The organism is Pseudoduganella sp. HUAS MS19, assembly GCF_053615455.1.
In genome coordinates, this window is sequence record NZ_CM132133.1 from 171,867 (window position 1) to 229,054 (window position 57,188).

50 protein-coding genes (2 of these 50 cut by a window edge) are annotated in these 57,188 nt (G+C 62.1%); 13 read left to right on the forward strand and 37 right to left on the reverse strand.

Translation table 11 applies throughout. The annotated features are described in order from the left end of the window. Window positions 1-1,257: the 5' portion of a dihydrolipoyl dehydrogenase gene (locus ACWBU6_RS00750; RefSeq protein ID WP_452646989.1), read on the reverse strand. Its footprint begins 183 nt before the window's first position; the window shows 1,257 of its 1,440 coding nt (coding positions 1-1,257); the start codon lies at window positions 1,255-1,257; its stop codon lies beyond the left edge, outside the window. 66 nt (window positions 1,258-1,323) lie between these two features. On the opposite strand from ACWBU6_RS00750, the gene ACWBU6_RS00755 reads away from it, so the two are divergent. Beyond that, window positions 1,324-2,220: an ArgP/LysG family DNA-binding transcriptional regulator gene (locus tag ACWBU6_RS00755; protein ID WP_452646990.1), complete on the forward strand. Its 897-nt coding sequence runs from the start codon at window positions 1,324-1,326 to the stop codon at window positions 2,218-2,220. Window positions 2,221-2,390: 170 nt separating this feature from the next. On the opposite strand, the gene ACWBU6_RS00760 is transcribed toward ACWBU6_RS00755, so the two are convergent. Next, the gene (locus tag ACWBU6_RS00760; RefSeq protein WP_452646991.1) at window positions 2,391-4,400 is read right to left on the reverse strand and encodes a primosomal protein N'; all 2,010 of its coding nucleotides are present in this window, start codon (window positions 4,398-4,400) and stop codon (window positions 2,391-2,393) included. 724 nt (window positions 4,401-5,124) lie between these two features. Then, window positions 5,125-6,201 (reverse strand): uroporphyrinogen decarboxylase, encoded by a 1,077-nt coding sequence (hemE, locus tag ACWBU6_RS00765; RefSeq protein WP_452646992.1) that lies wholly within the window; start codon window positions 6,199-6,201, stop codon window positions 5,125-5,127. A gap of 75 nt (window positions 6,202-6,276) precedes the next feature. On the opposite strand from hemE, the gene ACWBU6_RS00770 reads away from it, so the two are divergent. The 4 genes from ACWBU6_RS00770 to ACWBU6_RS00785 all read left to right on the forward strand — a co-directional run bounded on the left by ACWBU6_RS00770 (window position 6,277) and on the right by ACWBU6_RS00785 (window position 15,352). Then, window positions 6,277-8,193 (forward strand): prolyl oligopeptidase family serine peptidase, encoded by a 1,917-nt coding sequence (locus ACWBU6_RS00770; protein WP_452646993.1) that lies wholly within the window; start codon window positions 6,277-6,279, stop codon window positions 8,191-8,193. Beyond that, on the forward strand, window positions 8,190-12,353 hold the full coding sequence (locus ACWBU6_RS00775; protein ID WP_452646994.1) for a DEAD/DEAH box helicase: 4,164 nt from the start codon (window positions 8,190-8,192) through the stop codon (window positions 12,351-12,353). Before ACWBU6_RS00770 ends, ACWBU6_RS00775 begins: the two co-directional genes overlap by 4 nt. Window positions 12,354-12,365: 12 nt before the next feature. Next, window positions 12,366-13,316: a DUF2785 domain-containing protein gene (locus ACWBU6_RS00780; RefSeq protein WP_452646995.1), complete on the forward strand. Its 951-nt coding sequence runs from the start codon at window positions 12,366-12,368 to the stop codon at window positions 13,314-13,316. Window positions 13,317-13,414: 98 nt separating this feature from the next. Continuing rightward, window positions 13,415-15,352 (forward strand): DUF885 domain-containing protein, encoded by a 1,938-nt coding sequence (locus ACWBU6_RS00785; RefSeq protein WP_452646996.1) that lies wholly within the window; start codon window positions 13,415-13,417, stop codon window positions 15,350-15,352. 137 nt (window positions 15,353-15,489) lie between these two features. Here ACWBU6_RS00785 and tatC read toward each other — a convergent pair whose 3' ends face one another. The 24 genes from tatC to ACWBU6_RS00905 form a co-directional block, all read right to left on the reverse strand. Continuing rightward, a complete protein-coding gene (gene tatC / locus ACWBU6_RS00790) occupies window positions 15,490-16,248 on the reverse strand; it encodes a twin-arginine translocase subunit TatC (RefSeq protein ID WP_452646997.1) in 759 nt (252 codons plus the stop codon). Next, the gene (gene tatB, locus ACWBU6_RS00795; protein WP_452646998.1) at window positions 16,249-16,746 is read right to left on the reverse strand and encodes a Sec-independent protein translocase protein TatB; all 498 of its coding nucleotides are present in this window, start codon (window positions 16,744-16,746) and stop codon (window positions 16,249-16,251) included. A 6-nt stretch (window positions 16,747-16,752) separates the two neighbouring features. Continuing rightward, on the reverse strand, window positions 16,753-16,986 hold the full coding sequence (gene tatA / locus ACWBU6_RS00800; protein ID WP_090435840.1) for a Sec-independent protein translocase subunit TatA: 234 nt from the start codon (window positions 16,984-16,986) through the stop codon (window positions 16,753-16,755). 73 nt (window positions 16,987-17,059) lie between these two features. Further along, entirely contained in the window at window positions 17,060-17,434 is a 375-nt protein-coding gene (locus tag ACWBU6_RS00805) for a histidine triad nucleotide-binding protein (RefSeq protein WP_452646999.1), read from the reverse strand. 2 nt (window positions 17,435-17,436) lie between these two features. After that, window positions 17,437-17,766 carry a phosphoribosyl-ATP diphosphatase gene (locus tag ACWBU6_RS00810; RefSeq protein WP_452647000.1) on the reverse strand — a complete coding sequence of 110 codons (330 nt, stop codon included), beginning with the start codon at window positions 17,764-17,766 and terminating at the stop codon, window positions 17,437-17,439. Continuing rightward, window positions 17,763-18,188, reverse strand: a complete 426-nt coding sequence (gene hisI, locus ACWBU6_RS00815) for a phosphoribosyl-AMP cyclohydrolase (RefSeq protein ID WP_452647001.1) — start codon at window positions 18,186-18,188, stop codon at window positions 17,763-17,765. The genes ACWBU6_RS00810 and hisI overlap by 4 nt, the downstream gene beginning before the upstream one ends. Window positions 18,189-18,205: 17 nt before the next feature. Continuing rightward, the gene (hisF, locus tag ACWBU6_RS00820; protein ID WP_452647002.1) at window positions 18,206-18,967 is read right to left on the reverse strand and encodes an imidazole glycerol phosphate synthase subunit HisF; all 762 of its coding nucleotides are present in this window, start codon (window positions 18,965-18,967) and stop codon (window positions 18,206-18,208) included. Between the two features lie 5 nt (window positions 18,968-18,972). Beyond that, complete coding sequence (gene hisA / locus ACWBU6_RS00825; protein ID WP_452647003.1) at window positions 18,973-19,737, reverse strand: 1-(5-phosphoribosyl)-5-[(5-phosphoribosylamino)methylideneamino]imidazole-4-carboxamide isomerase; 765 nt, start codon at window positions 19,735-19,737, stop codon at window positions 18,973-18,975. 15 nt (window positions 19,738-19,752) lie between these two features. Then, window positions 19,753-20,394, reverse strand: a complete 642-nt coding sequence (hisH, locus tag ACWBU6_RS00830; RefSeq protein WP_452647004.1) for an imidazole glycerol phosphate synthase subunit HisH — start codon at window positions 20,392-20,394, stop codon at window positions 19,753-19,755. Between the two features lie 20 nt (window positions 20,395-20,414). Next, window positions 20,415-21,005 (reverse strand): imidazoleglycerol-phosphate dehydratase HisB, encoded by a 591-nt coding sequence (gene hisB, locus ACWBU6_RS00835; protein WP_452647005.1) that lies wholly within the window; start codon window positions 21,003-21,005, stop codon window positions 20,415-20,417. Window positions 21,006-21,026: 21 nt separating this feature from the next. Then, entirely contained in the window at window positions 21,027-22,133 is a 1,107-nt protein-coding gene (hisC, locus tag ACWBU6_RS00840; protein ID WP_452647006.1) for a histidinol-phosphate transaminase, read from the reverse strand. Then, a complete protein-coding gene (locus tag ACWBU6_RS00845; protein WP_452647007.1) occupies window positions 22,133-22,993 on the reverse strand; it encodes a DNA-methyltransferase in 861 nt (286 codons plus the stop codon). Before ACWBU6_RS00845 ends, hisC begins: the two co-directional genes overlap by 1 nt. Beyond that, on the reverse strand, window positions 22,990-24,288 hold the full coding sequence (hisD, locus tag ACWBU6_RS00850; RefSeq protein WP_452647008.1) for a histidinol dehydrogenase: 1,299 nt from the start codon (window positions 24,286-24,288) through the stop codon (window positions 22,990-22,992). The genes ACWBU6_RS00845 and hisD overlap by 4 nt, the downstream gene beginning before the upstream one ends. Before the next feature lies 1 nt (window position 24,289). Continuing rightward, window positions 24,290-24,937: an ATP phosphoribosyltransferase gene (hisG, locus tag ACWBU6_RS00855; RefSeq protein ID WP_452647009.1), complete on the reverse strand. Its 648-nt coding sequence runs from the start codon at window positions 24,935-24,937 to the stop codon at window positions 24,290-24,292. A 6-nt stretch (window positions 24,938-24,943) separates the two neighbouring features. Further along, window positions 24,944-26,194, reverse strand: coding sequence for a UDP-N-acetylglucosamine 1-carboxyvinyltransferase (gene murA, locus ACWBU6_RS00860; protein ID WP_452647010.1), 1,251 nt, complete (start codon window positions 26,192-26,194; stop codon window positions 24,944-24,946). A gap of 5 nt (window positions 26,195-26,199) precedes the next feature. Then, window positions 26,200-26,436, reverse strand: a complete 237-nt coding sequence (locus tag ACWBU6_RS00865; RefSeq protein WP_452647011.1) for a BolA family protein — start codon at window positions 26,434-26,436, stop codon at window positions 26,200-26,202. 18 nt (window positions 26,437-26,454) lie between these two features. Continuing rightward, window positions 26,455-27,216, reverse strand: a complete 762-nt coding sequence (locus tag ACWBU6_RS00870; protein WP_452647012.1) for an ABC transporter permease — start codon at window positions 27,214-27,216, stop codon at window positions 26,455-26,457. Continuing rightward, window positions 27,213-28,118: an ABC transporter ATP-binding protein gene (locus tag ACWBU6_RS00875; RefSeq protein WP_452647013.1), complete on the reverse strand. Its 906-nt coding sequence runs from the start codon at window positions 28,116-28,118 to the stop codon at window positions 27,213-27,215. The genes ACWBU6_RS00870 and ACWBU6_RS00875 overlap by 4 nt, the downstream gene beginning before the upstream one ends. A gap of 171 nt (window positions 28,119-28,289) precedes the next feature. After that, the gene (locus ACWBU6_RS00880) at window positions 28,290-28,586 is read right to left on the reverse strand and encodes an STAS domain-containing protein (RefSeq protein ID WP_452647014.1); all 297 of its coding nucleotides are present in this window, start codon (window positions 28,584-28,586) and stop codon (window positions 28,290-28,292) included. After that, window positions 28,586-29,230, reverse strand: coding sequence for an MlaC/ttg2D family ABC transporter substrate-binding protein (locus ACWBU6_RS00885; protein ID WP_452647015.1), 645 nt, complete (start codon window positions 29,228-29,230; stop codon window positions 28,586-28,588). The genes ACWBU6_RS00880 and ACWBU6_RS00885 overlap by 1 nt, the downstream gene beginning before the upstream one ends. 32 nt (window positions 29,231-29,262) lie before the next feature. Then, window positions 29,263-30,039, reverse strand: coding sequence for an MlaA family lipoprotein (locus ACWBU6_RS00890; RefSeq protein WP_452647016.1), 777 nt, complete (start codon window positions 30,037-30,039; stop codon window positions 29,263-29,265). After that, on the reverse strand, window positions 30,036-30,506 hold the full coding sequence (mlaD, locus tag ACWBU6_RS00895) for an outer membrane lipid asymmetry maintenance protein MlaD (protein WP_452647017.1): 471 nt from the start codon (window positions 30,504-30,506) through the stop codon (window positions 30,036-30,038). The genes ACWBU6_RS00890 and mlaD overlap by 4 nt, the downstream gene beginning before the upstream one ends. A 52-nt stretch (window positions 30,507-30,558) precedes the next feature. Then, on the reverse strand, window positions 30,559-31,341 hold the full coding sequence (gene mlaE / locus ACWBU6_RS00900; protein ID WP_452647018.1) for a lipid asymmetry maintenance ABC transporter permease subunit MlaE: 783 nt from the start codon (window positions 31,339-31,341) through the stop codon (window positions 30,559-30,561). Continuing rightward, window positions 31,338-32,141: an ABC transporter ATP-binding protein gene (locus ACWBU6_RS00905; protein WP_452647019.1), complete on the reverse strand. Its 804-nt coding sequence runs from the start codon at window positions 32,139-32,141 to the stop codon at window positions 31,338-31,340. The genes mlaE and ACWBU6_RS00905 overlap by 4 nt, the downstream gene beginning before the upstream one ends. Before the next feature lie 229 nt (window positions 32,142-32,370). Here ACWBU6_RS00905 and ACWBU6_RS00910 point away from each other — a divergent pair, with 229 nt between their 5' ends. Continuing rightward, window positions 32,371-34,686 carry a TonB-dependent receptor gene (locus ACWBU6_RS00910; RefSeq protein ID WP_452647020.1) on the forward strand — a complete coding sequence of 772 codons (2,316 nt, stop codon included), beginning with the start codon at window positions 32,371-32,373 and terminating at the stop codon, window positions 34,684-34,686. 3 nt (window positions 34,687-34,689) lie between these two features. Then, window positions 34,690-35,208 carry a DUF3592 domain-containing protein gene (locus ACWBU6_RS00915; RefSeq protein WP_452647021.1) on the forward strand — a complete coding sequence of 173 codons (519 nt, stop codon included), beginning with the start codon at window positions 34,690-34,692 and terminating at the stop codon, window positions 35,206-35,208. Between the two features lie 32 nt (window positions 35,209-35,240). Here ACWBU6_RS00915 and ACWBU6_RS00920 read toward each other — a convergent pair whose 3' ends face one another. Next, window positions 35,241-35,510 carry a hypothetical protein gene (locus ACWBU6_RS00920; protein WP_452647022.1) on the reverse strand — a complete coding sequence of 90 codons (270 nt, stop codon included), beginning with the start codon at window positions 35,508-35,510 and terminating at the stop codon, window positions 35,241-35,243. A 2-nt stretch (window positions 35,511-35,512) separates the two neighbouring features. Between ACWBU6_RS00920 and ACWBU6_RS00925 the strand changes: the two genes are divergently transcribed. Further along, window positions 35,513-35,902 (forward strand): hypothetical protein, encoded by a 390-nt coding sequence (locus tag ACWBU6_RS00925; RefSeq protein ID WP_452647023.1) that lies wholly within the window; start codon window positions 35,513-35,515, stop codon window positions 35,900-35,902. Here ACWBU6_RS00925 and ACWBU6_RS00930 read toward each other — a convergent pair. Both ACWBU6_RS00930 and ACWBU6_RS00935 read right to left on the reverse strand, forming a co-directional pair. Then, window positions 35,892-37,049 carry a DNA methyltransferase gene (locus tag ACWBU6_RS00930; RefSeq protein ID WP_452647024.1) on the reverse strand — a complete coding sequence of 386 codons (1,158 nt, stop codon included), beginning with the start codon at window positions 37,047-37,049 and terminating at the stop codon, window positions 35,892-35,894. The genes ACWBU6_RS00925 and ACWBU6_RS00930 overlap by 11 nt on opposite strands. Continuing rightward, window positions 37,042-38,187 carry a hypothetical protein gene (locus ACWBU6_RS00935; protein ID WP_452647025.1) on the reverse strand — a complete coding sequence of 382 codons (1,146 nt, stop codon included), beginning with the start codon at window positions 38,185-38,187 and terminating at the stop codon, window positions 37,042-37,044. Before ACWBU6_RS00935 ends, ACWBU6_RS00930 begins: the two co-directional genes overlap by 8 nt. Before the next feature lie 138 nt (window positions 38,188-38,325). Here ACWBU6_RS00935 and ACWBU6_RS00940 point away from each other — a divergent pair, with 138 nt between their 5' ends. Beyond that, window positions 38,326-38,991, forward strand: coding sequence for an NUDIX hydrolase (locus ACWBU6_RS00940; RefSeq protein WP_452647026.1), 666 nt, complete (start codon window positions 38,326-38,328; stop codon window positions 38,989-38,991). A 53-nt stretch (window positions 38,992-39,044) separates the two neighbouring features. Here the strand turns inward: ACWBU6_RS00940 and ACWBU6_RS00945 are convergent, their stop codons facing one another. Further along, complete coding sequence (locus ACWBU6_RS00945) at window positions 39,045-40,460, reverse strand: pectate lyase family protein (protein WP_452647027.1); 1,416 nt, start codon at window positions 40,458-40,460, stop codon at window positions 39,045-39,047. A gap of 161 nt (window positions 40,461-40,621) precedes the next feature. On the opposite strand from ACWBU6_RS00945, the gene ACWBU6_RS00950 reads away from it, so the two are divergent. Further along, a complete protein-coding gene (locus tag ACWBU6_RS00950) occupies window positions 40,622-41,713 on the forward strand; it encodes a DUF3592 domain-containing protein (RefSeq protein WP_452647028.1) in 1,092 nt (363 codons plus the stop codon). Here the strand turns inward: ACWBU6_RS00950 and ACWBU6_RS00955 are convergent. The 6 genes from ACWBU6_RS00955 to ACWBU6_RS00980 form a co-directional block, all read right to left on the reverse strand. After that, window positions 41,710-43,173 (reverse strand): glutamate synthase subunit beta, encoded by a 1,464-nt coding sequence (locus ACWBU6_RS00955; protein ID WP_452647029.1) that lies wholly within the window; start codon window positions 43,171-43,173, stop codon window positions 41,710-41,712. The two genes, ACWBU6_RS00950 and ACWBU6_RS00955, sit on opposite strands and share 4 nt — an antisense overlap. A 15-nt stretch (window positions 43,174-43,188) precedes the next feature. After that, window positions 43,189-47,910, reverse strand: coding sequence for a glutamate synthase-related protein (locus ACWBU6_RS00960; protein ID WP_452647030.1), 4,722 nt, complete (start codon window positions 47,908-47,910; stop codon window positions 43,189-43,191). A 203-nt stretch (window positions 47,911-48,113) separates the two neighbouring features. Beyond that, complete coding sequence (locus ACWBU6_RS00965) at window positions 48,114-48,836, reverse strand: transposase (RefSeq protein WP_452647031.1); 723 nt, start codon at window positions 48,834-48,836, stop codon at window positions 48,114-48,116. Window positions 48,837-48,899: 63 nt separating this feature from the next. Beyond that, window positions 48,900-49,580 carry a response regulator transcription factor gene (locus ACWBU6_RS00970; protein ID WP_055939590.1) on the reverse strand — a complete coding sequence of 227 codons (681 nt, stop codon included), beginning with the start codon at window positions 49,578-49,580 and terminating at the stop codon, window positions 48,900-48,902. Window positions 49,581-49,667: 87 nt separating this feature from the next. After that, complete coding sequence (locus tag ACWBU6_RS00975) at window positions 49,668-50,699, reverse strand: PAS domain-containing sensor histidine kinase (RefSeq protein WP_452647032.1); 1,032 nt, start codon at window positions 50,697-50,699, stop codon at window positions 49,668-49,670. A gap of 4 nt (window positions 50,700-50,703) precedes the next feature. Beyond that, window positions 50,704-53,814 (reverse strand): DEAD/DEAH box helicase, encoded by a 3,111-nt coding sequence (locus ACWBU6_RS00980; protein ID WP_452647033.1) that lies wholly within the window; start codon window positions 53,812-53,814, stop codon window positions 50,704-50,706. A gap of 204 nt (window positions 53,815-54,018) precedes the next feature. Between ACWBU6_RS00980 and ACWBU6_RS00985 the strand changes: the two genes are divergently transcribed. The 3 genes from ACWBU6_RS00985 to ACWBU6_RS00995 all read left to right on the forward strand — a co-directional run. Beyond that, a complete protein-coding gene (locus ACWBU6_RS00985; RefSeq protein ID WP_452647034.1) occupies window positions 54,019-56,367 on the forward strand; it encodes a Tex family protein in 2,349 nt (782 codons plus the stop codon). Window positions 56,368-56,502: 135 nt separating this feature from the next. After that, window positions 56,503-56,820, forward strand: coding sequence for a Grx4 family monothiol glutaredoxin (grxD, locus tag ACWBU6_RS00990; RefSeq protein WP_057265627.1), 318 nt, complete (start codon window positions 56,503-56,505; stop codon window positions 56,818-56,820). Further along, a protein-coding gene (locus ACWBU6_RS00995) for a UbiX family flavin prenyltransferase (RefSeq protein ID WP_452647035.1) crosses the window boundary here: on the forward strand, window positions 56,813-57,188 show its 5' portion. Its footprint extends 206 nt past the window's final position; only the first 376 of its 582 coding nucleotides appear in the window; its start codon is at window positions 56,813-56,815; the stop codon falls past the right edge of the window. Before grxD ends, ACWBU6_RS00995 begins: the two co-directional genes overlap by 8 nt.

Genomic DNA, 57,188 nt, shown 5'->3' on the forward strand with positions numbered 1-57,188 from the left:
GTGCTCCGCGCGCGGGCCGACCATCTCGGCGCCCAGGAAGCGCCCGCTCCCATACTCCGCATACACCCGCAGCATGCCTTTGTTCTGGCGCATGACGCGGCTGCGCCCCTGGTCGTCGAAACTGACGGCGCCGATCGCGAATTGCTCGCGGCCATTCGACAATGCCTTGTAGCCCGGGCCTACCGTAACGATCTGCGGTTCGCTGAAGGTGATCGCAAGCGGCGTGCGGCGCAGGCCGGGCTTCACGTCGGGATAGCGGGCGGCGTTGGCGCCGGCGATCTTGCCCTGGTCGGCCGCTTCCGGCAGCAGGGGGATCTCGGCGCTGGCATCGCCGGCTACGAAGATGCAGCTATCGCCGCACTGCATGGTGTGGCGGTCGAATTTCGGCACACCGTACTTGTCCAGCGCCAGCCCGGTATGGTCCAGGCCCAGGCCGGAAACGTTCGGCGTGCGGCCGGTGGTGGCCAGCACGTAATCGTAATGCTCGACGCGCTCTTCGCCTTCGGTATTGCGGGTGCGCAGTTCCAGACCGTCACCGGCGCGCGCGATGCCGGCAACCTCGGTGCGGAAGCGAATATCCATCTCCTCGCCCAGCGCCTGCGAGGCCGCTGCCAGCACATGCGGATCCTTCAGTTGCGCCACGCTGCTGCCGCGTGCAATGACCGCCACGCGCACGCCCAGGCGGTGCAGGGCCTGGCCCAGTTCCAGGCCGATCACGCCGGCGCCGATCACCGCCACCGAGCGCGGCAGGTCGGCCCATTCGAAGACCGCGTCGCTGTTGATGACGCGCGGTCCGGCTGCGGTCCATTCGGAGGGGATGTCCGGACGCGAGCCGGTGGCAATGACGACAGCCTTTGCCGCCACTTCCAGGTTGGCGCCGATCTGCAGGCGGTTGGGGGCAGTGAAGCGTGCACGCCCATGCAGCTTGTCTTCAGCCGGCATGGCAGCCACATTCTCCAGCACGAAGCCGACAAAGCGGTCGCGCTCACTGCGCACGCGCTGCATGACGGCCTTGCCATCGACTTTCAGGGCGCCGGGCTGGATGCCAAAGCCCGGCGCCTCGCGCACCGCATGCGCCGCCTCGGCCGCGGCGATCAGCAACTTACTGGGCATGCAGCCGACGCGCGCGCAGGTGGTGCCGTGCGGGCCGTCTTCGATCAGTACCGCATGCTTGCCGGCATTGCGCGCCGCGCGATAGGCACTTAGCCCAGCCGTACCGGCCCCGATCACGGCCACATCGCACTGGATGGTTTCCATCTTGCCTCCATCATTGGTAATGCATTAGTATGACTTATATTTTCGCGCTTTTATTAAGCATATCTTATGGAAAATCTGGACTACCGCGCGCTGGCGGTGCTGGATGCCGTTGCCAGCCATGGCAGTTTCGAAAAGGCCGCCAATGCGCTCGGCATCAGCCAGCCGGCCGTATCCCAGCGTATCAAGGCGCTCGAGGACGCGGTAGGCAGGCTGTTGATCGTGCGCGGCTCCCCCGCCGAAGCTACCGGCCTGGGCCAGCGCCTCATCTCGCATTACCGTAACGTCAAACTGATGGAGGCGGCGCTCGACATCGACCTTGGCCACGAGACCAGCATGCCTGAAATCGCGATGGCCGTCGATGCCGCCAGCCTGGCGACCTGGCTGCCATTGGCCTTGCGCCCCCTGCTCTCGCCGCCGCGCTGCCAGCTCGATGTGGAGTGCGCGGAGCGCGAGGTGGCGCTGCACCTGATGCGGGAGGGGGCGGTGTTCGGCTGTGTGGCTGCACGGGCCGAGGTGCCGGCGCCGGCCGCTGCCGGTTCTTCGTCCACGCCATTGGGCGCCATGCGCTATGTGTGCGTTGCTTCGCCTGCTTTTGCGGGGCATTGGTTTGGGGATGGATTCGTCGTTGAGGCTGTGGCGCTGGCGCCAGCCGTGGTGCATGACCGTGACCTGATGGCGCGCTTCCTGGCACGCGAGGCTGGCTATGTGCGGCCGTTCCCGCATCACAGGCTGCCGCTGTCGACTGCCTTAAACGATGCGGTGTTTGGCGGCCTGGCTTATGGCTTGCTGCCTTATCTGCAGGCGGCGCAAGGGCTGTCGCAAGGGGCGCTGGTGGATTTGCTGCCGGGGCGCTATATCGATGTGGAGCTGGAGTGGCATGCATGGGAGCTGGATACACCGTTCACGCATGCGCTTAATGAGCAGATTATTGGAACTGCGCGGCGCTATCTTGCTCAATCCTGAACACCGGTAAACCAGTGTCAGACCCAAGGGTCTGACACTGTCTGCTCGTCTGCCACGAGTCTGGTTGTGCGTTGTTGATCTTTTCAAAGGTCAAAGACCTCGAACCCAACCCGCGGCTGCGAGACCGTCAGGGGTCTGACCCTGTGGGTCAGACCCTGGTTTACCGTGTTTCAAATATCGACCGGATCAACCTCAAGCGACCACTTGACGCGGGTCTTCTGCTCACGCAAGGCCTGCATCCACTCCTTCAGAAACGCCTGCAATGCCGGCCGCGACGGCGACTCCACCAGCAACTGCGCGCGCTCCATATTGTGCACGCGCGCCATGCTCATCGGGATCGGATCGTTGATCGTGATGCCGCCGTGCTGCACCAGGTCGCGCGCACCGCGCAGGAATTCCAGCGCCAGTTCAAGCTCGCGCGCCTCCGCCCGCAGGATGGCCTGGTACAGGAAGGGCGGCAAGCCCGCCACTTCACGCTCGCCAAGCAGCGAGTTGGCGAAGTAGTCGTAGTCATGCGCCACCAGTGCCGAGAACAGCGGGTGCTCCGGGTAGCTGGTCTGCACCAGCACTTCGCTCTCGCTGCCGCCCTGCCGTCCGGCGCGGCCCGCCACCTGCATCAATTGCGCAAACAGGCGCTCGCTGGCCCGGTAGTCCTGCGAGAACAGCGAGCTGTCGGGATTCATGATCCCCACCAGCGTCAGGTTCTTGAAGTCGTGCCCCTTGGCGACCATCTGCGTGCCAACCAGGATATCCACTTCCTGCCGGTGCACGCTGTCGAACGCTTCCTGCGCGCTGCCCTTGCGCCTCGTACTGTCGGCATCGATGCGCAGCACCCGTGCCTGCGGGAACAGCTCCTGCAAGCTCTCCTCGATGCGCTGCGTGCCGCGTCCCAGCGGCTGCAGGTCGATATTGCCGCAGGTCGGGCAATGGCGCGGGATGCGCATCTCCAGGCTGCAATGGTGGCAGCGCAGGCGGTAATCCGATTTGTGCAGCACCATCGACGCCGTGCAGCGTTTGCACTCGCTGACCCAACCGCATGATTCGCAGGTGATCACAGGCGAATAACCGCGCCGGTTCAGGAACAGCAAGGACTGCTCGCCGCGCTCCATACGCAGCCGGATTGCCTCCACCAGCTGCTCGGTCAGGCCTTCCTGCCCACGCCGGCGCGAAGTATCGATCAGCTTCACCGAAGGAAGTAGCGCCTGCTGCACCGCGCGTTCGCGCAATTCCAGCTTGCGGTAGCGGCCTTTTAACGCGTGGTGCCAGCTTTCCAGCGACGGCGTGGCGGAGCCCAGCACGACGGGAATCTGCAGCTGGTGGGCGCGCCACACGGCCAGGTCGCGCGCGGAATAGCGCAAGCCTTCCTGCTGCTTGTACGAAGGATCGTGTTCTTCATCGATGACGATCATCTTCAGGTTCGGCATCGAGGCCAGGATCGACAAGCGCGTACCGAGCACAATGCGCGCCTTGCCTTCATGCGCCGCCAGCCAGTGCAGCATGCGTTCGCCCTCCGACAGGCGGCTGTGCAATGTGGACAGCATGACGCCCGGAAAGCGGGCGCGGATATTGGTTTCCAGTTGCGGCGTCAGGTTGATCTCGGGGACCAGCACCAGCACCTGGCCCTGCGGCTCGCGCGCCAGCACCTGTGCACAGGCTTGCAGGTAGACCTCGGTCTTGCCGCTGCCCGTCACGCCATACAGGAGGAAGGACGCGAAGCCCTGCGCAGCGACGATGGCTTCGGCCGCCGCCCGCTGGCCCGCATTCAGCGCCGGCACATTGGCCGGCGCCGGGTCATGCTGCGCTTCCAGCTTGGCCAGCTTTTTGATGGCTCGGTCCAGCGCAACGGTGCTGGAGACGCGCAAGTTCTTGGGCAGGCCCGGCAAGGCGACCTCGCCCAGCGGGCGCTGGTAATACTCGGCAGCAAAGCCGGCCAGTGCCAGCCATTGCGGGGACAGGGGCGCCAGCTGGCTGCGCACCGCGAGCGCGGCTTTCAGCTTTTCCTGCGGCACGTCCGTTTCATCAAGGATATCCACAATGAGCCCGACCACTTCGCGCGGGCCAAACGGCACCATTGCCAATTGTCCTACACGCGGTCGCTCTGATATTTCGCAATCCCAGCGGTAATCAAAGACCGCGTTCAGCGGCGTGTCCAGGGCAATTCGGAGAATGCAGTGCGCCATCCAGGGCTATCGATCGAAGGTTTTTCAACTATCCACAGAATCTGGGGATAACTTTGTGAACAAAGGGGCTGGAATCCTGAGCAAGCACTAACCTCCAGCTTGCAATCTGGGGAAACCCGGCAAACGCGCCTGATTTTTCCCCTTTGAATTCAACTACTTACAATAGCCGTCCTAGGAGAGCGAGAAAGCGCATATTTTTCCGCGCTCTGTGTATAAGTACGCCATATAGGGAACAGTTTTGCATCGAAATCAAGCGTTTTTTTCAGCCTTTTCGGGGAAAAACGTGCCTGGTGCGCCACAACATCAAGCCAAGCATTGTACACAGGCAGGCGCGACAAGGTTTGTGTTTCCGCAAGCGTTACACCCCTGTAAGTCTTAGCGAAACATCATGCAACGCAACATGGCGCTAAGACAATTCCTACAAATTCCTACTAAGTGCCGGTTTACTAAGTACTTTTGGCTTTTTTCCACAGTTTTTGTGGATAACTTTGTGGAGAATGGCCCAACAAGCTCGCTTGCGCCTTGGGATAAGGTTTACAAAAGCCAAAACATTGCCAAAAGCGGCAAAAATTAATCCCTTAAGAATCAACAACTTGCAAATGCACTGAGAGTGAGGCATCGGCTGCTGCCTCTTATTTCCGCAGTAAAAATTTTTGTGCATAAGTCGCTTCTGCACGAAATAAAAAAGGGCGCCGCGGCGCCCTTTGCAGCGGGACTACGGTTTTCAGCCGCCACGCAGCTGACGGCTGTGGCTGTGGACCGTCTCCACCAGTACCGACACCGCTTCCGGCGGGGTGAACTGGGAAATGCCGTGCCCCAGGTTGAAGACGTGGCCGGTATTGTGCGGGCCATAGGAATCGAGCACACGGCGCGCTTCGGCCGCGATCTGCTCCGGGTTGGCAAACAGGATGGCCGGATCGATATTGCCTTGCAGGGCCATTTTATGGCCCACCAGTTCGCGGATCCTGCCGAGGTTGGCAGTCCAGTCCAGGCCCATCGCGTCGGCCCCGATCGCGGCGATTTCCTCGGCCCAGTGGCCGCCGCCCTTGGTGAAGACGATGGCCGGGATCTGCACGCCGTCCTTTTCGCGCTTCAGCAGGCTCACGACCTGCTGCATGTACTGCAGGGAGAACTGCTGGTAGGCGCCATCGGCCAGCGCGCCGCCCCAGGAATCGAAGATCATCACGGCTTGCGCGCCGGCGTCGATCTGGGCGTTCAGGTATCCGGCAACGGCGCGGGCGTTCACGTCGAGGATGTGGTGCATCAGGTCCGGGCGCGCGTACATCATCTTCTTGATGGTGTGAAACTCGCGCGAACCCTGGCCTTCCACCATATAGCAGGCCAGCGTCCATGGGCTGCCGGAGAAGCCGATCAGCGGCACACGGCCATTCAGCTCGGTGCGGATCTGGGTCACGGCCTTGAATACATAGTCCAGCGAGCCGGCGGGCGGCAAGTGCAGCGCCTTGACGTCTTCCTCAGTCTTTAATGGACGCTCGAATTTCGGGCCTTCGCCTTCCACGAAGTACAGGCCCAGGCCCATCGCATCCGGCACCGTCAGGATGTCGGAGAACAGGATTGCCGCGTCCAGTGGATAACGGTCGATCGGCTGCAGGGTGACTTCGGTTGCCAGGTCCGGATTGGTCGCCAGGCCCATGAAGGAGCCCGCCTTCTGGCGCGTCGCGCGGTATTCAGGCAGGTAGCGTCCTGCCTGGCGCATCAGCCACACCGGGGTGTACTCGGTCGGCTGGCGCAGCAGCGCACGCAGGAAGGTGTCGTTCTTCAGCGGGGCAAATTGTGGCATGAAAGACAATCTAAAGCAGATAGAAAGGGGGTATTATCGCATCCCTGCCCTGTTTTTACGCGTTTTGGAGCGCCCATGACATCCTCCTCCACCGCGCCTTTTGGCGCCTGGCCATCACCGATCAGCGCTGCAATGGTGGCCGCCGGCGCTACGCCGCTGTCTTCGGTCGCCCTGGACGGCGCGGATATCTATTGGCTGGCTGGCCGCGCGGCCGAGGCAGGGCGCACCGCCATGATGCGCCGGCAGGGCCCTGCCGGTGCCGCCGAGATCACCCCGATGCCGTTCAACGTGCGCAGCCGGGTCCACGAATACGGCGGTGGCGCCTATGCCGTGGCCGATGGCGTGGTGGTGTTCTCGCACCATGCCGACAATCGCCTCTACCGTCTTGCCCCAGGCGGCGCCGCAGAGGCATTCACTTCGCCGGGCCGCCAGCGCTTTGCCGATTTCGTGTTTGACCCGGCGCGTGGCCGCCTGATCGCGGTGCGCGAACAGCATCCGGAGGACGACCGCTCGCACCAGCAGCCCGTGAACACTATTTGCGCGGTTGGCTTTGATGGCGGCGAGCACGTGCTCGTGACGGGGAATGATTTCTATTCTTCGCCACGGCTTTCGCCCGATGGCCGCCGCCTGGCCTGGTTGTCATGGGACCATCCGCGCATGCCGTGGCAGGGCACCGAACTGTGGGTGGCGCAGCTGGAGGCCGACGGATGCCTCGGCACGCCTTCGCGCATCGCCGGCGGGCCGCAGGAGTCGGTCTGCCAGCCGGAATGGTCGCCCCAGGGCGTGTTGCACTTTGTATCCGACCGCAGCGGCTGGTGGAACCTGTACTGCCTGCGCGAAGGCGCCGGCGGCGCGACGAGCACGCTCGAGGCCTTGTGTCCGATGGCGGCGGAGTTTGCGACCCCGCACTGGACCTTTGGCAATTCGCTGTACGGCTTCGGCGCAGGCGGCGAGTTCGTGTGCAGCTATATTGAGCAAGGCGTCAGCAAGCTGGCACGGCTGCGCGCCGGCAGCACGGTGCTGGAGCCGATTGCCACGCCGTACCAGGAAATCCGCGAGCTGCGCGTGGGCGATGGCTACGTGGTCGTGCTGGCAGGCAGCCCGACCATTGCGAGCGAGATTGCACGCATCGACCTGGCGACCGGTGAGCGCGAAGTGCTGGAACGCTCGATCGCCGACCTGCCGGAACTGGGCTACTTGTCCATTCCCGAAAGCATCAGCTATCCAAGCGCCAACGGCCGCACGGCATATGCCTTCTTCTATCCACCGGCAAACCGGGACGTGCGCGCGCTGCAAGGCGAAAAGCCGCCAGTCATCGTCATCAGCCATGGCGGCCCGACCGGCATGGCCGCCAGCACCCTGAGCCTGAAAACGCAATTCTGGACCAGCCGCGGTTTCGGCGTGCTAGACGTGAACTACGGCGGCAGCACCGGCTTCGGCCGCGCCTTCCGCGATGCGCTGAAAGGCCAGTGGGGCATTGTCGACGTCGAAGACTGCATCGCCGGTGCCCGCCACCTGGTCGCGCAAGGCCTGGCAGACGGCGACCGCCTGATCATCCGCGGCAGCAGCGCGGGCGGCCTGACGACGCTGTGCGCACTGACCTTCCACGACGTATTCAAACTGGGCGCCAGCTATTACGGCGTTTCCGACCTGAAGGGGCTGGACGACGATTCGCACAAATTCGAATCACACTACAACGAATACCTGATCGCTCCCAAGGCACAGGCGGAAGCGGTGTACGCCGAACGCTCCCCGATCAACCACACCGGTCGCCTGTCGCGGCCGATGATCTTTTTCCAGGGGCTGGATGACAAGGTCGTGCCGCCGCAGCAGTCGGAAGCCATGGTGAATGCACTGCGCAAGCGCGGCATCGCCGTGACTTATATGGAACTGGAGGGAGAGGGCCACGGCTTCCGCAAGGCCGACACCATCGTGCGTACGCTGCAGGCGGAGCTGGACTTCTACCAGCGCATGTTTGGCTTGACCGGATGAGCGATGCGCTGCTGGCGGAGTTCGACGCCCTCGAACAGCCCGAGAAAGCCGTTCTCGCCCTGCTGGCACTGGTGGGCGACCCGATCGGGCGCACCGCCATCCTCGACCACATGGTCGCCGCCGGCATCCACGACGCGAACGGCCAGCCTTTCACGGCCCTGACGCTGGACGACCCGCTGCTCAAGCTGGAACGCCTGGCCTTCACCACCGCCGTGATGGGGCGCGGTTATGCCTGCAACGCGCGCCTGCGCTGGCCCGCAATCCGCGCCGCCATCGGCGCTCACCTGCTGGACGATATCTGCAAGGCCTACGAGTCGCTGAACCCGATGCGGCAGAACTGGAATGGCGCTTACGAGCCGCGCAGCTACCGCCACGGCGTGGCGCGCCTGCGCATGGCCATGCTGCGCGGCCGCCCGCCGCAGGATGTGATGCCGCTGCTGGCTGCCTGCATGGTGTGCTACGAAGCGGCGCAGCTGCATCCGATTGTCGACATCTTCTCGCGCCCCTTCGAGGCGGGCATGCTGCTGCTGGTGCATCCGGCCCTGCAGGACGACGTGCTGATGCTGCTGGTCCAGCATAGCCAGCGCGAGCCGGGCCTGGCGCCGCTGGTGCGCGGCTATGCTGAACGCCACCTGCAGCGGCGCCAGGCTGCGGAGGGACTGGTCAGCCCGGCATTGCGGCTGGCAATGGCGGAACACGCCATCCTGTGCGGCAAGCTGGCCGACGCCATGCGTTACCTGGAAGGTCTGGAAGGCGCTTTGGCCCAATGCTTCTCCAGCGCCGTTCTTATGCTGCGCGGCGATGTGGCCGGGGCGATCAATGGCTTTGAAGCCTCGCTGAAGTCGATCCGCCGCGAATCGGGCAAGCGCAAACACCTGTTCCAGGGCATTGCCGGCCACCTCTATGTACTGGCGCTGCTGCGCAGCGGCGATGCCAGGCACCTGAAATCGGCGGAGAGCTACCTCGACGTCGCCGTGCACGCCCAGCACAATGCCGATAGCGCGGTCTACCAGCAACTGAGCATGCTGCGCCAGATCCGCGCCGGCACCATGCAGGCCGACCTCGTGACCCAGCGCGCCTGGGAAGCGCCGCTGCAGGCGCAGATGTTCCAGTGCATGCTGTATTACTGGCTCGCGCTGCCGCAATTGAAGCAGCGCCGGGCCGAGCTGCAGGACTTGTCGCAAGCCGCGGAAGCGGCTGGCTTCATGCTGCTGGCCGGCGGCGCCGAGAGCTTGCTGGGCCATCTGGGCGACGAGGCTGCCGCCGGCCGCGCAGCAGCCTTGCGCGAGCAGCTTGGGTTTGGCGACATGGCCGCCTGGTTCGAGCGGCAGGAAGCATGGCAGCGGCAGTTGGCCGCCCTGATCAACCTGCAGCACGGCGGCTCGGACGCCGGCGGCGAGATGCGCCTGGCCTGGGCGATCAGCTACGGCGACCGCCAGGGCATCGCCGAAATCGAACCGCGCGAACAGAAACGCGATGCACGCGGCACCTGGGGCAAGGCACGCCCGGTCGCACTCAAGCGCTTGCGCGACGATGCGGCGCAGATGGAATTCCTGACACCGCAAGACATGCGCGTCAGCAGCGCCATCCTGCCGTCCCGCCAGGCTTATTCATCCGGCCTGCGCTACGACATCGACATTGAGCAGGCAGTGCTCGCGCTGGTCGGCCACCCGCTGGTGTTCTGGATGGATGCGCCCGATACCCGCGTCGAACTGCTGGCCGGTGCGCCCGAACTGTTGATCCGCACCCGCCAGGGCCAGTTGCACCTTGCGCTGCAACCCGCCATTGAGAACCTGAACGCCAATGTCATCGTGGTGCGCGAGGCGCCGAACCGCCTGCGCGTAGTCAGCGTGCAGGACGAGCACCGCCGCATTGCAGCCATTGTCGGCGACGGCCTGACGGTGCCGGAACACGCCAAGGACCAAGTACTTAAGGCGATCGGCGCCGTGTCGTCGATGGTGACAGTGCAGTCCGACATCGGCGGCGGGGCAGCCAATACGGAACAATGCGATGCCGACCAGCGCCTGCACATTCACCTGCTGCCTTACCAGCAGGGGCTGAAAATGCAGATCCAGGTGCGCCCGTTGCGCGATGCCGGGCCTTACTATGCGCCCGGCGCCGGTGCAGAGAACGTGATTGCAGAGGTCAACGGCCGCACGGTGCAGGCACGCCGCAGCCTGGCCGGCGAACGCGATGCCGAGCGCCAGCTGGTGCTCAAGTGCGAAGTGCTGCAACAGGCCACCGAGGAGCATGGCGAATGGCTGCTGGGAGAGCCGGCGTTGTGCCTGCAGTTGTTGTCCGAGCTGCAGGAGCAGGGCGCCGACAAGGTGGTGTTGGCGTGGCCGGAGGGCGAGGCCTTCCGCCTTAGCAAGCCGGTTTACACCAAGCAGCTACGCCTGAACATCAAGAGCAGGAAGGACTGGTTCGCCGCCAGCGGCCAACTGGCGGTCGACGAAGACCGCGTACTGGACCTGCGCTCGCTGCTGGACATGATCCGTGCCAGCAAGAGCCGCTTCATTGCTTTGGGCGACAAGGAATTCCTCGCACTGTCGGAAGAACTGCACCGCCGCCTGTCCGAACTGGCCGCCTATGGCGAGGACGACGACGCCGGCATGAAGGTGCACCGGCTGGCCGCCTTCGTGCTGGAAGAACTGGCCAACGATGTGGGCATGGTGGAGGCCGACGCCATGTGGCGCGAACACCTGCAGCGCATCGAATCCAGCGCCAGCTACATGCCGCAATTGCCAAGCACGCTGCAGGCCGAACTGCGCGATTACCAGCTGGCCGGCTTCGAATGGCTGGCCCGTCTTGCGCATTGGGGCGTGGGAGCGTGCCTGGCCGACGATATGGGCCTGGGCAAAACCTTGCAGGCCCTGGCCCTGGTCCTGCTGCGCGCGCCGCAAGGACCGACACTGGTGGTGGCCCCGACCTCGGTTTGCCTGAACTGGGCCAGCGAGGCCGCACGCTTCGCCCCGACGCTCAACGTCAAGATGTACGCCACCGGCGAGCGCGACGACATCGTCAGCAATGCCGGGCCGTTCGACCTGGTGATCGCCAGCTATGGCCTGCTGCAGCTGGAATCCGAGCGCTTCACCCGGCCGCAATGGCACACCATCGTGCTCGATGAGGCGCAGAACATCAAGAACGCGGCCACCAAACGCTCGCAAGCCGTGATGGCGCTGAAGGGCGGCTTCAAGATGGCGGCCACCGGCACGCCGCTGGAAAACCACCTGGGCGAACTGTGGAACCTGTTCCGCTTCATCAATCCGGGCCTGCTGGGCAGCCATGAACAGTTCAACCTGCGCTTTGCCGGTCCGATCGAGCGCCAGCAGGACCACCGCGCCGAAGTCGGTGCGCGCAACCGCCTGCGGCGCCTGATCGGGCCTTTCGTGCTGCGCCGGACCAAGGCGCAAGTGCTGACCGAACTTCCGGCACGCACCGAGATCGTGCTGGAAGTCGACCTGTCGCCGGAAGAAACCGCGCTGTACGAGTCGCTGCGCCGCGAGGCGCTGGAAAACCTGGCCTCCATCGAAGGGCCGGCGGACAAGAAGTCGATGCAGATCCTGGCCGAGATCATGAAGCTGCGGCGCGCCTGCTGCAATCCGAACCTGGTGGCGCCTTCGCTGCGGCTTGAATCGAGCAAGCTGGCGGCCTTCGCGCGCCTGCTGGAAGGCTTGCTGGAGAATCGCCACAAGGTGCTGGTGTTCAGCCAGTTCGTCGACCACTTGTCGCTGATCCGCGCCCATCTCGATCGCAATGGCATCCGCTACCAGTATCTCGATGGCAGCACGCCGATGGCCGCGCGCAAGCAGTCGGTGGATGCTTTCCAGGCCGGCGAGGGGGACGTGTTCCTGATCAGCCTTAAAGCCGGCGGCGTAGGCATCAATCTGACGGCGGCGGATTATGTCATCCACATGGACCCGTGGTGGAATCCTGCCGTGGAAGACCAGGCCTCCGACCGTGCGCATCGAATGGGCCAGCTGCGCCCGGTCACCATCTACCGTCTGGTGGCACGCAATACGATCGAGGAAGGCATCGTGGAACTGCACGGCCATAAGCGCGAGCTGGCCGACAGCCTGCTCGATGGCAGCGATACCGCTGCACGCATGACCGCGCAAGACATGCTGGCCATGCTGAACGAAGGCTTGCGCCGCTTCTGATCGGGAAACACTATGCAACTGACGCCATTTGCCGCCCACGCCGCCGCGCGCTTCCGCGCCAGGATCGGCCAGACCGTTACAGCCGCAGTACTCGCGGCGCCTTGCCTGGGCATGGCTGCCGCGCCCGAACCTGCCGCCGCTTTCGCTCCCGGTGGCTGCCCTGCGTCGGCGCTGCGTGAGGCCAGGTCTGCGAATTGGCAGGTCGGCGACAGCAAACAGCGCCAGCTGCTGGCCCTGCGGGCGGCGTCCTGCCTGGCGTCGCCCGACCCCGTCGAACGCGACGAGCTTGCCTTTGCAGCGCTGCAATCCTGGATGCGTGCCGATAAGCTCGACATCGACACAGTGCAGGAGTTGCGCACCCGCCTGGCCGCACAGTTGCAAGCGCCCGATCCACTGGGCTTTGCGCGTCCCTTCGCTGCATTGGTGCTGGCCGACGTCGCCCGCGTCGACCGCATCAGGCCATACCTGTCGACGGAACAGCGCGCCCAGCTGGTCGGCGCCGCGACTGGCTACCTGCGTGGTGTAAGCGACTACCGCGGCTTCGACGAAAAACAGGGATGGCGCCATGGCGTCGCCCACGCCGCCGACATCATGCTGCAGCTTTCGCTCAATCCGGCCCTTGGCCGCGCAGAACATGAGCAGATACTGGCAGCCATCGCCAGCCAGGCCGCACCGCCTGGCGAGCATTTCTACCACTACGGCGAGGGGGAACGGCTGATGGCCGCCGTTTTCTACCTGTCGCGGACCAGGACGATGGAATGCGGCGACTGGGGCGCCTGGTTCGCGCGCCTGGCCGCAGCACCCGCAGCCGCAGGCACGCAGCAATCGGTGCTGGCCCGCAGGCACAACCTGAACGGCTTCCTGCAGCCGCTTTACATCAACATCAGCGAAAGCAAGGACGAAGCGCAGCGCAACTGCCTCAAGCCGCTGGTCCTGCGTGCCCTGAAGCAGGCGGCCCAATGAATGTGCAAGGCCGCAGGCGCAGGCCTTGACCCCGACAGGGCGCAGACGGTACTCGGCTTGTGATACTCTCCCACGCTGCACTAGCAAGAGGTTGAATTATGATGAAGACCAAGATCGCCCTCGCCGCGATGATGTTGAGCCTGGCCCTGTCGCCGGTCGACGCTGCGACGAAGGCCAAGAAATCCAACGCACCGGCCAAGACTGCGGTCAGCAAGAAGTCCAGCAGCAGCAAGGGTAAAACAAGCAAATCGTCGTCCAGGTCCGCCAAGGGCGGCAAATCCGGCAGCAAGTCCGGCGGCAAGAGCGCCGGCAAAGCCAGGGCGGGCAAGGCCAAGCCGGCAGCCGCCAGCAAGCCGCTGCCGGCCGAACGCCGCCAGGACAAGGCTTTCGACAGCCAGGCCAACCAGTTCCTCGGAGCGCTGTGGCGCATCGATCCGGAGACTGCCATCTCGGTCGGCAAATACGACACCGCCGCACAACTGACCGTTCCCAACCAGGCTTACCGCGACCAGCAGCTCGCCTTCATCGACGAGTGGCTGGCGAAGTTCGGCAAGATCGACGCCAAGCAGCTTTCGCCGAAACAACGCAGCGACCTTGGCCTGCTGCAGAACAAGCTGAACTCGGATCGCTGGTACCTGACCACCTTCCGCGAGTGGGAATGGAACCCGGCAATCTACAACATCGCCAGCCCGATCGATTTCGTGCTGAACACCGAATACGCCGCACGGCCGCAGCGCCTGCGCACCCTGCTGCGCCGTATTGCCGCCGTTCCGGCTTTCTACGAAGCGGCGCGCAACAATATCAAGAACCCGACGCGCGAACACGTGAAGCTGGCCATCGACCAGGCGCCGGGCGTGCTGGCGGTGCTGGCCGACCTGGACAAGCAAGCGCAGGATTCGATCCTGAATGCCAACGAGAAGAACCTGTATGCGCAGCGCATCGCAGCAGCCAGGGTGGCCGTGGAAGCTTATGCCGCCTGGCTCGGTGAGCTGGACAAGTCGCTGGCCGTCAGCGGCGGGCGCTCCTTCCGCATCGGCAAGGAACTGTACGAGGCGAAGTTCGGCTACGACATCCAGTCGGGCAGCAATGCAGAACAGACTTATCAGAAAGCGCTGGCAACCCGCGAGCAACTGCTGTCGAACATGGACCGCATTTCGGACGAGCTGTGGCCGAAGTACCTGGCCGGCCAAGCCAAGCCATCGGACCGCTTCGCCAAGATCGGCATGATGATCGACAAGCTGTCGTCCAGGCATGTGTCGCGCGAGGAATTCTTCCCCGAGATCCGCCGCCAGATTCCTGTGCTGCAGGACTGGGTGGTGAAGAACGACCTGCTGACGCTGGACCCGAACAAGCCGCTGGTGGTGCGCGAGACGCCTGCCTACCAGCGCGGTGTCGCCGGCGCCAGCATCGAGGCTCCTGGCCCATACCGCCCGCAGGACCGCACCTACTATAACGTGACGCCGCTGGACGACGCCACGCCGGAGCAGGCCGAGTCCACGCTGCGCGAGTACAACCACTGGATCCTGCAGATCCTGAACATGCACGAAGCGATTCCCGGCCACTATGCGCAGCTGGTCTACGCCAACAAGTCGCCCTCGATCGTGAAGTCGATTTTCGGCAATGGCGCGATGGTGGAAGGCTGGGCGGTTTACAGCGAGCGCATGATGCTCGAATCGGGCTACGGCAACAACGAGCCGGAGATGTGGCTGATGTACTCCAAGTGGAACCTGCGCAGCGTCACCAACACCATCCTCGACTACAGCGTGCACGTGCAGGGCATGACGGAGCCGGAGGCGATCGACCTGCTGACCCGCCAGGCCTTCCAGACCGGCGCCGAGGCGAAAGAGAAATGGCGCCGCGCGCAGCTCACTTCGGTGCAGTTGACCAGCTACTTCTCCGGCTACTCGGAGATCATGGAACTGCGCGAACAGCGCCGCGCGGCCCTGGGCAGCAAGTTCTCGCTCAAGGAATTCCACGAAGACTTCCTGGGCTATGGCAGCGCGCCGGTGCGCGTGATCAAAGAGCTGATGCAGTAAGCCTCCACGCCCTTGGGCGCGCTCAAGGGCCTGCCCCACCGGCGGGCCAGCATGGTTCCCATGCACGCCCCGCCTGTCTACGCACTGGGGGCGGCCACAGTGATCATGCAGGCAATCACCATGGCCGGGCTGTTCCTTTAGTCGGCTTTTTCTTCGGGAGCTGTCGTTGCCTTGACGAACATCGGCGACAGGATCACGCCGATCTCAAACAGCAGCCACATCGGGATAGCCAGCGCGAACTGGCTGACGATATCGGGCGGCGTGACAATGGCGGCGATCACGAAGGCAGCCACGATCACATAGCCGCGCCATTCCCTCAGCTTGGCGACAGAAACCAGGCCCATGCGCACCAGCACCACCACCACCACCGGCACTTCAAACGCGCAGCCGAACGCCAGGCACATCGACATGACGAAGTCGAGGTAGTTCTCGATATCGGGCATCACCGAAATCGACGTCGGCGAGACCTGGTTGATAAACGCAAACACCTTGCCGAACACCAGGAAGTAGCAGAACGCCACGCCGGCCATGAACAGGCCCGACGAGGCGATCACCAGCGGCGCGATCAGGCGCTTTTCATGGGCGTACAGGCCGGGCGCCACAAAGGCCCACATCTGGTACAGCACCCACGGCAGCGACAGGATGAAACCGAACAGCAGGGTCACCTTCATCGGCACCAGGAAGGGCGAGATCACGCTGGTGGCGATCATCTTCGAGCCCACCGGCATGGCGGCAATCATTGGCGCCGCGATCAGATCATAGATCCGGGACGGGCCGATGCCGAAGCCGAGCAGTGCCGTCATCACCACGATGCCGATGCTGGCCTTGACCAGGCGGTCGCGCAGCTCAACCAGGTGGCTGATAAAGGTCTCTTCGACGGGTTCTTGTTGACTCATTTAGAAAAACGATGCGTTCTTGCGGCTGCCGGGGCGGTGGCGCTTCATGCGCGCCGCGCCGGAGATGACGTGGGTACGGACGCCGGCCTGCTGCTTGTACCACAGCGGCACGGCCGAGCTGCGCACCACGCGTTTGCGGCGGAAGTCCTTGGCCTTGCGCGCCATGTCCTCGCTGGTCGGGGTGTACAGGTCCAGCGCCGGCGTTGACAGCGGCTCGTCGCGCAGCGCCGCCTCCACTTCCGCCATATCCTTGCCGATGGAGTTTTCCATCTCGTCCTTGAAGGTACTGGCAGCTTCCTCGGCCTGCTTGCGCAGGTTCTTCAGCTCATCCAGTTCCATCTCGCGCGAGACTTCCGATTTGACGTCGTTCAGGTAACGCTGGGCGCGGCCGTACAGGGTCCCGGCCATGCGCGCCACCTTGGGCAGCTTTTCAGGACCGATGACGACCAGGGCCACTACCCCGATGACGGCAATTTTGGTAAGACCGAGGTCGATCATTGCTGCTTACTGCTTGGTCTTTTCCTTGGCTTCGACTTCGATGGTGCCCTTGTCGGTCACCTGGGCCGCCGGAGGAGCTGGCTGTGCCGGTTTCTCTTCCTCATTGCCCTTGACGCCATCCTTGAAGCCCTTGACGGCCTTGCCCAGGTCGGAGCCGATATTGCCCAGTTTCTTGGTGCCGAAAACCAGCATGACGACGACCAGGACGATCAGCCAGTGCCAAATGCTCATAGAACCCATTACAAAACCCCTAAAAAAATCATTCGTTGGGACAGTATACGCGAAGCGCCCCTGTCATGTGCTTGTCATAATCTCAAGTCCGCATGCCGCGCCATGGACGCGGGCCGCCATACAGGTGCATATGCAGGTGGTACACCTCCTGGCCGCCATCCGGACCGCTGTTGATCAGGGTCTTGTAGCCGCGGGTCGGCGTGCCATCCGCCTCGTAGGCAACGGCAATGTCATGCTGCTCAGCCAGTTGCGGCACCAGCGCCAGCATCTTGCCCAGCAGGGGCGCGTGCTCCGGCTTGCAGTCAGACAGGGTGGACAGGTGCTGTTTCGGGATGATCAGCAAGTGTACCGGCGCGGCCGGGTGAATGTCCTTAAACACCATCAAGTCGTCGTCCTCATGTACCACAGCCGACGGGATCTGTTTAGCAGCGATCTTGCAGAACAGGCAATTTTCCACGGTTATTCCTTACGGGATGCTTTTTCTTCCAGGCCGGACAAGCCTTCACGGCGCGCCAGCTCATCAAGTACCTGCTGCGGCGACAAACCGAATTGCGCCAGCAGCACCAGCGAATGGAACCACAGGTCGGCGCATTCGTACAGCACTTTCGACGCATCGCCGCTGACGCGGGCGTCTTTCGCCGCCATCACGGTCTCGGTGGCTTCCTCGCCGATCTTTTTCAGGATCGCGTCGTCGCCCTTGGAGAACAGCTTGGCCACATAGGACGACGACGGGTCGCCGCCCTTGCGCGATTCGATGGTGGCCGCCACGCGGTCCAGTACATTGTTCATTTCTTCTCTTCCGCGTAAATCTCGGCCGGGTCTTTCAGCACCGGTTCAGTGTTTTGCCAGTCGCCGTTCTCGAACTTGTTGAAGAAACAGGAGTGGCGGCCGGTATGGCAGGCGATATCGCCTTCCTGCTCGATCTTCAGCAGCACCACGTCTTCGTCGCAATCGAGGCGGATTTCCAGCACCTTCTGCACGTGGCCGGACTCTTCGCCCTTGTGCCACAGCTTCTTGCGCGAGCGGCTCCAGTAGACGGCCTCGCCCAGCTCCACGGTCTTGTAAAGCGCATCCCGGTTCATCCACGCGAACATCAGCACGTCGTTGCTGCCGGCTTCCTGTGCGATGACAGGCACCAGGCCATGCTCGTCCCACTTCACCTTGTTCAGCCATTTGGCTTTGGCGACATTAGCTGCAATTGCGGTAGCCATTGTGTGTTCCCCGAAGTTTAAGAAAGGCGCATCGGAATGCCCTGCGCCGCCATGAATTGCTTGGCTTCCTGCACGGTGTGCTGGCCGTAGTGGAAGATGCTCGCTGCCAGCACCGCATCGGCGTGGCCCAGCTTGACGCCGTCGGCCAGGTCTTGCAGGCCGCCCACGCCACCCGATGCGATCACCGGAATGTTGACCGCATCGCTCACGGCCCGCGTCAGGCCCAGGTCGAAACCGGACTTGGTGCCGTCGCGGTCCATGCTGGTCAGCAGCAGCTCGCCGGCGCCCAGCTCGGCCATCTTGCGCGCCCACTCGACCGCATCGAGGCCGGTCGCGTTGCGGCCGCCGTGGGTGAAGACTTCCCACTTGCCCGGCGCCACGTTCTTGGCATCAATCGCCACCACGATGCACTGGCTGCCGTGCTTTTGCGACGCTTCATACACCAGCTGCGGGTTGGTCACGGCGGAAGTGTTCATGCTCACCTTATCGGCGCCCGCGTTCAGCAGGCGGCGCACGTCTTCCACCTTGCGCACGCCGCCGCCCACGGTCAGCGGAATGAACACTTGCGACGCCACGGCTTCGATGATGTGCAGGATCAGGTCGCGGTTGTCGCTCGATGCGGTAATGTCGAGGAAGGTCAGTTCGTCCGCACCCTGCTCGTCGTAACGGCGTGCGATTTCCACCGGGTCGCCAGCGTCGCGCAGCTCGGTGAAGTTGACCCCTTTCACAACGCGGCCATCGGTCACGTCGAGGCAGGGGATGATGCGTTTTGCCAGCATTGTATTTACTCTGAAAGTTCGTCGGCACGATCCTGTGCCGAAGCCAGGTCCAGCGTGCCTTCATAAATCGAACGGCCGCAGATCACGCCTTCGATGCCTTCGTCCTGCACCGCGCACAATGCTTCCACGTCGCTGATATTGTGCAGGCCGCCGGAGGCGATGATCGGGATGCGCACCGCCTGCGCCAGACGCACGGTAGCTTCGATGTTCACGCCGCCCATCATGCCGTCGCGGCCGATGTCGGTGTAGATGATCGATTCGACGCCGTAGCCTTCGAATTTCTGCGCCAGGTCGATCACTTCATGGCCGGACAGCTTGCTCCAGCCGTCGGTCGCCACCTTGCCGTCCTTGGCGTCCAGGCCGACGATGATGTGGCCGGGGAAAGCGCCGCAGGCATCCTGCAGGAAGCCGGGACTCTTCACGGCGGCGGTACCGATGATGATGTAGCTGATGCCGTCGTCCAGGTAGCGCTCGATGGTGTCGAGATCGCGGATGCCGCCGCCCAATTGCACGGGGATCTCAGGCAGGTCGAATTCCTCGGCGTAGTCTTGCACGGCCTGGATGATGGACTTGACCGCCCCTTCGTTCTTCGGCTTGCCGGCAAAGGCGCCGTTCAGGTCCACCAGGTGCAGGCGGCGTGCGCCTTGTTCGAGCCAATGGCGCGCCATCTGGCCCGGGTCGTCGGAGAAGACGGTTGCAAGTTCCATATCGCCCTGTTTCAGGCGAACGCAGTGACCATCCTTGAGGTCGATAGCAGGAATGAGCAGCATGATTTTGTTCTTGAGTTAAGGATTCCAGTGGATGAAATTTTTGTACAGTTGCAGGCCGGTGGCGGCACTCTTTTCAGGGTGGAACTGTGTGGCAAAAATATTGTCGCGGGCGACGGCGCAGCAGAATGGCTGGCCGTACACGGTCTCCGCCGCGCTGTGCTGCGCCTGGGCGGGCTGCGCGAAGTAGCTGTGCACGAAGTAGAACCAGGCGTTGTCGGGTATGCCTTCCCACATCGCGTGCGGCGCGCGCTGGCGTACCTGGTTCCAGCCCATCTGCGGCACCTTGAAGCGCGAACCGTCTTCCTGCAGCATGCCGTCCAGCTGGAAGCGCACCACCTTGCCGGGCAACAAGCCCAGGCCCGGCGTATTGCCGCCTTCTTCGCTGACGTCGAACAGCATCTGCTCGCCCACGCAGACGCCCATCATCGGCTTGGCGGCGGCGGCGCGCATCAATGCATCGCGCACGCCCGATTCGTTCAGGCTGCGCATACAGTCGCGCATGGCGCCCTGGCCGGGCAGGACGATACGGTCGGCGGCATCGATGGCGGCGGGATCGCCGGAAATCATCACATCAGCTTCGGGCGCGACTGCGCGCAATGCCTGCGCGACGGAGCGCAGGTTGCCCATGCCGTAATCGACTACTACGATTTTTTTCATGTCAGTCAGCCGGTGTGTCGTTACAGGCTTCCTTTGGTGGACGGGATGGCACCGGCAGCGCGCGGGTCAAGTTCGCTGGCCATGCGCAGGGCGCGGCCGAAAGCCTTGAACACGGTTTCGCACTGGTGGTGTGCATTGGTGCCGCGCAGGTTGTCGATGTGCAGCGTGACGCCGGCGTGGTTGACGAAGCCGCGGAAGAATTCCAGCGTCAGGTCGACGTCGAAGGCGCCGATCATCGCGCGGGTGAAAGGGATGTGGTATTCGATGCCCGGGCGGCCGGAAAAGTCGATGACGACGCGCGACAGCGCTTCATCGAGCGGCACGTAGGCGTGGCCGTAGCGGCGGATGCCCTTCCTGTCGCCAATCGCCTTGGCGACTGCCATGCCCAGCGTGATGCCCACGTCTTCCACCGTGTGGTGGTTGTCGATATGGGTGTCGCCGGTAGCTTCGATATCGAGGTCGATCAGTCCATGGCGGGCGATCTGGTCCAGCATATGGTCGAGGAAGGGCACGCCCGTGTTCAGTTTCTGGGCGCCGCTGCCATCGAGGTTGATGGCAACGCGGACCTGGGTCTCGCTGGTGTTGCGAGTGATTTCTGCGGTGCGGTTCATGAAAAGCTCTTGGTTTTCGCTTCAGGATGCCAGGGCGGCTGTCAGGCCGTCCAGCATGATTGCGTTTTCCTCGGGCGTGCTGACCGTGATGCGCAGGCAGTTGGCCAGTACATGGTGCATTCTACCCACATTTTTGATCAATACCTTGCGCTCCAGCAGTTTGGCATGCACCTGCTCGGAGTTCGGCACGCGAATGAGGATAAAGTTTGCCGCCGAGGGGAAAACGTTGACACCCGGCAATTTCGCCAGTGCCGCCGACAGCTCGCTGCGCTGTTGGCGCAACAGGGCGGCCTGCTCATTCAGCACCTCAAGGTGGTCGAGGCAGAATTCGGCGGCGGCCTGGGTCAGGACGTTGACGTTGTAGGGTGGGCGGATCTTGTCGAATTGCTCCAGCAGGGCTGGCGCGCACGACATATAGCCGAGGCGGATGCCCGCCAGGCCAAGTTTCGACAGCGTGCGCATGACGATCAGGTTGGAAAACTCGGGCAGGCGGCCCATGAAGCTCTGTTGCGCAAATGGCTCATACGCTTCGTCGACCACGCACAGGCCCCGGTCGCCCAACGCGTTGATGACTTGCTCGATATCGCCGGCCTCGAACAGGTTGCCGGTCGGGTTGTTCGGGTAGGCCAGGAACACCAGCGCCGGCCTGTGCTGCGCGATCGCGGCCAGCATGGCCGGCAGGTCCAGCGTCAGGTCGGCCTTCAGCGGCACGCCGACGAAATCCATGCCGGCGACCATGGCGGAACGCTGGAACATGACGAAGGACGGCGCTGGCGCCATCATCACGGCACGCCGGCCTTCCGCCGGCTGCAGCGCGCAGGCTTGCGCCATGATGGCGATCAGCTCGTCCGAACCGTTGCCCAGCATGACGTCATACCCGGCTGGAACGCCCAGCCTGGCGCGGATGCGCTGCTTGATGGTTTGGTAGCTGGCAACCGGATAGCGGTTCAGCGCGACGCCGGCGATGCGGTTGGCCAGTTCATGATGCAGGTGGCTCGGCAGCACATAGGGATTCTCCATCGCATCCAGCTTGATGAATCCGCTGGCATCCGGCACATGGTAGATGTGGTCGGAACGCACATCCTGGCGGATCGTATTGGCGATAAGGCTGTCGAGGGACATCTGCATTACTCCTGTTCTAAAGCCTCGTTCGGGACAGGCGCCATTTTCGGCCTGCGCCCCTTGCGTGGCGGAGCTGTCTGACCCTGCGGGTCAGACACTGGTTTACCGGTTTCGGCAAGCGCCTCAAGACGCCTCCGAGCTATGTCGCAATACTCGGGATTCAATTCAAAGCCCACAAAATTCCGCCCGCATCGGCGCGCAGCCACCGCAGTGGTCCCGCTGCCCATGAACAAATCCAGCACCACGCCATCGGGCGGGCAACTGGCCTTGACCATGCGTTCGATGATTTCCAAAGGCTTTTGCGTCGGATGGTCGACCCGTTCCGCATGCTCCCGGTGCAAGCGCGATACGCTCCACAGGTCCTTGGGGTTGTAGCCCACTTCCAGCCATTTCGCGCCGACGAAAATCGAGCGCGAACGGGCCTTCTTGGTTTCGGCATCGTACGGGATACGCACGGCGTCGAGGTCAAAGTAGTAATCCTTGCGGCGCACGAAGAAACCGATGGTGTCGTGCACCGACGAGAAGCTGCGGGTACTGCCGCCCATGGAAGGCACGCGGCGGTCCCAGATGATTTCATTCATCATCGTCATGCGCTTTTTCAGCATGACGAAGATTTCCGGCGAATAGCGCCAGGTCAGGAAGATGTACAGGCTGCCGTTCGGCTTCAGCTTGGGCAAGGCCGCGTCGATCCATGCCTCGGTCCATGCCAGGTAGTCGTCGACCGTTTGCTGGTCGGACGCATTGCCGTAATCCTTGCCCAGGTTGTAGGGCGGATCGGTCAGGATCAGGTCGACGGAACCATCCGGAACGCGGGCCAATCCGGCCATCGCGTCCTCACAGAAAACCTGGTTCTTCCACTCGCTCATTTGAGGCGCAACTCCGCGCTGCGGGCGTGCGCTTGCAGCCCTTCGCCGTACGCCAGTTCCGCTGCGATCTTGCCCAGCGTCTGGGCGCCGGCTTCGCTGACCTGGATCACCGAAGAGCGCTTCTGGAAGTCGTATACGCCGAGCGGCGACGAGAAACGCGCGGTGCGCGAGGTCGGCAGCACGTGGTTCGGGCCGCAGCAATAGTCGCCCAGCGATTCGGACGAGAAGCGGCCCAGGAACATGGCGCCGGCGTGGCGGATCTGGTCGGCCCACTGCTGCGGGTTCTCGGCCGAGATTTCCAGGTGTTCGGCGGCAATGCTGTTGGCGATGGCGCAGGCTTCGGCCATGTCGCGCACTTTCACCAGCGCGCCGCGGTCGCGCAGCGAGGTTTCGATGACGGCCTTGCGCGGCATGGTGGGCAGCAGCCTGGCGATGCTCGCTTCCACTTGCGCGATGTATTGCGCATCAGGGCACAGCAGGATGGCCTGCGCCAGCTCGTCGTGTTCCGCCTGCGAGAACAGGTCCATCGCCACCCAGTCAGGGTCGGTGGTGCCGTCGCAGATCACCAGGATCTCGGACGGGCCGGCAATCATGTCGATGCCGACGGTACCGAACACCCGTCGTTTGGCCGATGCCACATAAGCATTGCCCGGGCCAACGATCTTGTCGACCGGCTCGATGGTTTCGGTTCCGTGCGCCAGCGCGGCCACGGCTTGCGCGCCGCCGATGCCGATCACGCGCGTTACGCCGGCAATTGCAGCGGCAGCCAGCACCATCTGGTTCTTCACGCCGTCCGGGGTGGGCACCACCATGACGATTTCCTGTACGCCCGCGACTTTCGCCGGCACTGCGTTCATCAGCACCGACGAAGGGTAGGCGGCCTTGCCGCCCGGGACGTAGATGCCGACACGGTCCAGCGGCGTAATGCGCTGGCCGAGGATGGTACCGTCGGCTTCGGCGTAGGTGAATCCTTGCAGTTCCTGCTTCTGGCGCTCGTGGAAGGCGCGAATGCGGTCGGCGGCGGTTTGCAGCGCGCTGCGCTGCGCGGCCGGCAGCGCTGCCAGTGCCGCGTCCAGTTCCGCCTGGCCGATGTCGAAATCGGCCATGCCGGCGGCGCTCATGCGGTCGAAGCGGTTGGTGTATTCCAGCACGGCTTCGTCGCCACGCGCACGCACGTCGGCGATGATCTTCGCTACCGCGCCTTCGATCGCGTCGTCGGTTTCAGCTTCAAAGGCCAGCAGCGCATCGAGCGTTTCCTGGAAGTCGTCTTGGGTGGAGTCGAGCTTGCGGATCATATTATGCTTTCGCCAGCGAGGCGCGTTCAAAGGCTTCGATAATCGGTTGCAGGCGGGCCCGCTTCAGCTTCATCGCGGCCTGGTTCACGACCAGGCGCGAAGAGATGTCCATGATCTCTTCCACTTCCACCAGGTTGTTGGCGCGCAGCGTGCTGCCGGTGGAGACCACGTCGACAATCGCATCGGACAGGCCGACCAGCGGCGCCAGCTCCATCGAGCCGTACAGCTTGATCAGGTCGACGTGTACGCCCTTCTTGCCGAAGTGCTCGCGCGCGATCGAGGTGAACTTGGTCGCCACGCGCAGGCGCGCGCCCTGGCGCACCGCCGTCTCGTAATCGAAGCCGGCGCGCGTCGCCACCGACATGCGGCACTTCGCGATGTGCAGGTCCACCGGCTGGTACAGGCCTTCCCCGCCGTGCTCCAGCAATACGTCCTTACCCGCCACGCCGAAGTCCGCCGCGCCATGCTGCACATAAGTCGGCACATCGGATGCGCGCACGATCAGTACGCGAATGCCAGGGTCCGAAGTAGGCAGGATCAGCTTGCGGGAGGTTTCCGGATTCTCGGTGACGGTGATGCCGGCCGCTTCCAGCAGCGGCATCGTGTCTTCAAAGATCCGGCCTTTCGACAGGGCGAGGATGAGGTCCATAAGGATTTACTTGATACGGGTGATGTTGGCGCCAACGGCGGACAGCTTTACTTCCATGCGGTCATAGCCACGGTCCAGGTGGTAGATACGGTCCACCAGGGTTTCGCCTTTCGCAGCCAGGCCGGCGATCACCAGCGAAGCGGAGGCGCGCAGGTCGGTCGCCATCACAGGCGCGCCGATCAGTTGATCGACGCCGTCGATGTAGGCGGTATTGCCGTCAATGGAGATCTTCGAGCCCAGGCGGTTCATTTCCTGCACGTGCATGAAGCGGTTCTCGAAAATGGTTTCGGTGACCTTGCTGCTGCCGCTGGCGATCAGGTTCACCGCCATGAACTGCGCCTGCATATCGGTCGGGAAGCCCGGGTATTCGGTAGTGCGGAAGGAAACCGGCTTGGGACGCTGGTCCATTTTCGCGCGAATCCAGTTGTCGCCCACGGTCAGTTCCACGCCCATTTCGCGCAGCTTGTCCAGCGCCACGTCGAAGATGTCGGTGCGGGTGTTGCGGATGGTGATGTCGCCGCCGGCTGCCGCTACCGCGCACAGGAAGGTCGCCGCTTCGATACGGTCGGAAATCACGTCGTGCTTGGCGCCGTTCAGGGCAGGAACGCCCTGGATCACCAGGCGGTCGGTGCCGATGCCTTCGATCTTCGCCCCCATGGCCACCAGCAGGTTGGCCAGGTCGGTCACTTCCGGTTCGCGCGCGGCATTCTCCAGGACGGTCTCCCCCTCGGCCAGGGTCGCCGCCATCAGCAGGTTCTCGGTGCCGGTCACGGTGATCATGTCGGTGACGATGCGGGTGCCCTTCAGCTTCTTGCACTTGGCGTAGATGTAGCCGCCATCGATCGTGATCTCCGCGCCCATCGCACGCAGGCCCTTGATGTGCTGGTCGACAGGACGCGAACCGATGGCGCAGCCGCCCGGCAGCGACACCTTGGCTTCGCCGAAGCGCGCCAGCAGCGGTCCCAGTACCAGGATCGATGCGCGCATGGTCTTCACCAGCTCATACGGCGCTTCGCACTTGTCGATCTTGGAGCCGTTCAGCGTGACCTTCTCGCCGTCCTGCTGCACCGACAGGCCGGTCTGGCGCAGCAGCTTGAGCATGGTCGAAACATCGTGCAGCAGCGGCACGTTGGTCAGCTCCAGGTCGCCAGCGGTCAGCAGGCCGGCGCACAGGATAGGCAGGGCTGCGTTCTTGGCGCCGGAAATCTTGATGTCGCCGACCAGGCGTTTGCCGCCGGTGATGAGCAGTTTGTCCATTTTTCTTATCCTTGGAATTCTTCTGGGGTCAGGGTTTTCATCGACAGTGCGTGGATCTCTTCGCGCATGCGGTCGCCCAGCGCGGCATACACCAGCTGGTGGCGCTGGATCAGGCGCTTGCCGGTGAAGGCAGGCGACACGATCACGGCCTGGAAGTGCTGGCCGTCGCCTTCCACCTGCAGGTGGGTGCATTCGAGGCCGGCAGCGATGTAGCTGTGGATTGCTTCTGGAGTTGTGGTCACTTTGAATTCCTCAATAAATCAGTGGCGCAGGCGGTAGCCGCTGCGCAGAAGTTTGATGGCGAGCAGCGCCAGCGCCACCAGGAAGGCGGAAACGACGGCGACGCTGACCCATGGGTTCACGTCGGACTGCCCGAAGAAGCCGTAGCGGAAGCCGTCAATCATGTAGAAGAACGGGTTCGCGTGCGATACGGCCAGCCAGAACGGCGGCAGCGAATGGATCGAATAGAACACGCCGGCCAGGAAGGTCAGCGGCACGATCAGGAAGTTCTGGAAGGCGGCCAGCTGGTCGAATTTTTCGGCCCAGATGCCGGCGATCAGGCCCATGGTGCCGAGGATCGCGGCGCCCAGCAGCGCAAACACCAGGATCCACAGCGGCGCCGTGAAGCTCAGGTGTGCGAACCAGGCGGTAATTGCAAACACGCCGAAGCCCACGGTAATGCCGCGCACCATCGACGCCAGCACATAGGCGGAGAAAATCTCCCAATGCGACAAAGGCGTCAGCAGCACGAACACCAGGTTGCCAGTGATCTTGGACTGGATCAGGGAAGACGAGGAGTTGGCGAAGGAATTCTGCAGCACGCTCATCATCACCAGGCCCGGAATCAGGAAGGCGGTGTAGGTCACGCCAGGATACACCTCGACGCGGCCCGACAGCACGTGCCCGAAAATCAGCAGGTACAGCATGGCGGTCAGGATCGGCGCAGCAATCGTCTGCGTGGCGACCTTGTAGAAGCGCAGCGTCTCTTTGTAGACCAGGGTGCGGAAGCCGGTGGTGATCATACGATGTTCTCGTCCATGATTTGCAGGAAGATGTCTTCCAAATCGGCCTGCTGCAACTGCATCTCGTCGATGCTGACGCCGCCCTGGCGCAGGCGCGCGAGGATGCCTTCCACTTCCGCATAATCGTTGATGCGCAGGCTGTACTTGTTGTCTTCAGGCGGGTGGTTGAGCAGCGGCTGCAGGTCTTCCGGCAGCGAGTTGTGCGGCAGGTGCAGCACCAGTTGCGAGCCGGAGATGCGGCGGATCAGCTGCGACATGGTGTCCAGCGCCACCACCTTGCCCAGCTTGAGCATGGCGACGCGCTTGCACATGGCTTGCGCCTCTTCCAGGTAATGCGTGGTCAGCACGATGGTGTGACCTTCGCGATTGAGGCGGGTGATGAACTGCCACAGCGTCTGGCGCAATTCGACGTCGACACCGGCGGTCGGTTCGTCCAGCACGATGACGGGCGGCTTGTGCACCAGCGCCTGCGCGACGAGCACGCGGCGCTTCATGCCGCCGGACAGGGCGCGCATATTGGTATCGGCTTTGTTGGCCAGGCCCAGCTCCTCCATCACCTCGTCGATCCACTTGTCGTTGTTGCCCAGGCCGAAGTAGCCGGACTGCAGGCGCAGCGTTTCGCGCACGGTGAAGAAAGGATCGAATACCAGCTCCTGCGGCACAACGCCCAGTTTCTTGCGCGCCTCGCGGAAGTCGGACACCACGTCATGGCCGTGAATCTTCACGCTGCCGGCATCGGCGCGGATCAGGCCGGCGATGATGGAAATCAGGGTGGTCTTGCCGGCGCCGTTTGGCCCCAGCAAGCCAAAGAACTCGCCTTCTTCGATCTTCAGGGACACGCCGCCAAGCGCCTGCAGCGCCTTGTAGCGCTTCTGGACGTTGCTGATTTCGATTGCTGTCATGCTTACTTGTATAGATAACTGGGACAACGATGACCGTTGCAAAGGCGCGCGCTCATCAGGCGCGGTAGACGGTCAATTATATTGGAAATTCGGTTCGGGCTCGCTGAACCCGCATTTACTTGCCGGTGTCAGGTGCTGACACCGAAAACTTCGGAGGGGGTAAGGCGGGGGTCAATGATGATGCAGGTCGGCGGGCGACACGAGCGTGCACACGCCGTAGAGCTTGGTCAAGCTCTGGAGCTGTCCTGGCAGGTTGCGCAGTTCCAGCTTGATGCCGTTCTGAACGGCAGCGCGCTGCCATGCCAGCATGACTGACACGGCAGCGGAATCCACGGTTTCCACCTGGCCCAGGTCGAACACGGTCTGGCCGGCGCGCAGCGCAGCCAGGCCGTGCGCCAGCGCCTCCGTGGCATTGGCCACGGTCAGCGACTTCAGCGCGAGCTGATTGGAAACAATGGTATCAGGCATTATTTACCTGCAGTCTTCAGTGGCTTGGAGGCCAGCTTCTTGTTCTTTTCGGACAGGGTCTTGATCAGGCCGTCGATGCCGCCCTTCGAGATTTCCGAAGCGAAGGTGCCTTTATAGGCTTCCACCAGCCAGGCGCCCAGCACGTTGATGTCATAGATTTTCCAGCCGGCATCGGTCTTGGCGACGCGGTAGTTCAGCTGGATCGGCTCGCCGCGCGCCTGGTTCACCTGCGAGCGCACTTCCACTTCGCTGTCGCCTGGGGACGCACGCATCGGCTTGAAATCGACGGTCTGGTCTTTCACCTGGGACAGGGCGCCCGAGTAGGTGAAGATCAGCAGGGTGCGGAATTCGGCAGCCAGTTGCTTTTGCTGTTCCGGGGTAGCTTCACGCCAGTAGCGGCCGGCTGCCAGGGAGGTCATGCGCTGGAAGTCGACGTAAGGCAGGATCTTGGTTTCCACCAGGTCCATGACTTTCTTCTGGTTGCCAGCCTGGATCTCCTTGTCGGACTTGGCGGTTTCCAGCACTTCAGAGCTGATGCGCTTGACCAGCGCGTCCGGCGCTTCGTTGGCGGGGGCAGTGGTGGCAAATGCGCTGGTGGCAAAAGCTACCGTGGCTACTGCGATCAGTTGCTTGATCAGTTTCATCGTTCTTTACCTATGTAGGGTTGTATTCCGGATCACTGGCTGGATTTCTGTTCAGCCGGTTCCGGGATTATAGCCTGAGGCTGCTTTGCGGCCTCGTCCTCCACTTCAGTCTGCTTTTGCTTGTCTTGCGGACCGTCTTCGCCATCGTAGACCTGGCTGTTCCGGCGCTGCATCCAACCGTCACGGATGAACTCGTAGCGGTCGAGGGCGGCATCCTCAAGCAGCGTGGAAGCGTCCAGCAGAGCTGCACGCTGGTCCACAACACGGGTAACGGTGCCGATGTTGCGCACGTTGACAGGTTCCTTGTATTGCCATGGGTCGGCGCTGATATCGAGCGGCAGGGCGGCGGTGTCGCGCACGGTCGACGGGCCCAGCAGCGGCAACATCACATAGGGACCGGACGGCACACCCCAGGAACCGAGGGTCTGGCCGAAATCTTCTTTATGTTTTTGCAAGCCTGCTTCGGATGCAATATCCAGCACGCCCAGCAGGCCGAAAGTCGAATTCAGCGCCACGCGCATCAAGTCCGACATACCATCGCCGACCTTGCCTTGCATCAGGTTGTTGGCGGCGGTCCAGACGTCGGCCAGGTTGCCGAAGAAGTTGCTGACGCCAGTCTGGAAGAAGCCCGGGGTGACGTTCTTGTATACGGTGGCGGTCGGCTTCAGCGCGTACTCGTCCACCTTGTCGTTGAAGTTGAAGACGGCACGGTTATAGCCCTCGAACGGGTCGCGCGGATTCGGGCCGGCACAGCCGCTCAAGCAACCGACTACCGCGAGGCTCAGGGCAAGTTTACGGAATTTGCTCATTGGGAGTCCTTTCCTTCAGCCGCCTTGCTATAAATGAACTGGTTGATCAGGTCTTCCAGCACGGTTGCGGACTGGGTACGGGCGATATTGTCGCCGGCAGCCAGGTTCTTCTCGTCGCCACCGGCTTCGATGCCGATGTACTGTTCGCCCAGCAGGCCGGCGGTCAGGATCTTGGCCGAGCTGTCTTTCGGGAACTTGAAGCCCTCTTCCATATCCAGCGTCACCACGGCTTTATACACCTTATCGTCAAAACCGATCGACGCCACACGGCCAACCACCACGCCGGATGCCTTGACCGCTGCCTGGGGGCGCAGCGAGCCGATATTGTCGAAGCGAGCCGTCACCTGGTAAGTGTTGCCCATGGTCATGGAGCCGAGGTTGCCGGCCTTCAGGGCCAGGAACATGAGCGCAGCAGCGCCCACCACGATGAACAAGCCCACCCAAACGTCGAGAGATTTACGTTGCATATCACATCCTATAATCAGCGGTGCCAGGGCCAAACGGGACCCGGCCCGGTTTTTATTTACTGAACATCAGCGCCGTCAGCATGAAGTCGAGCCACCAGATCATCAGCGAGGAGATGACCACCGTGCGCGTCGTCGCACCGGAAACGTCTTCCGGGGTAGGCTGGGCTTCATAGCCCTGGTACAGCGCGATAAAAGTGATGGCGACACCAAACACCACACTTTTCACGAATCCATTGAATACGTCTTTCCACACGTCCACGCCGCCCTGCATCTGCGACCAGAACGCGCCTTCGTCGACCCCGATCAGGCCGACGCCGATCAGGTAGCCGCCCAGGATGCCGACCGCACTGAACATGCCGGTCAACAGCGGCACGGAAATCACGCCCGCCCAGAAACGCGGCGCCAGCACGCGCTGGATCGGGTTCACCGCCATCATTTCCATGGCCGACAGTTGCTCGCCCGCCTTCATCAGGCCGATCTCCGCGGTCAGCGAAGTACCGGCGCGGCCGGCGAACAGCAGGGCGGTGATGACCGGCCCCAGTTCGCGGGTCAGCCCCAAGGCTACCAGCAAGCCCAGCGACTCCGACGCACCGTATTTATTCAGCGTGTAGTAACCTTGCAGGCCTAGCACCATGCCAACGAACAGGCCGGACAGGATGATGATCAGCAGCGAGTAGTTACCGATGACGTGCAGCTGTTCGACCAGCAGGCGCGGACGGCGCAGCAGGCCAGGCGACAGCCCGAGCATGGTAAAGAATGTCCGTGCGGAAAGGCCGATGCTTTCCACATAATCGCGTGCGCCACCACCCACGCTCAGCAGGAAACGGCGCATCATTTGCGAACTCCCAGGCCCAGGTCTTCGGCCAGCGATTTGCCCGGATAGTGGAATGGCACCGGGCCATCCGCTTCCGCATGCACAAATTGTTTTACGTAAGGGTCAGTCGAAACCATCATGTCAGCCGGCGTGCCGTGGGCAACGATCTTGCCCTGCGACAGGAAATACACATAGTCGGCGATCTGGAACGACTCTTTCACGTCGTGCGAAACCAGGATCGTGGTGGAACCGAGCGCATCGTTCAGGTTACGGATCAGGTTGGCAGTCACGCCCATCGAGATCGGGTCGAGGCCGGCGAACGGCTCGTCGTACATGATCAGTTGCGGATCCAGCGCGATCGAGCGCGCCAGAGCCACGCGGCGCGCCATGCCGCCGGAAATTTCGCCCGGTTTCAGCTTGGCGGCGTTGCGCAAGCCCACCGAGTGCAGCTTCATCAGCACCAAATCGCGGATCAGCTCTTCCGGCAAGTCGGTATGTTCGCGCAGCGGGAAGGCCACGTTTTCGTACACGGTCAGGTCAGTGAACAACGCGCCGTGCTGGAACAGCATGCCCATTTTGCGGCGCAGCAAGTACAGCTCCCTGGTCTTCAACTGGTGCACGACCTGGCCTTCGACGCTGACGGCGCCCTTCTGCGGGCGGATCTGGCCGCCGATCAGGCGCAGGACAGTGGTCTTGCCGCTGCCGGAACCGCCCATGACCGCTACTACTTTCCCGCGAGGAAAGTCCATATGGAGCCCGGACAGGATCGACCGCTTTCCATAGCTGAAGTGTAAGTCACGGATTTCGACTAAATTTGGCACAGATGTCGCTCTTTATTCTTGAGGCCACATTGTAATTCAGAAACGGTTATCTCTGCTTGGAGCCCCGTAGCGGCCCGGGTGGCACGGCTAAAGAGGCAAATTTTACAACACTAATAACCGCAAAGTCAGCAATTTACAAATTGAAACGCTTGTTGACGCCTGTTCAGTGCTGCAAGGCAGCAAATTCCTGCTATTTTAATAACTTTGGCTCATTCATAGGAAAAATGGCATGAAAATTCGGCGGACGGTCCTTGCTTGCTCCCTGGCAGCTATCTCGGTCCAGGCTATGGCGGAAAGCGACAAGATCGAAGTTGTCACCGTGACTGCGCAAAAGCGCAAGGAAGACCCGAACAAGGTGGCGATGAGTATTTCCGCCATCAGCGGCTCGTCCCTGCTGTCGCAGCAGGTGGACGATTTCACCGACCTGACCCGTGCAGTGCCGAATATTTCCTTCACTGCCGCCACCGGCAATGGCGGCGCAGGGCCGGGCACCTCCAATATCGAGATCCGCGGCATCAGTTCCGCCGCCGGCCAGGCAACCGTCGGCATCTACCTCGGCGACGTGTCGCTGACTGTGGGCAACCTTTACACCATGGGCACGGTGGAGCCGAAGTTCTTCGACATCGACCGGGTGGAAGTGTTGCGCGGCCCGCAGGCCACGCTGTACGGCGCCAGCTCCATGGGCGGCACCATCAAGTTCGTGCCGAACGAGCCGGACCTGAAAGAACGCGAAGTCAGCGCCTACGCCGAAGCCTCCGCCACCAAAGGCGGCAGCCCGGGCTTTTCCACCAATGTGGTCGGCAACTTCCCGCTGGTCGCCAATGAACTGGCGCTGCGCATCGGCGTCCAGGCCCAGCGCTCGGGTGGTTTCATTGACCAGGTGGACGGCGATGGCCATGTGCTGGCCAGCGACATCAACAAGATCAACGACCAGGAATTGCGCCTAGCGCTGAAATGGGCGCCGACGCGCGACCTGACCATCACGCCGTCCATTTACTACCAGCGCGTGGACGCCAAGGATATCGCCGCGTTCAGCCTGGACCGCCCGCCGTACCAGGCGCAAAAACAGGTCCGCGAGCCTTCGATCGACAAGCTGCTGACACCGAACCTGGCGGTCAACTGGGACCTGGGCGCGGCCGACCTGACTTCCAGTACCAGCTACTTCCAGCGCAAGTTCGACCGCCAGCAGAACGGTTCAGCCTACAACAGCTATTCCCTTTCCACCTTCCTGACTTCGACCGACGATGGCGGCAAAGCGCCACCGGAACTGATCGAAGCCATTGCCGGCCTGCCGTCCACGGTCTACCTGAACAACGCCGTGCGCCAGGTTACGCAAGAGTTTCGGCTCGCCTCCAAACCCTACGATGCTGCACGCTCGTCGTGGACCTGGCTGGGCGGCCTCTACTTCTCGAACCAGCATACCAACCTGAACGAGAACGATCCCATCCATGGCGTGACGGCGACGTTCGAGAAATTCGGTTTCTCCATTGACGATCCCGAGCTGCTGCCCGACGCCTATCCCGGCGCCTTCCCGGACGACAATTCCTTCGCCGGCGAGTTCCACTACCGCGAAAAGCAAAGCTCGATCTTTGGCGAAGTGAATTATTATTTCTCCCCGACGCTTCATGCCACGGTCGGCGCCCGCTACCTGAAGGCGAAGTCCGCACTGGCCCAGCGCAACGGCAACTATCTGGCAGGTGCGGGCAACAACAGCAGCACCAGCCTGTCATCGCACGCATTCACGCCGAAATATGCGGTGACCTGGGAAGCCTCGCCCGAGCACACCATTTACAGCTCCATTGCCAAGGGCTTCCGCTTGGGCGGATCCAACGTCTTTGTGCCGCCAACCACCTGCGGCCCGGACCTTGAGGAAAACGGCCTCACCGAAGGCCCGGCCACGTACGCGCCAGACAGCCTGTGGAGCTACGAAGTCGGCAGCAAATCGCGCTTCCTCGGCGGCCGTGTCGCTGTCAACGCCGACGTGTTCTATGTGAAGTGGAAAAACATCCAGCAGGGCGTCTACCTGCCCACCTGCGCCTACACCTACAACGCCAACGCCGGCAACGCCACCAGCAAGGGCTTCGAATTCGACATCAAGGCCAAGCCCATGGCCGGCCTGACCCTGAGCGCGGCCGGCGGCTACGTGAAGGCCGAACTGTCGAACGACGACGGCATTGCCAATGGCGTGGTCGGCGCCGTCAAAGGCGCCCAAGTGCAGGGCGTTCCTAAGTACAACGGCACGCTCACCGCGCAATACAACTTCTCGACCGCCAGCGGCCACAGTGCATTCGTGATGGGCGGCGTGCAGTGGGTCGGCCCGAGCAAAGGATCGCTGAATCCAGAGCAGACCGACTACGAACGCCCGTCGTACCACACCGCCAACTTCAGCGCCGGCATCTCGCTTGACCGCTACCAGTTGACGGCTTTCGTGAAGAACGCCTTCGATGAAAGCAAGGTGATCCAGCACCCGCAGGTCGCATCGATCGTCCAGGGCTACCGACTGGCGCCGCGCAGCATCGGCATGAGCATCGCAGCGAAGTTCTGAGGCATGGCAATAACGAACGTCGGCGGGCGCATTTTTCTATCGCTGTTCATCCTTGGGTTCGCGCTGATGTTCGTTGGCGGCGGCGTTGTGAGCGGCGCCCTGCTGTACTTACAAATGCGCGACTCGTGGACGGCGAGAAGCTATGTACCGGTGCCGGCGCAAGTGGAATCGGTTGTGCTGGACCAGCAATCCAGCAGGAAGGGCGGCACAACCTACCTCACGAGAGCTGAATTCAGCTACACGTTCCAAGGCAGCCCGTACGTGAGCCGTCGCGTCAACTTCAGCCGCACATCGGACGATTCAAAGAGCTATCACCAATCCATGTATGCGCACCTGCTGGCTGCGCAGGCGAACCAGCGCCCAGTCGAATTATGGGTGGACCCAAGCAATCCCGAGAGTTCCGTCCACGACCGCAGTGTACGCTGGGATATGTCGCTCACGTATCTCATAGTTGGTTCTATTTTCACGTTCATAGGGGTCAAGGTCCTGGCCTTCCTCTACCGCGGGTGGCGGCGGCCCTGACGTGGCTGCAATGCGGTTATGGACTGGTCCTTCTACCAGGCCCGCAACATCCGTGAGGAGTCGCCAACTCGACCGTCGTGCAGCTCAAACTGGCCAAGGCCGGACGGACGGCAAGCGAGCAGGCCATGTACGACCAAACCATTACCGACTACACTTAACTGACCGCAGACCAGAAGCGCAAAAAAGAAGAACTCAAGGCGCAGGCCGGGCAGGATGACAAAACCTGCGATACCTTGAACTTCAAGGACGACCAGTTCGACTTGTCCGACGCGATGCTGGCGGTTACAGCGCTGACCAAACAACGGTGACTGTTCACGCTGTCGATGCTTCCGACTGGAATCTGATCAGCCCTATGCCATTCCTATGTGGTCCAAAAAACTCGCGCTATACCTATACGGGTACGCTCTGCCCACATCTTGACTTAGCGCTCGAGTCCAGCGCCCGAACTCTCGGCGCGGCCATCCAAGAATATGAGGCTCATTTCAATGTCAAAATCACCCGAATGATTAAACCATTGGGTGGGCTACCAGAAAATTCGGGGAAGTTCTTTGAATTCAAGGATTTGAGCAACGGCGAGTGGGTGGCGGTAGATATCCATATATTCCGGGGCCATGCCGAGATTTGCCCTAAGCAGGACCTGACATTTCTTTTGCTCGCAGACGATATCGTGGAGTTCGGCGAACTTATATGCTGACTGTCCCGTCATGAGAATCGGCCGATAGGGGCCTGGTCGTGGGAAGGACGAAAAGTCCGTCGATTCGTCTCGCCTTGCTGGCTGCACCTTCAAAAGCCAGTACGGCGTCTTCAAAGCAGACATCAAACACGCATAACGCGCCTCCGGACCGAATCCGTTGGGCGCGGAAATAGCGGGCGCCGTTCAATGCAGCAGGCGCTGTGTTCCATCCCATGGGTTGGCCCCAGCGCGAGACCAGGAAGCCGTGCGCCTCGAACCAGCGCGCCATACCAGCCAGCCGCTCGGGATTATCCGGCACCAGAAGGTCGACATCGGAAGGCAAGCCCGCCCCTTCTTCGAGCGCCAGCCAGCGCGCAAAACCGCCATAGACTATCGCCTCGGGAAAGTCTGCCACCAGTTCGTGCAGGCAGCGCAGGCTGTCTTGCAGATCGATCGGCCTTGGCTCCTTACGGGCGATCAGCGCGTACTCGTGGGAGCGGTTGCTCTGCACCGCCATTGGTGGCAGCGCTTGCGCTGGACGTTGGTACAGCAGGATGCGCTCGTCAACGAGATTGAAATGCTCCGCCAGCATGCGTCCAATATCATAGGCCATCGGAACGAAGTGGGTGCCGATACGCAGGTTTTCCGCCATCACAACCAGATGCCCGCCATTGCGCAATGCCGGCTTCAGCGCCTTCAGCACGCGATAGAACATGCCGAGAAAGTCCGCATAGCTGCTCGCACTGTACAGCTGCGCCGCCGCATCATCGCTGTTTTGCCAGCGGCAGCCGAAGTAGGGGACATTCGTCAGTATGAGGTCAGCCTGGGACAAGGATGCCGCCACTTCGACCAGGTCGCCGGACAGTACAACCTGGTTGCGCGCGCCGAGCCGCTGCAAGCGCTCCGTCGCGATGGCCGCGCGCGTTTGCTCCAGCTCGATGCCGATGCCGCGCCGCCCCTCAAGCGAGGCGGCGACCAGGGTAGTGCCAAAGCCGTTGAACGGATCGACCACCAGTCCGGCGGGAGGCGAGAAGTGCCGGATAAAGGGCCGCATCTGTTCGACCCAGCCGCAATCGCGCGCACCGAAGGCATCGCGCGCGGCCAAGTCGGGCGGCAGGTCGAATGCCTGGTCACGCTCGCGCAGCAGGAGCCAGCTATTGTCATCCATTGGCCTGCTCCTTCCGGCGTGCGGCAAACAGCACATGACGCTCTGGATTCCAGTCGCCGCACAAATTGCCGTTCGCATGAAACACCAGCTTGTAGACATTCCCCGAATCGTGCTGCCGGTGCATCTGAGAGTAGTCGGATGCCTCGAACGTGACCAGCATATCCTTGAACCTGCCGCAAAGGTTCCAGAAATAATAGCCCTCGGTAACCTGATCGAATACGAAGTCGTCGGCGAACGCCGGCGCCGCGAGACATTGCGCCAGCAGGGCGTCCATCGAAACGCGTGCCGCACCGATATAGCGAGCCGTGACATTGTCCTTATAGCTGTCGTCCAGTTTCGAGAACTCGCGGAAGATGACTGAGCGGATTCCCAAGCCATGAGCCCACGCCAGATAGCGCATGACATCTTCCACCTGCGCTACCCCGCCCTGTTGCACGATGCAAACCAGCTTCACATCCACGGTGTCCACCAGACTGCGTGTCATCGCTTCGAAAGGCTGCTGGAACTGGACTTCGATACCATGCCCGAAGCGCATGATCGACTGATTGGCCGTTTCATCGAAGTGGTGCCGGGACAGCTCGACCCAATCAAGGCCGAAGCCTCCCAGGCGGTGCATCAGCGCCTCACCTTGCGAAGGTACGGCCAATCCCGCGCCGTTCGAGTACAGCACACGGTTCAGGACTGGAGAAGCCGCTGCATGCTGCGCAAGAACGTCGAGCATCGCTCCCATCCAGCCCACATCGTCGGTGGTTTCCAGGCCGGACAACGAATATGAAAGAGGCAATCCGCGCAGTTCATGGAGCGCGCTTTCCAGGCCGGCGAAGTAGTCGGGGCCAGGCCGCAATCCGCTGGATGGACGGGCACCGCCGGTTTCAACCAGGGTCTCCGAACAAAAGCGGCAACGTGCGGAGCATGGCCGCGCCGAAGCGTAAGGCGTAAAGGTAACCGGCTGGGCGATGCGGTAAGCCTGGCCGCCGATCGTGTGCCGGCGCCAGCGCTCCTCGTCCGCAGGATCGGGAGCGCGGAATGCGACGGTTGGAACCGTCTTTGGCAATGCCGAAAGTACCGGGGCCGCAAACAGCCTTGCCGAAATGGCGCCAGTGAGGGGCCGGATGGGGATGATGCCGTGTTCGTTCATACAACGCCTTTGCTGCAAAGCCTATGGAGACAGTCTAGTTCACTTAGGACACTTTTGCAACTAAGTATTTTGATTCGTCCCCTGAATCGTCTTCTAATTAGTATAATCTTCATACTAAGACCCTCTGAGACAGCGGCAATGCAACAAGTGATCTGCACCGTCGACGTTGTCCTGTTGACCCTGCAGGATGATGTGCTGAAAGTGGCCCTGCTTAAGCGCAGCCATGAACCGTTCCAGGGCGTAGCCGCGCTGCCGGGAGGCTATATCCATCCCCAGGAAGATGGCGACGCCCGGGATGCGGCCTTGCGGGTCTTGAAGGCGAAGACCGGCATTGTCCCGCCCTATCTGGAGCAGTTGGCCACCTTTTCGGGTCCAGCCCGGGACCCGCGTGGCTGGTCGGTGTCGGTTGTTTACTATGCGCTGGTTCCAGCCGCACTGATTGGAGATTGCGCGCATCCGGACGTCCGGCTTGCCAGCGTAGACAAGCCGTTGAAGCTGCCATTCGATCACCTGGAAATCATTCACGCCGCAGTCGCCCGCTTACGCGGCAAGAGCCAGTATTCGTCCTTGCCGTGCTACCTGGCAGGCGACACATTCACGCTGCCACAGCTGCAGCGCGTCTATGAGACGTTGATGGGTGAATCGATCAACAAGGTAAGCTTCAGGCGCAAGATCGATGAGATGGATATGCTGGAGCCGGTCGAAGGTGCTTACTCAAGCGGTGCGGCACACCGACCGGCCCAGCTCTATCGCCTGAAACCTAGCGGGAACGAGCAGCTTGCGCTGCTGGAACGAGGGATGTGAACACGGCCAATCTGGTCAAGCGCACGGGGTTGTGCGCTTGACGAGGATGGTTATCAGTTCACCGTGATCTTGCCGGTGCCTGCATTCCTCAGGACGGATGCTTTCACAGCCGAGGCGTTCATTGGCGTCACCGAATACGGCAGGCTCCAGCCAACCTGGTTGCTGAAGCTGCACTTGGTCGACAGATTGAGCGCTGCGCCGTTCAGCAGCGAGCCGGCGTCCGTCATCGCGCCGCTCTTGCTGGACGCGCCAGGATTGGTCACGACATGCGAGCAGCTCGAAGCGCCGGCGATATCAAAGGCGTTGCTCTGCGAGATGATCTTGGCCTTGTAGGCGACGCCGATGCTGTAATGATGCGGATACACCGCGTGCGAACGTGAGCCTTCGAAGTAGTTGTTATACAGGTGCACCTTGCCGAACCGTACGCGAGGTCCGCGTTCCGCCACGTTCAGGAAGTGGTTGTTGTGGAAGGTCACGGTCAGGTGGCCGTCGTCCGACGTGCGGCTGTCCGACGAGCCAATCAGGTTATTCTTCTGGTGCAGTTCGAAGCGGTTATTCGAAACCGTCACGTAGTCGGAGCCGTTCTTCACATCGAGGGCGCCGTCATGGCATTGCTTGACCTTGCCGTTTTCGACCGGCAGCTTGTCGTCCGTTACCGAACCATCGGTGAAGACGTTATGGTCGACCCAGATGTTGCGGGAGCCAGTGATTGTAATGCCGTCGTATTCCGAGTTCCAATTGCCGCTGCTGCCATCGTTTGGATCCCATACTGGGAAAAGCGAGCAGGGGTTCTGGATCGTGAGGTTGCGGATGATGACGTTCTGTACGCCACTGAGGACGATATTGCCATTGACCAGGCGCGCATCGCTGCCAACGCCGATCAGGGTGGTGTTGCTGCCCGGTTTGATTTGCAGTCGCAAGCCTTCATCAGTGGCGCTCTTGAATGGTCCGCCGTTGTCGGCTGCGGCCATATTGATGGTGCCCTGCAGCTTGACGATCTTCGGATTATTGCCCTGTGCCTTCAGCGCAGCGACCAGTTGCGAGCCAGTGTTGACCAGGTAAATTGCCGATGCCGGTGCTGCGGCACCACCGGTCGTGCCACCGCCTTGTCCGGCCCAGCCGGTGGAAGGCGCGGCTTCCTTGGTGGCGTTGGCAGATGGAGCCGGCGTTGGCGTTGGCGTTGGCGTCGGTGTTGGGGGCGTGCCAGCCAGCGGTCCGATGGCGCATTTCTTGCTGACGCCAGGATTAGGATCGCTGCCAAACGTGCCGGTATCGCACTTGATGTCGCCGGCAAAGGTCTTGCTGACCCATTTATCTTTGATGCCGTAAGAAACCGAGCGGCTGCTACTACCAACTTTGCAAGTGCCACCCTGGTCGGCGCACTTGGAATAGCCACTGGGCCAATCGGCCGCAAGAGGGCTGGCGGAATAGATCAACATCAGGGCGCCGCAAATGAAGCTTTTCTTCATAGCCTAGATATCTCCAGAAAATGTTAATGGTGAATTGACAATTAGATACTTTATGTCATCAGACATCCTATAACAGTACGCCAAGTTCCGCAAAAATATTTCTTTAAAGTAACTACGAAAGGATCCGCTCAGACTATACTTTTGTTATGACCAGACTTCCCTTGACCCTCATAGCGCTTGTTTTCGGAATAATTTTCCCCCTTGTCGGTTTTTTTGCCGGCTTGGCCCCGCTCTACCAACAAGCACAGATCTGGTGGAGTTCCCGCAGCTATGTGGCGGCCCCGGCGCGCGTCGAATCGTTGGAGCAGGTCAGGCATCTGAACAGGAAACAAGTGGCAACGTATTGGACCAAAGCCACCTTTCGCTACACGTTCGAGGGCCGACAATATATTGGAGGACAAGCAAGTTTCTACAACACGCCTGAGCGGCGCGGCGGATACCAGGACCAGTTGTACGACAAGTTGAGCGATTTTCGGCAACGCCAGTCCGTGGTCGACGTGTGGTTGGACCCGCACCATCCCGAACGGGCCGTTTATGATCCTACGCTGACTTGGGAGACGACGATCTGGAGCCTGCCATTTGCCGTCCTGTTCACCGGCTTCGGCTTAGGAGCTTGGGCCTTTATCTTCCATTTGTGGCGCCCCGGACGAAGCAAATCGATAGCCGACCGGCTCAGGGAAGGCCACCCAATCCTGATAAAAGGGACAGACGGCACGGCGCTGCTAACTGCCTTCGCGTTGGCCTGGAACGCCCTCAGCTGGCCAATTGCCTTCATCGCGCTGGAAGATATGCGTGCCCGCGGGTTCTCGTTGGCGGCGATCGCGTTCCTGTTCCCAGCCGTCGGACTGGGCTTGATGCTCTTCACCTGTCGGCAACTTCGGAATCGATGGCTGGCAGGACGTCCGGTGCTTGAAGTGACCGGGATTGCGCCGCTGCGCGGGTGCATCCACTTCCGTCCCGCGATCGGGCAGCGCTCACCGCCACTTGAGCTGATGCATCACCTCACCATCAGCCTGAAGCTAATGAAGGATGCAACCGGGGGCCGGAAGGAGCCGATCAGGATATGGGAACATTGTTTACGGGACGGGCCGGTCGCGCGCGGTACCCAAGCGCTGTCCATCGAAGTCGACCCGCCGCGCGAGCGAATGCGCGAACAGCTGGTACTGGTGCTTGAAGTGGCAGGCACGAACTTTACATTCCGCCTGCCTCGGTCGGGCGCACCGGGCGGCGCGCCCGACCGGTTGCGGGGTTAGCGCGGCAGGACGGAGCTGCCCATCAGGTACTCGTCGACAGCGCGGGCGCACTGGCGCCCTTCACGGATCGCCCACACCACCAGCGACTGGCCGCGGCGCATGTCGCCTGCTGCGAACACGCCAGGCTTGCTGGTCTTGTAGCTGTTGTCGCCTTCGGTCGCGGCGCGGGCATTGCCGCGGGCATCCTTATCGACACCGAAGGCGTCCAGCACCTGCTGCACTGGCGAGACGAAGCCCATGGCCAACAGCACCAGGTCGGCCTTCATTTCGAATTCGGAATTCGGCACTTCGGTCATCTTGCCGTCTTTCCATTCGACGCGGCAGGCGATCAACTTTTCGACCTTGCCGTTCTTGCCTTCCAGGCGTTTGGTGGCAACGGCCCAGTCGCGCTCGCAGCCTTCTTCGTGCGAAGAGGAGGTGCGCAGCTTGGTCGGCCAGTACGGCCAGACCAGCGGTTTGTTTTCCTGCTCCGGTGGCATTGGCATCAGTTCGAACTGGGTAACGCTGGCAGCGCCATGACGGTTCGACGTGCCGACGCAGTCGGAGCCGGTATCGCCGCCACCGATCACGATCACGTGCTTGCCGGTGGCCTTGATCTGGTCCTTGATCTTGTCGCCTGCGTTGACCTTGTTCTGCTGCGGCAGGAAGTCCATCGCGAAGTGCACGCCTTTCAGCTCGCGGCCCGGAACCGGCAAGTCGCGCGGTGCTTCGGCGCCGCCGGCCATGACCACGGCGTCGAAGTCATTTTCCAGGTCTTCGGGGAAGATGGTTTCCTTGGCACTGTTGGCAACGGTGGCAGGGAAGTCCTTGCCGATCAGGACGGAGGTGCGGAACTTCACGCCTTCCGCTTCCATCTGCTCGACGCGGCGGTCGATGTGGTGCTTCTCCATCTTGAAGTCAGGGATGCCGTAACGCAGCAGGCCGCCGATGCGGTCGGCTTTTTCGAACACGGTCACCTCGTGGCCGGCGCGTGCCAGCTGCTGCGCAGCAGCCAGGCCCGCAGGGCCTGAGCCAACCACGGCAACCTTCTTGCCGGTCTTGACTTCGGCCGGCTGCGGCACGACCCAGCCGTGCTCCCAGCCTTCATCGATGATCTTGTGCTCGATCGACTTGATCCCGACCGGCAGCTCGTGAATGCCCAGGGTACAGGCGCTTTCGCACGGCGCGGGGCAGATGCGGCCGGTGAACTCAGGGAAGTTGTTGGTCGAGTGCAGCGTGTTCAGCGCTTCGCGATAGTGGCCGCGATAGACCAGGTCATTCCAGTCCGGGATGATGTTGTTGACCGGGCAGCCCGAGTTACAGAACGGGATGCCGCAGTCCATGCAGCGTGCGCCCTGTACCTTGGCCTGGTCGTTGGTCAAGTGAATGACGAATTCTTTGTAGTTCTTGAGGCGAGCCTCTGGTGCCAGGTAGCTTTCTTCCTGGCGCTGGAATTCCATGAAACCGGTGATCTTACCCATTTTACTAATCCTCTCTTACGCTGCGATTGCTTGAGTTTCCGCTTCGATCGCGGCGTTATCTGCCATCTCCACCAGGGCGCGTTTGTACTCGCTCGGGAACACTTTGACGAACTTGGAACGGCTCTCGTTCCAGTTGTCGAGCAACAGGCGCGCGCGCGTGCTGCCGGTGTGTTTGAAATGGCGCTCAATCAGGCGCTTGAGGATGGTTTCATCGGCCTCCGGTTCGCCATTGCGATGCTGGCTGTGCCAGGTGGCTTTGTCGACCAGTTGGTCGGCTGCCGCCTTGACTTCTTCCAGGCTCACCATGGACATATTGCACTTGCTGTGGAATTCGCCGTCCGGGTCGTACACGTAGGCGATGCCGCCCGACATGCCTGCCGCAAAGTTGCGGCCGGTGGCGCCCAGCACGACCACGGTACCCCCGGTCATGTATTCGCAGCCGTGGTCGCCCAGGCCTTCCACGATCGCGGTGGCGCCGGAGTTACGCACGGCGAAACGCTCGCCGGCCACGCCATTGATGAAGGCTTCGCCGGCAACCGCGCCGTACATGACGGTGTTGCCAACAATGATGTTGTTCACCGCCCAGCCGCGGAATTCTGTATTCGGGCGCACGATGATGCGGCCGCCCGACAAGCCCTTGCCGACGTAGTCGTTGCCTTCGCCCACCAGGTCGATAGTGATGCCCGCCGCCAGGAAGGCCGCTGCCGACTGGCCTGCGGTGCCCTGCAGCTGGATATGGATGGTGTCGTCCGGCAGGCCGGCGTGGCCGTACTTCAGGGCCACTTCGCCCGACAGCATGGTGCCGACGGTGCGGTTGACGTTCTTTACCGGCGAGATGAAGGACACGCGCTCGCCTTTTTCCAGCGCCGGCTTGGCTTGTGCGATCAGTTTCAGGTCCAGTGCCTTGTCCAGGCCATGGTCCTGCTCTTCGGTGTGGTAGATCAACTTGCCGTCGTCCACCTTCGGCTGGTAGAACACATTGCTGAAGTCCAGGCCCTGTGCCTTCCAGTGGGTGATGGCTTTCGACTTGTCGAGCAGGTCGGCGCGGCCAATCAGCTCGTCGAAGTTACGGATGCCCAGTTGCGCCATCAGCTGGCGCGCTTCTTCGGCAACGAAGAAGAAATAGTTCACCACGTGTTCCGGCTTGCCCTGGAATTTCTTGCGCAGCTCCGGATCTTGCGTCGCAACGCCGACCGGGCAGGTATTCAGGTGGCATTTGCGCATCATGATGCAGCCTTCCACCACCAGCGGGGCGGTGGCGAAGCCTACTTCGTCGGCGCCCAGCAGGGCGGCGATCACCACGTCGCGGCCGGTACGCATCTGGCCATCGGCCTGGACACGCACACGGCTGCGCAGGCCGTTCAGCACCAGGGTCTGCTGGGTTTCCGACAGGCCCAGCTCCCATGGGGTACCGGCGTGCTTGACGGAGGACAGCGGCGAGGCGCCGGTGCCGCCGTCATGGCCGGCCACCACGATGTGGTCGGCCTTGGCTTTCGACACGCCGGCAGCCACGGTACCGATACCGACTTCCGACACCAGCTTGACCGAGATCGAAGCGCGCGGGTTGGCGTTCTTCAAGTCGTGGATCAACTGCGCCAGGTCTTCGATCGAGTAGATGTCGTGGTGCGGCGGCGGCGAGATCAGGCCCACGCCCGGTACCGAGAAGCGCAGTTGCGCAATGTACTCGGACACTTTGTGGCCCGGCAACTGGCCGCCTTCGCCCGGCTTGGCGCCCTGCGCCATCTTGATCTGGATCTGGTCTGCGGAGTTCAGGTACTCCGCGGTCACGCCGAAGCGGCCGGATGCCACCTGCTTGATGCGCGAGCGCAGCGAGTCGCCTTCCTGCAGCGGGATATCCGATTCAACCTGTTCCTTGCCCAGCTCGGAAGCCAGGGTCGCGCCAACCTTGATCGGGATGCCTTTCAGCTCGTTGGCGTAACGGCGCGGATCTTCGCCACCTTCGCCGGTGTTCGATTTGCCGCCGATACGGTTCATCGCGATGGCCAGGGTAGCGTGGGCTTCGGTCGAGATCGAGCCCAGCGACATGGCGCCGGTAGCAAAGCGCTTGACGATTTCCTTCGCCGGTTCCACTTCGTCCAGCGGGATCGCTTTCGATGGATCGATCTTGAACTCGAACAGGCCGCGCAGGGTCAGGTGGCGCTTGCTCTGGTCGTTGATCAGCTGTGCGTACTCTTTATAAGTCGAGTAGTTGTTGGAGCGGGTCGAGTGCTGCAGCTTGGCGATGGCATCCGGCGTCCACAGATGATCTTCGCCGCGCACGCGGTAAGCGTATTCGCCGCCCGCATCCAGCGCGTCGGCCAGCACCGGGTCGTTGCCGAAGGCCAGCTTGTGCAGGCGCAGGCCTTCCTCGGCCACTTCAAACAGGCCGATGCCTTCCACGTTCGACTGGGTGCCGCGGAAATACTTGTCGACCAGCTGGCGGTTCAGGCCAACGGCTTCGAAGATCTGCGCGCCGCAGTAGGACATATAGGTCGAAATGCCCATCTTGGACATGACTTTCATCAGGCCTTTGCCGACAGCCTTGGTGTAGTTGTAGATCGCCTGCTCCGGAGTCAGGTCGCCCGGCAGGGAGTGCGCCAGTTCGGCCAGCGATTCCATCGCCAGGTAAGGGTGGACCGCTTCCGCACCATAGCCGGCCAGCAGGGCGAAGTGGTGGGTTTCGCGGGCCGAGCCGGTTTCCACCACCAGGCCGGTGGAGGCGCGCAGGCCCTTGCTCACCAGGTGCAGGTGGATGGTGGACGTTGCCAGCAGGGCCGGAATGGCCACACGGTCAGGGCCGACGGTGCGGTCGGAGATGATCAGGATGTTGTGTCCGGATTTCACCGCGTCGACAGCTTCCGCGCACAGTGATGCCAGCGATGCCTCCACGCCTTCCTTGCCCCAGGCCAGCGGGTAGCAGATGCTCAGCTCATAGGACTTGAACTTGCCGCCGGTGTGCTGGCTGATGCTGCGCAGGCGGGCGATGTCGTCAAAGCCCAGCACCGGCTGCGACACTTCAAGGCGCATCGGCGGATTGACGTTGTTGGTGTCGAGCAGGTTCGGCTTGGGGCCGATGAAGGACACCAGCGACATCACCATCGCTTCGCGGATCGGGTCGATCGGCGGGTTGGTCACCTGGGCGAACAACTGCTTGAAGTAGTTATACAGCGGCTTGAGCTTGTTGGAAGTGACAGCCAGCGGCGAGTCGTTACCCATCGAGCCGACAGCTTCCTCGCCGTTGAGGGCCATTGGCGCCAGGATGAAACGCATGTCTTCCTGGGTGTAACCGAACACCTGCTGGCGATCCAGCAGCGAAGCGGACTGCTTCTCGCCGGCGGCGGGGCCGTACTTGGCCACGTTGGCAGCGGTCTGGCTTTCGCTCATTTTCAGCTCGCCCAGCTTGATGCGCACGGCGTTGATCCAGGCCTTGTATGGCTTGGCGTTGGCGTAGGTGTCCTTCAGTTCCTTGTCGTCGATGATGCGGCCGGCTTCCAGGTCGATCAGGAACATCTTGCCCGGCTGCAGGCGCCATTTCTGGATGATCTTCGATTCAGGAATCGGCAGCACGCCCGATTCGGACGCCATCACCACCAGGTCGTCGTCGGTCACGATGTAGCGCGCAGGACGCAGGCCATTGCGGTCCAGGGTGCCACCGATGTAGCGGCCATCGGTGAAAGCCATGGCAGCAGGGCCGTCCCATGGTTCCATCATCGAAGCGTAATATTCGTAGAAGGCCTTGCGGTTGTCATCCATCAGCGTATGGTTTTCCCACGCCTCAGGAATCATCATCATCATCGCTTGCGCCAGCGGATAGCCTGCCATCAGCAGCAGTTCCAGTGCGTTGTCGAAGCAGGCGGTGTCGGATTGGCCTTCGTAGATCAGAGGGAACAGTTTCTGCAGGTCTTCGCCCAGTACGGCGGACTTCATCACGCCTTCGCGGGCGCGCATCCAGTTGAAGTTGCCCTTCACAGTGTTAATTTCGCCGTTGTGCGCGATCAGGCGATAGGGGTGGGCCAACGGCCACTCAGGGAAGGTATTGGTCGAGAAACGCTGGTGCACCAGCGCCAGCGCAGAGATGCAGCGCGGGTCCTGCAGGTCCTTGTAGTACACGCCCACCTGGTCGGCCAGCAGCAAGCCCTTGTACACGACGGTACGGGCCGACATGGACGGCACGAAGAACTCCTTGCCGTGGATCAGCTTCAGTGCCTGGATGGCGTGGCCGGACGACTTGCGGATCACGTACAGCTTGCGCTCCAGCGCGTCGGTCACCATCACGTCCTGGCCGCGGCCGATGAAAATCTGGCGGATGACCGGTTCCTTTTCGCGAACGCGCGGCGACATCGGCATTTCCGAATCGATCGGCACGTTGCGCCAGCCCAGCACGACCTGACCTTCGATGCGCACGGCGCGCTCGATTTCCTGTTCGCAGGCGATGCGGGAAGCGTTTTCCTTCGGCAGGAAGACCATGCCGACGCCGTACTCACCGGGCGGCGGCAGTTCGACACCCTGCTTGGCCATTTCATCGCGATAGAACTGGTCCGGAATCTGGATCAGGATGCCGGCGCCGTCGCCCATCAGTTTGTCCGCGCCAACCGCGCCCCGGTGATCCAGGTTCTTCAGGATCAGCAGACCCTGTTCGACGATCGAGTGGCTCTTGTTGCCTTTGATGTGGGCGACGAAACCGACGCCACAGGCGTCATGTTCGTTGGCTGGGTTGTACAAACCTTGCGCTTGCATGCGATTCTCCGCTGAATTTTTGGTCATGAAAATCCAGAGTAGTGCAACGCAACAAAACGCGCAACAAAAACAATTAGGGTCGGAGTCGAATTAAATCAGCGACAGTCGCTCTGAAATTTAATTGGGGACGGAGTGACCCGAAAAACCGGAAAACCACTGCCTGACCCGCAGGGTCTCGCACTTCGGCCGGTATCCGCCGCGTCTTAAGGTGTCTGACCCTGTGGGTCAGACACCGGTTGACCGGTTTTGGCAGGCCGCCCCCGCTTCGCCGGCAATACCTGCCGTTTCATGCGCCGCTCCAGCTCCGCCTTCCACTTATCGCTGCCCAATGGCCACCCTTTCAGCGCCGCAGCCTCGATCGCCCGCGTCTCCGTCGCCGCCAGCCCCTGCGCCGCCAGCTCTATATAAGCCGCCTCGCGCTGGAACGGCGTATTCCCCAGCGCCCAGTAGATTGGATGATCGTTGACCGCCCCATCCTGGCGTATGCCGGCATGGTGCGGATAGCTCGACCACTGGTAATGCTCCGGCCCCTCGGCCAGCCGGGCCCGCACAGCAGCGAATTCGATGTACTTAGTGCAAGAAACGAAGTAGCGCTCAGCTTCGATCACCGAGGTTTTATAGCGGCCCTGCCATAAAGTGCCGGCACGGGAATACTTCTGATTGAAATAAGGGACATAGTGCCGCCCGATCCACTGCATCATGCCGCCCAGGCCTTCTTCATCGGCTGGCGAGGCTAGCAGGTGCAATTCGCCCGGCAGCAGGGTGTAAGCGTGCACCGCCACCTTGTATTGGCGGGCGGCGGAACGCATCCAGGCAATAAAACTGCTGAAATCTTCATCATCCAGGAACACTTCCTGGCCATTCAGGCCGCGCTGGATGATGTAATGAGGCTGGTTGGGAACGACGAGACGAGGCAAACGGGCCATAAAAACAAAAAGGGTAGGATCGGGAAGCCCCGATTCTACCCAGTTCGCCTGACTCCGTCCCTATTAAGAGAGATTGAAGCTGGCAGACAGGCTGTAGCCCTCGCCGTAGGCCGAACGCAGGGGCAAATCCTGGCCCAGGCCGCTACGCGCCTTTTTGCGCAAACGATACACCAGCATGTCGACGCGGCGGCCGGCATCTGGATCGTCGCCACCGATACCTGCCACGATCACTTGGCGCGGCACCGGACGGGTGTTAATGGTCAGCAAGTGCAGGAAATTGCACTCTTTCTCGGTCAGGGTAATAGCCTGGCCCTGCAGTTCCAGCTGGCGGGCCGACACTTTCAGGGTCCACTTGCTGGGAACAGGGATGGCTTCCTGCGGGCCGACGCGGCGGTCCAGCGCCTCGATGTGGGCGGCCAGTTCCGGGAACTTGATCGGCTTGGTCAGGTAATGGTCGGCGCCCAGGCGCAGGCCCATGATGCGCGAGTCGAACGCCACGCGGCCGGTCAGCACGAGCAGGCCGATCTGCGGATACAGCTGGCGCATGCGCGGGATGACATTGAAACCATCCTCGTCCGGCAAGCCCAGGTCGAGCACGACAACGCCCACGGTACCCTGGCTGAGGGCGGACCACATTTCCTGGGCGTTATTGGTGGTGTGAACTACATGGCCAAGCTCAGCCAGGAAATCCGCCATTTCTTCGGCGTATTCCAGGTTGTCTTCCACGATCAGTATTTGCGTCATTGATGCGCCATTTTCCATTCAGTCGCGAGCCGGGGTTGAGGGCTTGCGTCGAAGAATTATCACGGTTGGTCACGGGCTGCGCAACCCTTAAGCAGCAATAGGGAGCCAAATCCGAAATTTCTTGCCGCTTTCAGGCAAATTTTCCACAGACAGTGTGCCGCCGTGGACCTCTACAACATTCTTGGCCATATACAGGCCGAGGCCGGAACCGGCATGCCCTGCGGCAGCCTTGCCTCGGTAACCCTTGTCGAAGAGTTTGCCTAGCTCATCATCCGGAACGGGAGTGCCGTGGTCGATGACGAGGAGTTCAACCCCGCCTTCGCTGGCTTTCCTTCCCTGTAATTCTATCGCAACGTTGTCATTCGTGTACTTGAGAGCGTTGTCTAAAAGTATGTCGAGACACAAACGCATGCCTTGCGGATCGCAACGCATCCATTGCGGCAAGCCTTCCGCGCGTACCGTGATGTCGGCGCGGCGCTGGCGTGCCTGCTCGGCCGCCGTTTCCAGCAAGGCTTCCGGCGAGACTTCGTCGGCCTGGCGCTTGCGCCCAATGCTGGCAAGGCGCTCCGGACTCAGGTACTCGTTGATCAACTCCAGCAGGCGGTCGACCGACGTCTGAATCTTGCGGTAGCGCTTCTTGGTGTTGTCGTCGGCATTCTGCGACGTCATTTCCAGGCGCTGGATGGCGCCGTCGATGGTCGACAGCGGCGTGCGGAATTCGTGCGACACCATCGAAGCGAATTTCTTCTGCTGCTTTTCGCGTTCCACGCGCTCGCGGATATCGCGCACCGTGCCGACCAGGCGCAGCACGCCGCTGTCGACATCGGGCACCAGGGTCGATTCGATTTCTACCGGGATCATCACGCCATCGCGGCCCGCCATTTCGGCGTCGCGCACGGTGTGGCGGCGGGTGGTGTCGCCGGAGGTGTAGGCTTCCAGCCGCTGCGGCAATTCGCCCATCAGGTCTGCCGCTACCTGCTGCGCGCGTTCCGGCATGTAGCCGAACAGCTTTTCGGCGGAAGGGCTGACATACAGGAGCTGGCCACTATCGCAGTCCAGCATCCAGTGTACATCGCTACTGTGGTCGAGGATCTGGCGATAGTGTTCAGCACTCAGCATGGGATCAATCCTGTAACGGGGCGAAGATCTGTTGCAGGTCTTCCTGGGTCAATGCCATCTTTTGCGATTCGCCTTCGGCCAGCACCGACTGCGCCAGGTCCGATTTCTTCTGCTGCAGCAGCTGGATCTTTTCTTCCAGCGTGCCCTTGGCGATCAGCTTGTACACGAACACCGGCTTATCCTGGCCGATACGCCAGGCGCGGTCGGTGGCCTGGTTTTCAGCGGCGGGATTCCACCATGGATCGTAGTGGATCACGGTGTCGGCTGCAGTCAGGTTCAGGCCGACGCCGCCGGCCTTCAACGAGATCAGGAAGATCGGCACCGCGCCTTGCTGGAAGGCCGCCACCTGGGCGCCGCGGTCGCGGGTTTCGCCGGTCAGGATGGCATACGGGATATCGCGCGCTTCCAGTTCTTCTTCGATCAGCTCCAGCATCGACGTGAATTGCGAGAACACCAGTATCTTGCGCTTTTCTTCCAGCAGGTCTTCGATCATCTGCATCAGGTCGATCAGCTTGGCCGAGCCGGCGGAGGCAGCCTTCTTGGTGGTCTTGACCAGGCGCGGGTCGCAGCAGACCTGGCGCAGCTTGAGCAGGGCTTCCAGGATCACGATCTGGGAGCGTGCCACGCCCTTGCGATCGATTTCCTCGCGCACTTTCTGGTCCATGGCCAGGCGCACGGTTTCGTACAGGTCGCGCTGGGCGCCGGACAGTTCCACCTTGCGCACCATCTCGGTCTTTGGCGGCAGCTCTTTCGCCACGCTGTCCTTGGTACGGCGGACCAGGAATGGCTTGATGCGGCGGTTCAGCAACTGACGGCGCTGCGGGTCGTCCTGGCGCTCGATCGGATGGCGGAAGTTGCTGTTGAAGGTCTTCTCGTCGCCGAGCAGGCCAGGCAGCAGGAAGTGGAACTGCGACCACAGCTCGCCCAGGTGATTCTCGAGCGGCGTACCCGACAGGCACAGGCGGTGGCGCGCACGCAGCAGGCCGGCGCTCTGGGCCGCCTTGGAGCGGGTGTTCTTGATGTAGTGCGACTCGTCCAGGATCACCAGGTGGAAATCGTGCTCGCGCAGTTTTTCTTCATCACGCGGCAGCAGGGCATAGGTGGTCAGCACCAGGTCCGCTTTCGGGATCTCGTCGAACAGCTCGGCGCGGTCCTTGCCTTGCAACAGCAGCACCTTCAAGCCGGGCGCGAAGCGCGCCGCTTCATCCTGCCAGTTGTTCATCAGGCTGGTTGGCGCAATGACCAGGGCCGGATGATCGAGACGGCCAGCTTCCTTTTCCACCAGGATGTGGGCGATGGTTTGCACCGTCTTGCCCAGGCCCATGTCATCGGCCAGGATGCCGCCGAAGTTGTACTCGCGCAGGAACTGCATCCAGCTCAAGCCATCGGTCTGGTAGTCGCGCAAGATGGCTTGCAGGCCGGCCGGAGTCGGCACCCGTTTTACCGAGGAGAACTGGTTGAGCTTGCGGCCCATTTCGCGCAGCTCTTCGCCACCGCTCCACTGGAAGTCGACATTGCGAGCCAGCTCGTCCAGGCGCGCGGCGTCCAGCGAAGACATGCGCACCGAATGGCGGATCTTTTCGCTGAAGTAGAGCTCGCCGATCGTGGCCAGGATGGGACGCAGGCGATTCCACGGCAGGGCCACGCGGGTGCCATCGGGCAGGGCAGCCAGCATCTGGTCCGAGTCGCCATGCACGGCCAGCGCTTTCGGGCTGAAATCGTTGGGGAAATTGCGAATCATCTGCACCAGCACCGGCAGCAGCGGCACGCGCTCGCCGTTGACGGTGATGCCCAGCTCCAGGTCGAACCAGGCGTTGCCGTTGTCGCTGGTCTCTTCCTCGACTTCGGCATACCAGTCGTCGACGGCCACCATATCGTAGCGGTACTTCGGCGATTTCTCGACGCGCCAGCCGGCAACCAGCAATTCATCGATGCCGGACTCGGCAAAACGGATCCAGTCGGCCTGGTTGGCCAGCAGCAGGCCGCCGCGCACGCTGGACAGCGGCAGGGCGGTCGGCTTTTTGAAGCCGAGCTGGGTCAGGATTTCCAGCGCAGCCGCTTCGGCGGCTTCATCGCGCTGGATGATTTCGGTGACTTCGCCGCGCTGGCGCACCACGCGCTGCGAAGGATCAAAGGAAACGCGCTCGCCATCGTAGTCATAGGACAGCACGGCATAGTCGTTCCAGCGCTGCAAAGTGCCATCGGCCAGTTGCGCCGAGTCGAGCACGAGGATCGGGCGCGGCTTGACGTCGGTACGCACGCGCTGCGGCAGCGGCTGCGGCAGCGGCATGAGCTGCTGCAGGCCGTGCGCCAGCAACAGTTGGGACACGCGCATCTTATCGTTGGGCATCAGCAGCGGCGCCTGCGCCACCAGGGCTTGCAGGTCAGCCAACGGAATGGTGGTGCCGCCCTGGTTCAGTTGCAGCACGCCGGTCGACAGGTTGTCGATATACCACGGCGGTTCGGTCGGCAGCATGTAGTCGATCTGGTCGGCGCCATGGTGCTTGGCGCCTTCCGGCACGTCGACCTGCCAGCCAAGGCGCAAGCCCTTGCCTTCTTCGCGCCAGGCCAGGCTGGCATTGCGCTTGTCGCCCGCCTTCATCGGATAGACCAGGCCATTGCCGACGTCGGACCAGGAATTCGCCCACAGCAGCTTGTCCTGCTCGGACAGCATCTGCAGCAGGGCCGCGCCGATCTTGCCGCGCGGCTCGGTCGCGCTGCCGGTCTGGGAATTGGGTCCGCTGCGCATGGCCACGAAGAAACGCACCAGATCTTCATCGCCCGGCGCCAGGAAGGCCGGCGGCGCGGAGAGCAGGGAGAACACTTCGCTGACCGGCGTGGCCGCCGCCACGTCACCGCTCGGCTTCAGCCGCGCCTTGTACAGGCAGAGCGCGACATGGCGCCCGCCGCTGGTCGGCGCCAGCACGTAAATCAGTTTGTAGTTGGTCTGTTTCGGGTCGATCTCGACCGGGGCCAGTTTTGGCTTGGGATGCGCGGCTGCATCCACCCTCTGCAACCAGGTCGCCACAGCATAGGGAAGCTGGTTGGGCGGGGCCGCAGGTGCAGGGGCCGGTGCGACTGGAGTTTCGCGGGCTTCGTCGCGGGTAATATCCATTGGGCGCATTCTTTAAATCAGCGGTTCAAAAACAGCAACATGCAATATTATCCGCCTTCCACGTTTTCGTGTTTGTGAAAATCCTAACTTAGTGCAACTACAAGTTAGACGGACAACATTAACTAATTAATAATAATCTATTCCGACGCCCGTTGGCCATGCGGGCGTTGTATGATTTCGGCCTTCTACGTTTGGAACACCGCAATGCTGCCTTCTATCGAACAACGCCTCGCCCTCGAACTGGCTGCCAAACCGGCCCAGGTCGCCGCCGCCATCGCCTTGCTGGACGAAGGCGCCACCGTCCCGTTCATCGCCCGCTATCGCAAGGAAGCGACCGGCGGCCTGGACGACACCCAGCTGCGCAACCTCGAAGAGCGCCTGCGCTACCTGCGCGAGCTGGAAGAACGCCGCGCAGCGATCGTCAATTCGATTAGCGAGCAAGGCAAGATGACACCGGAGCTGCTAGATGCGGTCATGCACGCAGAGGACAAGACCCGGCTGGAAGACCTTTACCTGCCTTACAAGCAAAAACGCCGCACCAAGGCCCAGATCGCCATCGAAGCCGGCCTGGCCCCGCTGGCCGACGCCCTGCTGGCCGACCCGACCCTGAACCCTGACGAACAGGCCGCCGGCTACCTGCGCGAGGCCTTCGAGACCGCCGACGGCAAGAACCCGGGTGTGGCCGACGCCAAGGCTGCCCTGGACGGCGCGCGCCAGATCCTGATGGAACGCTTCGCGGAAGACGCCACCCTGCTGCAATCGCTGCGCGAATATGTGCAAGAGCATGGCGTAGTTGAATCGAAAGTTGTTGAGGGAAAGCAAGAAGAGGGCGAAAAGTTCGCCGATTACTTCGATTATTCCGAGCCCCTGGCCGCCGTGCCGTCGCACCGGGCGCTGGCACTGTTGCGCGGACGCCGCGAAGGCATGCTAGACGTGACCCTGCGCCTCGATTCCGAAGAGGAAAAACCGAAATGGGATGCGCCGCATAACCCTTGCGAGAGCCGCATCTCGGCCCGTTTCGGCATCAAGCAGGCCGGCCGCCCGGCCGACAAATGGCTGGCCGACACCGTGCGCTGGACCTGGCGCGTGAAATCCTTCATGCACCTGGAAACCGAACTGATGGGCGCCCTGCGCGAAAAAGCCGAGCTGGACGCCATCAATGTTTTCGCTACTAATTTGAAAGCCTTGCTGCTGGCGGCGCCGGCCGGCCCGCGCGCCACCATGGGCCTGGACCCTGGCCTGCGCACCGGCGTGAAAGTTGCCGTGGTCGATGCCACCGGCAAGGTTGTGGATACCGCCACCATTTATCCACACCAGCCGCGCAACGACTGGCACGGCGCGCTGCACACCTTGTCGCAATTGGCTGCCAAGCATGGCGTGCAGCTGGTCTCGATCGGCAACGGCACCGCGTCCCGCGAAACCGACAAGCTGGCGCAGGACCTGATCAAGCAATGCCCCGAGCTGAAGCTGACCAAGATCGTGGTGTCGGAAGCCGGCGCATCGGTCTACTCGGCCTCCGAGTATGCCTCGCGCGAACTGCCGGAGCTGGACGTATCTCTGCGCGGCGCGGTTTCGATCGCACGCCGCCTGCAAGACCCGCTGGCCGAGCTGGTGAAGATCGATCCGAAATCGATCGGCGTGGGCCAGTACCAGCACGACGTCTCGCAAACCCAGCTGGCGCGCTCGCTGGATGCAGTGGTTGAAGACTGCGTGAACGCCGTCGGGGTCGACGTGAATACCGCTTCCGCACCGTTGCTGGCGCGCGTGTCCGGCTTGTCCGCCAGCGTGGCGCAAAGCATCGTGAGCTACCGCGACATGAAGGGCGCCTTCGCTTCCCGCGCAGCATTGAGGAACGTGCCGCGCCTGGGCGACAAGACTTTCGAGCAAGCGGCCGGCTTCCTGCGCGTGATGGGCGGCGAAAATCCGCTGGACGCGTCGGCGGTACACCCCGAGTCCTACCCGCTGGTCGAAAAGATCCTGGCCGACATCCAGAAGGATGTGCGCGGCGTGATCGGCGAAAGCAAGCTGCTGAAAGCGCTGTCGCCGGCCAAGTATGCCGACGACAAGTTCGGCGTGCCGACCGTGACCGACATCATCAGGGAGCTGGAAAAGCCGGGCCGCGACCCGCGTCCTGAGTTCACCACCGCCACTTTCAAGGAAGGCGTGGAGGAGATCAGTGACCTGCGTGCCGACATGATCCTGGAAGGCGTGGTGACCAATGTGGCCGCCTTCGGCGCCTTTGTCGACATCGGCGTGCACCAGGATGGCCTGGTGCACATCTCCGCCCTGTCGAACACCTTCGTCAAAGACCCGCATACGGTGGTGAAAGCCGGCCAGGTGGTGAAGGTCAAAGTGCTGGAAGTGGACGTCAAGCGCAAGCGTATCGCGCTGACCATGCGCCTGAGCGACAGCGCGCCGGCGGCCGGCTCACGGCCGGAGCAGCGCGGCGACCGCAACGATCGCCGCGCCATGGGCCAGCAGCAGAAGCAGCAGGCGCGCGAGCCGGCCCAGCAAAGTTCCATGGCCGCTGCTTTCGCCAAACTGCGCGGCTAAACGAAAGTCAGTGCCAGGTCTGTCATTCGGACAGCTGGCACCGGCTTGCGGCGGCGGGACATGACCTGTGTCATCAGGTCAAGCGTCGTTTCGCGGTAAAATGGCCGGATTCCAATCCTTAGCAGTGAGAATGCAATGAGCGACGTACAAACCTGGATCAAAGAAACCGTGACCAACACCCCTGTCGTGCTGTTCATGAAAGGCACCGCCCAGTTCCCTCAGTGCGGCTTCTCGGGCCGTGCCATCCAGATCCTGAAAGCGTGCGGTGTTGAAAACATCGCCACCGTGAACGTGCTGGACGATCCGGAAGTGCGCCAGGGCATCAAGGAATACTCGAACTGGCCGACCATCCCGCAACTGTACGTGCGCGGCGAGTTCATCGGCGGCTCCGACATCATGTCCGAGATGTATGAATCCGGCGAACTGAAGGCCCTGCTGGACAACAATGGCTGATCGCCCGCAGCGGCTGGTCATCGCCATCACCGGCGCTACGGGCGCCGTGTATGGGGTGCGGCTGTTGCAGCACCTGCGCAAGATCGAAGGCGTCGAGACGCATCTAATCATCTCCGACGCCGCGGTCCTCACCCTCCACCAGGAAACCGGCCTGCAGCGCAAGGAAGTCGAAGCACTGGCCCATGTCGTCCATAAGCAGAACAATATCGGCGCCTCCATCGCCAGCGGCTCGTTCCAGGCCGACGGCATGGTGATCGCCCCCTGCTCGATGAAAACCCTGGCTTCCGTCGCGCATGGCCTGTCGGACAACCTGATTGCCCGCGCCGCCGACGTAATGCTGAAAGAGCGCCGCCGCCTGATACTGATGG

What these genes read in the sequence shown, in the direction of transcription:
- hisG (WP_452647009.1), bottom strand. Translation starts at nt 24,937, where the DNA reads ATGGACCTCATCCTCGCCCTGTCGAAAGGCCGGATCTTTGAAGACACG.
- hisI (WP_452647001.1), bottom strand. Translation starts at nt 18,188, where the DNA reads ATGGCTACCGCAATTGCAGCTAATGTCGCCAAAGCCAAATGGCTGAAC.
- ACWBU6_RS00810 (WP_452647000.1), bottom strand. Translation starts at nt 17,766, where the DNA reads ATGAACAATGTACTGGACCGCGTGGCGGCCACCATCGAATCGCGCAAG.
- hisD (WP_452647008.1), bottom strand. Translation starts at nt 24,288, where the DNA reads ATGATCCGCAAGCTCGACTCCACCCAAGACGACTTCCAGGAAACGCTC.
- ACWBU6_RS00885 (WP_452647015.1), bottom strand. Translation starts at nt 29,230, where the DNA reads ATGAAACTGATCAAGCAACTGATCGCAGTAGCCACGGTAGCTTTTGCC.
- ACWBU6_RS00955 (WP_452647029.1), bottom strand. Translation starts at nt 43,173, where the DNA reads ATGGGTAAGATCACCGGTTTCATGGAATTCCAGCGCCAGGAAGAAAGC.
- mlaD (WP_452647017.1), bottom strand. Translation starts at nt 30,506, where the DNA reads ATGCAACGTAAATCTCTCGACGTTTGGGTGGGCTTGTTCATCGTGGTG.
- ACWBU6_RS00960 (WP_452647030.1), bottom strand. Translation starts at nt 47,910, where the DNA reads ATGCAAGCGCAAGGTTTGTACAACCCAGCCAACGAACATGACGCCTGT.
- ACWBU6_RS00755 (WP_452646990.1), top strand. Translation starts at nt 1,324, where the DNA reads ATGGAAAATCTGGACTACCGCGCGCTGGCGGTGCTGGATGCCGTTGCC.
- hisB (WP_452647005.1), bottom strand. Translation starts at nt 21,005, where the DNA reads ATGAACCGCACCGCAGAAATCACTCGCAACACCAGCGAGACCCAGGTC.
- ACWBU6_RS00975 (WP_452647032.1), bottom strand. Translation starts at nt 50,699, where the DNA reads ATGCTGAGTGCTGAACACTATCGCCAGATCCTCGACCACAGTAGCGAT.
- tatB (WP_452646998.1), bottom strand. Translation starts at nt 16,746, where the DNA reads ATGATCGACCTCGGTCTTACCAAAATTGCCGTCATCGGGGTAGTGGCC.
- hisH (WP_452647004.1), bottom strand. Translation starts at nt 20,394, where the DNA reads ATGAAAAAAATCGTAGTAGTCGATTACGGCATGGGCAACCTGCGCTCC.
- ACWBU6_RS00845 (WP_452647007.1), bottom strand. Translation starts at nt 22,993, where the DNA reads ATGAGCGAGTGGAAGAACCAGGTTTTCTGTGAGGACGCGATGGCCGGA.
- ACWBU6_RS00985 (WP_452647034.1), top strand. Translation starts at nt 54,019, where the DNA reads ATGCTGCCTTCTATCGAACAACGCCTCGCCCTCGAACTGGCTGCCAAA.
- hisF (WP_452647002.1), bottom strand. Translation starts at nt 18,967, where the DNA reads ATGCTGGCAAAACGCATCATCCCCTGCCTCGACGTGACCGATGGCCGC.
- ACWBU6_RS00770 (WP_452646993.1), top strand. Translation starts at nt 6,277, where the DNA reads ATGACATCCTCCTCCACCGCGCCTTTTGGCGCCTGGCCATCACCGATC.
- ACWBU6_RS00910 (WP_452647020.1), top strand. Translation starts at nt 32,371, where the DNA reads ATGAAAATTCGGCGGACGGTCCTTGCTTGCTCCCTGGCAGCTATCTCG.
- ACWBU6_RS00930 (WP_452647024.1), bottom strand. Translation starts at nt 37,049, where the DNA reads ATGGATGACAATAGCTGGCTCCTGCTGCGCGAGCGTGACCAGGCATTC.
- ACWBU6_RS00760 (WP_452646991.1), bottom strand. Translation starts at nt 4,400, where the DNA reads ATGGCGCACTGCATTCTCCGAATTGCCCTGGACACGCCGCTGAACGCG.
- ACWBU6_RS00980 (WP_452647033.1), bottom strand. Translation starts at nt 53,814, where the DNA reads ATGGATATTACCCGCGACGAAGCCCGCGAAACTCCAGTCGCACCGGCC.
- ACWBU6_RS00890 (WP_452647016.1), bottom strand. Translation starts at nt 30,039, where the DNA reads ATGAGCAAATTCCGTAAACTTGCCCTGAGCCTCGCGGTAGTCGGTTGC.
- ACWBU6_RS00780 (WP_452646995.1), top strand. Translation starts at nt 12,366, where the DNA reads ATGCAACTGACGCCATTTGCCGCCCACGCCGCCGCGCGCTTCCGCGCC.
- tatC (WP_452646997.1), bottom strand. Translation starts at nt 16,248, where the DNA reads ATGAGTCAACAAGAACCCGTCGAAGAGACCTTTATCAGCCACCTGGTT.
- ACWBU6_RS00785 (WP_452646996.1), top strand. Translation starts at nt 13,415, where the DNA reads ATGATGAAGACCAAGATCGCCCTCGCCGCGATGATGTTGAGCCTGGCC.
- mlaE (WP_452647018.1), bottom strand. Translation starts at nt 31,341, where the DNA reads ATGATGCGCCGTTTCCTGCTGAGCGTGGGTGGTGGCGCACGCGATTAT.
- hemE (WP_452646992.1), bottom strand. Translation starts at nt 6,201, where the DNA reads ATGCCACAATTTGCCCCGCTGAAGAACGACACCTTCCTGCGTGCGCTG.
- ACWBU6_RS00915 (WP_452647021.1), top strand. Translation starts at nt 34,690, where the DNA reads ATGGCAATAACGAACGTCGGCGGGCGCATTTTTCTATCGCTGTTCATC.
- hisC (WP_452647006.1), bottom strand. Translation starts at nt 22,133, where the DNA reads ATGCAGATGTCCCTCGACAGCCTTATCGCCAATACGATCCGCCAGGAT.
- murA (WP_452647010.1), bottom strand. Translation starts at nt 26,194, where the DNA reads ATGGACAAACTGCTCATCACCGGCGGCAAACGCCTGGTCGGCGACATC.
- ACWBU6_RS00965 (WP_452647031.1), bottom strand. Translation starts at nt 48,836, where the DNA reads ATGGCCCGTTTGCCTCGTCTCGTCGTTCCCAACCAGCCTCATTACATC.
- ACWBU6_RS00945 (WP_452647027.1), bottom strand. Translation starts at nt 40,460, where the DNA reads ATGAAGAAAAGCTTCATTTGCGGCGCCCTGATGTTGATCTATTCCGCC.
- hisA (WP_452647003.1), bottom strand. Translation starts at nt 19,737, where the DNA reads ATGCTGCTCATTCCTGCTATCGACCTCAAGGATGGTCACTGCGTTCGC.
- tatA (WP_090435840.1), bottom strand. Translation starts at nt 16,986, where the DNA reads ATGGGTTCTATGAGCATTTGGCACTGGCTGATCGTCCTGGTCGTCGTC.
- ACWBU6_RS00970 (WP_055939590.1), bottom strand. Translation starts at nt 49,580, where the DNA reads ATGACGCAAATACTGATCGTGGAAGACAACCTGGAATACGCCGAAGAA.
- grxD (WP_057265627.1), top strand. Translation starts at nt 56,503, where the DNA reads ATGAGCGACGTACAAACCTGGATCAAAGAAACCGTGACCAACACCCCT.
- ACWBU6_RS00875 (WP_452647013.1), bottom strand. Translation starts at nt 28,118, where the DNA reads ATGACAGCAATCGAAATCAGCAACGTCCAGAAGCGCTACAAGGCGCTG.
- ACWBU6_RS00880 (WP_452647014.1), bottom strand. Translation starts at nt 28,586, where the DNA reads ATGCCTGATACCATTGTTTCCAATCAGCTCGCGCTGAAGTCGCTGACC.
- ACWBU6_RS00940 (WP_452647026.1), top strand. Translation starts at nt 38,326, where the DNA reads ATGCAACAAGTGATCTGCACCGTCGACGTTGTCCTGTTGACCCTGCAG.
- ACWBU6_RS00870 (WP_452647012.1), bottom strand. Translation starts at nt 27,216, where the DNA reads ATGATCACCACCGGCTTCCGCACCCTGGTCTACAAAGAGACGCTGCGC.
- ACWBU6_RS00775 (WP_452646994.1), top strand. Translation starts at nt 8,190, where the DNA reads ATGAGCGATGCGCTGCTGGCGGAGTTCGACGCCCTCGAACAGCCCGAG.
- ACWBU6_RS00935 (WP_452647025.1), bottom strand. Translation starts at nt 38,187, where the DNA reads ATGAACGAACACGGCATCATCCCCATCCGGCCCCTCACTGGCGCCATT.